The 57,671-nt window shown below is 43.5% G+C and carries 52 protein-coding genes (1 of these 52 running past the window's edge); 27 read left to right on the forward strand and 25 right to left on the reverse strand.

The features are described 5' to 3' along the window. Window positions 1-13 precede the first annotated feature (13 nt). On the forward strand, window positions 14-877 hold the full coding sequence (locus ACT3S4_RS06100) for an LPO_1073/Vpar_1526 family protein (protein ID WP_444760700.1): 864 nt from the start codon (window positions 14-16) through the stop codon (window positions 875-877). 62 nt (window positions 878-939) lie between these two features. On the opposite strand, the gene ACT3S4_RS06105 is transcribed toward ACT3S4_RS06100, so the two are convergent. After that, window positions 940-1,095: a GMC oxidoreductase gene (locus ACT3S4_RS06105; protein ID WP_444760701.1), complete on the reverse strand. Its 156-nt coding sequence runs from the start codon at window positions 1,093-1,095 to the stop codon at window positions 940-942. Window positions 1,096-1,267: 172 nt separating this feature from the next. Here ACT3S4_RS06105 and trpB point away from each other — a divergent pair, with 172 nt between their 5' ends. The 3 genes from trpB (at window position 1,268) to ACT3S4_RS06120 (ending at window position 5,046) form a co-directional block, all read left to right on the forward strand. Beyond that, window positions 1,268-2,494 carry a tryptophan synthase subunit beta gene (trpB, locus tag ACT3S4_RS06110; RefSeq protein WP_444760702.1) on the forward strand — a complete coding sequence of 409 codons (1,227 nt, stop codon included), beginning with the start codon at window positions 1,268-1,270 and terminating at the stop codon, window positions 2,492-2,494. A 204-nt stretch (window positions 2,495-2,698) separates the two neighbouring features. Then, entirely contained in the window at window positions 2,699-3,601 is a 903-nt protein-coding gene (locus tag ACT3S4_RS06115; RefSeq protein ID WP_444760703.1) for a DMT family transporter, read from the forward strand. A gap of 341 nt (window positions 3,602-3,942) precedes the next feature. After that, complete coding sequence (locus ACT3S4_RS06120; RefSeq protein WP_444760704.1) at window positions 3,943-5,046, forward strand: alkene reductase; 1,104 nt, start codon at window positions 3,943-3,945, stop codon at window positions 5,044-5,046. A gap of 140 nt (window positions 5,047-5,186) precedes the next feature. Here the strand turns inward: ACT3S4_RS06120 and ACT3S4_RS06125 are convergent, their stop codons facing one another. Then, window positions 5,187-6,155 carry a pirin family protein gene (locus tag ACT3S4_RS06125; RefSeq protein ID WP_444760705.1) on the reverse strand — a complete coding sequence of 323 codons (969 nt, stop codon included), beginning with the start codon at window positions 6,153-6,155 and terminating at the stop codon, window positions 5,187-5,189. 243 nt (window positions 6,156-6,398) lie between these two features. Beyond that, entirely contained in the window at window positions 6,399-7,700 is a 1,302-nt protein-coding gene (locus ACT3S4_RS06130; RefSeq protein WP_444760706.1) for an NAD(P)/FAD-dependent oxidoreductase, read from the reverse strand. A 533-nt stretch (window positions 7,701-8,233) separates the two neighbouring features. On the opposite strand from ACT3S4_RS06130, the gene acs reads away from it, so the two are divergent. From acs to ACT3S4_RS06165, 7 genes are all read left to right on the forward strand, one after another. After that, complete coding sequence (acs, locus tag ACT3S4_RS06135) at window positions 8,234-10,195, forward strand: acetate--CoA ligase (RefSeq protein WP_444760707.1); 1,962 nt, start codon at window positions 8,234-8,236, stop codon at window positions 10,193-10,195. A gap of 243 nt (window positions 10,196-10,438) precedes the next feature. Continuing rightward, window positions 10,439-11,656 (forward strand): NAD(P)/FAD-dependent oxidoreductase, encoded by a 1,218-nt coding sequence (locus ACT3S4_RS06140; protein WP_444760708.1) that lies wholly within the window; start codon window positions 10,439-10,441, stop codon window positions 11,654-11,656. An 18-nt stretch (window positions 11,657-11,674) separates the two neighbouring features. Beyond that, complete coding sequence (locus ACT3S4_RS06145) at window positions 11,675-12,103, forward strand: MgtC/SapB family protein (protein WP_109591139.1); 429 nt, start codon at window positions 11,675-11,677, stop codon at window positions 12,101-12,103. Window positions 12,104-12,236: 133 nt separating this feature from the next. Further along, window positions 12,237-12,488: a hypothetical protein gene (locus ACT3S4_RS06150; protein WP_087814536.1), complete on the forward strand. Its 252-nt coding sequence runs from the start codon at window positions 12,237-12,239 to the stop codon at window positions 12,486-12,488. A gap of 132 nt (window positions 12,489-12,620) precedes the next feature. Next, window positions 12,621-12,857: a hypothetical protein gene (locus ACT3S4_RS06155; RefSeq protein ID WP_227675952.1), complete on the forward strand. Its 237-nt coding sequence runs from the start codon at window positions 12,621-12,623 to the stop codon at window positions 12,855-12,857. A 770-nt stretch (window positions 12,858-13,627) separates the two neighbouring features. After that, entirely contained in the window at window positions 13,628-14,299 is a 672-nt protein-coding gene (gene pgsA, locus ACT3S4_RS06160; protein WP_444760709.1) for a CDP-diacylglycerol--glycerol-3-phosphate 3-phosphatidyltransferase, read from the forward strand. A gap of 485 nt (window positions 14,300-14,784) precedes the next feature. Next, window positions 14,785-15,558 carry a hypothetical protein gene (locus ACT3S4_RS06165; RefSeq protein ID WP_444760710.1) on the forward strand — a complete coding sequence of 258 codons (774 nt, stop codon included), beginning with the start codon at window positions 14,785-14,787 and terminating at the stop codon, window positions 15,556-15,558. Between the two features lie 97 nt (window positions 15,559-15,655). On the opposite strand, the gene ACT3S4_RS06170 is transcribed toward ACT3S4_RS06165, so the two are convergent. Beyond that, the gene (locus tag ACT3S4_RS06170; RefSeq protein WP_087814538.1) at window positions 15,656-16,150 is read right to left on the reverse strand and encodes a pyridoxamine 5'-phosphate oxidase family protein; all 495 of its coding nucleotides are present in this window, start codon (window positions 16,148-16,150) and stop codon (window positions 15,656-15,658) included. A 465-nt stretch (window positions 16,151-16,615) separates the two neighbouring features. Here ACT3S4_RS06170 and purL point away from each other — a divergent pair, with 465 nt between their 5' ends. Next, window positions 16,616-20,614, forward strand: coding sequence for a phosphoribosylformylglycinamidine synthase (gene purL, locus ACT3S4_RS06175; RefSeq protein ID WP_444760711.1), 3,999 nt, complete (start codon window positions 16,616-16,618; stop codon window positions 20,612-20,614). A 76-nt stretch (window positions 20,615-20,690) separates the two neighbouring features. Here the strand turns inward: purL and ACT3S4_RS06180 are convergent, their stop codons facing one another. The 12 genes from ACT3S4_RS06180 to ACT3S4_RS06235 all read right to left on the reverse strand — a co-directional run bounded on the left by ACT3S4_RS06180 (window position 20,691) and on the right by ACT3S4_RS06235 (window position 33,614). Beyond that, window positions 20,691-21,779, reverse strand: a complete 1,089-nt coding sequence (locus tag ACT3S4_RS06180; protein WP_087814540.1) for an XRE family transcriptional regulator — start codon at window positions 21,777-21,779, stop codon at window positions 20,691-20,693. After that, window positions 21,760-22,467: a hypothetical protein gene (locus ACT3S4_RS06185; RefSeq protein WP_087814541.1), complete on the reverse strand. Its 708-nt coding sequence runs from the start codon at window positions 22,465-22,467 to the stop codon at window positions 21,760-21,762. The genes ACT3S4_RS06180 and ACT3S4_RS06185 overlap by 20 nt, the downstream gene beginning before the upstream one ends. 107 nt (window positions 22,468-22,574) lie before the next feature. Further along, window positions 22,575-22,751: a hypothetical protein gene (locus tag ACT3S4_RS06190; protein ID WP_176393047.1), complete on the reverse strand. Its 177-nt coding sequence runs from the start codon at window positions 22,749-22,751 to the stop codon at window positions 22,575-22,577. A 119-nt stretch (window positions 22,752-22,870) separates the two neighbouring features. Next, window positions 22,871-23,896 carry an L-threonine 3-dehydrogenase gene (gene tdh / locus ACT3S4_RS06195; protein WP_444760712.1) on the reverse strand — a complete coding sequence of 342 codons (1,026 nt, stop codon included), beginning with the start codon at window positions 23,894-23,896 and terminating at the stop codon, window positions 22,871-22,873. Between the two features lie 58 nt (window positions 23,897-23,954). Beyond that, window positions 23,955-25,145 carry a glycine C-acetyltransferase gene (kbl, locus tag ACT3S4_RS06200; RefSeq protein ID WP_444760713.1) on the reverse strand — a complete coding sequence of 397 codons (1,191 nt, stop codon included), beginning with the start codon at window positions 25,143-25,145 and terminating at the stop codon, window positions 23,955-23,957. Between the two features lie 234 nt (window positions 25,146-25,379). Further along, complete coding sequence (locus ACT3S4_RS06205) at window positions 25,380-26,120, reverse strand: pyridoxine 5'-phosphate synthase (RefSeq protein ID WP_444760714.1); 741 nt, start codon at window positions 26,118-26,120, stop codon at window positions 25,380-25,382. 50 nt (window positions 26,121-26,170) lie between these two features. Beyond that, window positions 26,171-27,046, reverse strand: a complete 876-nt coding sequence (locus ACT3S4_RS06210; RefSeq protein ID WP_444760715.1) for an N-acetylmuramoyl-L-alanine amidase — start codon at window positions 27,044-27,046, stop codon at window positions 26,171-26,173. Window positions 27,047-27,248: 202 nt separating this feature from the next. Next, window positions 27,249-28,031 (reverse strand): MOSC domain-containing protein, encoded by a 783-nt coding sequence (locus ACT3S4_RS06215; RefSeq protein WP_444760716.1) that lies wholly within the window; start codon window positions 28,029-28,031, stop codon window positions 27,249-27,251. A gap of 225 nt (window positions 28,032-28,256) precedes the next feature. Continuing rightward, complete coding sequence (gene rsfS, locus ACT3S4_RS06220; RefSeq protein ID WP_045443355.1) at window positions 28,257-28,670, reverse strand: ribosome silencing factor; 414 nt, start codon at window positions 28,668-28,670, stop codon at window positions 28,257-28,259. Window positions 28,671-28,811: 141 nt separating this feature from the next. Further along, window positions 28,812-29,726 (reverse strand): nicotinate-nicotinamide nucleotide adenylyltransferase, encoded by a 915-nt coding sequence (locus ACT3S4_RS06225; protein WP_444760717.1) that lies wholly within the window; start codon window positions 29,724-29,726, stop codon window positions 28,812-28,814. 281 nt (window positions 29,727-30,007) lie between these two features. Beyond that, a complete protein-coding gene (gene pta / locus ACT3S4_RS06230; RefSeq protein WP_087814548.1) occupies window positions 30,008-32,164 on the reverse strand; it encodes a phosphate acetyltransferase in 2,157 nt (718 codons plus the stop codon). 217 nt (window positions 32,165-32,381) lie between these two features. Further along, the gene (locus ACT3S4_RS06235) at window positions 32,382-33,614 is read right to left on the reverse strand and encodes an acetate/propionate family kinase (RefSeq protein WP_055123535.1); all 1,233 of its coding nucleotides are present in this window, start codon (window positions 33,612-33,614) and stop codon (window positions 32,382-32,384) included. 537 nt (window positions 33,615-34,151) lie between these two features. Between ACT3S4_RS06235 and ACT3S4_RS06240 the strand changes: the two genes are divergently transcribed. The 4 genes from ACT3S4_RS06240 (at window position 34,152) to ACT3S4_RS06255 (ending at window position 38,231) form a co-directional block, all read left to right on the forward strand. After that, window positions 34,152-34,583, forward strand: coding sequence for an LptM family lipoprotein (locus tag ACT3S4_RS06240; protein WP_444760718.1), 432 nt, complete (start codon window positions 34,152-34,154; stop codon window positions 34,581-34,583). Between the two features lie 93 nt (window positions 34,584-34,676). After that, the gene (gene lysA, locus ACT3S4_RS06245) at window positions 34,677-36,032 is read left to right on the forward strand and encodes a diaminopimelate decarboxylase (RefSeq protein ID WP_444760719.1); all 1,356 of its coding nucleotides are present in this window, start codon (window positions 34,677-34,679) and stop codon (window positions 36,030-36,032) included. Window positions 36,033-36,294: 262 nt separating this feature from the next. Further along, on the forward strand, window positions 36,295-37,182 hold the full coding sequence (dapF, locus tag ACT3S4_RS06250) for a diaminopimelate epimerase (RefSeq protein WP_045443366.1): 888 nt from the start codon (window positions 36,295-36,297) through the stop codon (window positions 37,180-37,182). Between the two features lie 14 nt (window positions 37,183-37,196). After that, window positions 37,197-38,231: a tyrosine recombinase XerC gene (locus tag ACT3S4_RS06255; protein WP_444760720.1), complete on the forward strand. Its 1,035-nt coding sequence runs from the start codon at window positions 37,197-37,199 to the stop codon at window positions 38,229-38,231. 41 nt (window positions 38,232-38,272) lie between these two features. On the opposite strand, the gene ACT3S4_RS06260 is transcribed toward ACT3S4_RS06255, so the two are convergent. Beyond that, the gene (locus ACT3S4_RS06260) at window positions 38,273-39,169 is read right to left on the reverse strand and encodes a nitrilase-related carbon-nitrogen hydrolase (RefSeq protein WP_444760721.1); all 897 of its coding nucleotides are present in this window, start codon (window positions 39,167-39,169) and stop codon (window positions 38,273-38,275) included. A 313-nt stretch (window positions 39,170-39,482) separates the two neighbouring features. On the opposite strand from ACT3S4_RS06260, the gene rpoN reads away from it, so the two are divergent. Together rpoN and hpf are read left to right on the forward strand one after the other, a co-directional pair. Continuing rightward, entirely contained in the window at window positions 39,483-41,138 is a 1,656-nt protein-coding gene (gene rpoN / locus ACT3S4_RS06265) for an RNA polymerase factor sigma-54 (RefSeq protein WP_444760722.1), read from the forward strand. A 428-nt stretch (window positions 41,139-41,566) separates the two neighbouring features. Further along, a complete protein-coding gene (gene hpf / locus ACT3S4_RS06270; protein WP_045443369.1) occupies window positions 41,567-41,935 on the forward strand; it encodes a ribosome hibernation-promoting factor, HPF/YfiA family in 369 nt (122 codons plus the stop codon). Between the two features lie 237 nt (window positions 41,936-42,172). Here the strand turns inward: hpf and thiS are convergent, their stop codons facing one another. The 4 genes from thiS to ACT3S4_RS06290 all read right to left on the reverse strand — a co-directional run bounded on the left by thiS (window position 42,173) and on the right by ACT3S4_RS06290 (window position 44,511). Further along, on the reverse strand, window positions 42,173-42,373 hold the full coding sequence (gene thiS, locus ACT3S4_RS06275) for a sulfur carrier protein ThiS (RefSeq protein ID WP_045443372.1): 201 nt from the start codon (window positions 42,371-42,373) through the stop codon (window positions 42,173-42,175). A gap of 136 nt (window positions 42,374-42,509) precedes the next feature. After that, window positions 42,510-42,887 (reverse strand): DUF423 domain-containing protein, encoded by a 378-nt coding sequence (locus tag ACT3S4_RS06280; protein WP_444760723.1) that lies wholly within the window; start codon window positions 42,885-42,887, stop codon window positions 42,510-42,512. A 63-nt stretch (window positions 42,888-42,950) separates the two neighbouring features. Next, window positions 42,951-43,814, reverse strand: a complete 864-nt coding sequence (rpoH, locus tag ACT3S4_RS06285) for an RNA polymerase sigma factor RpoH (RefSeq protein ID WP_198329691.1) — start codon at window positions 43,812-43,814, stop codon at window positions 42,951-42,953. 241 nt (window positions 43,815-44,055) lie between these two features. Further along, window positions 44,056-44,511: a sulfurtransferase TusA family protein gene (locus ACT3S4_RS06290; protein WP_444760724.1), complete on the reverse strand. Its 456-nt coding sequence runs from the start codon at window positions 44,509-44,511 to the stop codon at window positions 44,056-44,058. A 508-nt stretch (window positions 44,512-45,019) separates the two neighbouring features. Between ACT3S4_RS06290 and ACT3S4_RS06295 the strand changes: the two genes are divergently transcribed. Continuing rightward, entirely contained in the window at window positions 45,020-46,690 is a 1,671-nt protein-coding gene (locus ACT3S4_RS06295; protein ID WP_444760725.1) for a M48 family metalloprotease, read from the forward strand. A gap of 47 nt (window positions 46,691-46,737) precedes the next feature. Here the strand turns inward: ACT3S4_RS06295 and ACT3S4_RS06300 are convergent, their stop codons facing one another. Then, window positions 46,738-47,187 (reverse strand): GatB/YqeY domain-containing protein, encoded by a 450-nt coding sequence (locus ACT3S4_RS06300; protein ID WP_045443381.1) that lies wholly within the window; start codon window positions 47,185-47,187, stop codon window positions 46,738-46,740. Window positions 47,188-47,331: 144 nt separating this feature from the next. Beyond that, window positions 47,332-47,547 (reverse strand): 30S ribosomal protein S21, encoded by a 216-nt coding sequence (gene rpsU, locus ACT3S4_RS06305; RefSeq protein WP_010195908.1) that lies wholly within the window; start codon window positions 47,545-47,547, stop codon window positions 47,332-47,334. Between the two features lie 409 nt (window positions 47,548-47,956). Between rpsU and ACT3S4_RS06310 the strand changes: the two genes are divergently transcribed. From ACT3S4_RS06310 to ACT3S4_RS06345, 8 genes are all read left to right on the forward strand, one after another. Next, entirely contained in the window at window positions 47,957-48,355 is a 399-nt protein-coding gene (locus tag ACT3S4_RS06310) for a hypothetical protein (protein ID WP_444760726.1), read from the forward strand. 84 nt (window positions 48,356-48,439) lie between these two features. Then, window positions 48,440-48,949 carry a c-type cytochrome gene (locus tag ACT3S4_RS06315; protein ID WP_444760727.1) on the forward strand — a complete coding sequence of 170 codons (510 nt, stop codon included), beginning with the start codon at window positions 48,440-48,442 and terminating at the stop codon, window positions 48,947-48,949. A gap of 311 nt (window positions 48,950-49,260) precedes the next feature. Then, complete coding sequence (gene tsaD / locus ACT3S4_RS06320) at window positions 49,261-50,319, forward strand: tRNA (adenosine(37)-N6)-threonylcarbamoyltransferase complex transferase subunit TsaD (protein WP_444760728.1); 1,059 nt, start codon at window positions 49,261-49,263, stop codon at window positions 50,317-50,319. 55 nt (window positions 50,320-50,374) lie between these two features. Further along, window positions 50,375-50,746: a CrcB family protein gene (locus ACT3S4_RS06325; protein ID WP_109591191.1), complete on the forward strand. Its 372-nt coding sequence runs from the start codon at window positions 50,375-50,377 to the stop codon at window positions 50,744-50,746. A 415-nt stretch (window positions 50,747-51,161) separates the two neighbouring features. Then, window positions 51,162-51,695, forward strand: coding sequence for a fimbrial protein (locus ACT3S4_RS06330; protein WP_193216999.1), 534 nt, complete (start codon window positions 51,162-51,164; stop codon window positions 51,693-51,695). A gap of 78 nt (window positions 51,696-51,773) precedes the next feature. Then, on the forward strand, window positions 51,774-52,499 hold the full coding sequence (locus ACT3S4_RS06335) for a fimbrial biogenesis chaperone (protein ID WP_193217000.1): 726 nt from the start codon (window positions 51,774-51,776) through the stop codon (window positions 52,497-52,499). A 69-nt stretch (window positions 52,500-52,568) separates the two neighbouring features. Beyond that, complete coding sequence (locus ACT3S4_RS06340; protein ID WP_444760729.1) at window positions 52,569-55,124, forward strand: fimbria/pilus outer membrane usher protein; 2,556 nt, start codon at window positions 52,569-52,571, stop codon at window positions 55,122-55,124. Next, window positions 55,121-56,140, forward strand: coding sequence for a fimbrial protein (locus ACT3S4_RS06345; RefSeq protein ID WP_444760730.1), 1,020 nt, complete (start codon window positions 55,121-55,123; stop codon window positions 56,138-56,140). Before ACT3S4_RS06340 ends, ACT3S4_RS06345 begins: the two co-directional genes overlap by 4 nt. A gap of 317 nt (window positions 56,141-56,457) precedes the next feature. Here ACT3S4_RS06345 and ACT3S4_RS06350 read toward each other — a convergent pair whose 3' ends face one another. Both ACT3S4_RS06350 and potC read right to left on the reverse strand, forming a co-directional pair. Next, entirely contained in the window at window positions 56,458-57,348 is an 891-nt protein-coding gene (locus ACT3S4_RS06350) for a LysR family transcriptional regulator (protein ID WP_045452563.1), read from the reverse strand. A gap of 108 nt (window positions 57,349-57,456) precedes the next feature. Further along, window positions 57,457-57,671, reverse strand: the final stretch of a protein-coding gene (potC, locus tag ACT3S4_RS06355; protein ID WP_427549349.1) for a spermidine/putrescine ABC transporter permease PotC. Its footprint extends 616 nt past the window's final position; the window shows 215 of its 831 coding nt (coding positions 617-831); its start codon lies beyond the right edge, outside the window; it ends in the stop codon at window positions 57,457-57,459.

The raw sequence follows: 57,671 nt of genomic DNA on the forward strand, positions 1-57,671 counted from the left end.
ATAAGGACGATTAATGCTAGGTAAAAAGCAGGAACAAAGAACTGAGGAAAACTCTACTGCGATTCAAGCAGGTGGAGACGTTAATCTAACTCAAAATAATGGATTGATGTTTTCAGAAGTCAAAGAGTTATGCTTATTATTTCTAAGGGATAACTTTCCCGCATTAAGAGATGAAGCTGTGCGAGAAGCTCAAAGTAATGTTGAGATATTTGCAACGAAGTTAGAGTCAGAACTTGCCCATAAGATTGGCTCTATTGCTCTAGAAAAGTTTAGAGACCCAGATGTCCAAGCTATGATTAATGATGCTGTTCAGGCGAGTGCTAGAAAGGGTGTGAAAGCTAATCCAAGTGTCCTTATAGACCTTATTTCAGAGAGAGCTTCCATTGCTAATGATGACTTTAAAGACATTGTTTTATCTGAAGCTGTGCTAGTAGTACCTAAGTTAACCAATGCTCAGATATCGTATTTATCTTTTATACATTTTATGACTAGCTGTTCAATTGGAGGGATAAGCCATATTTCTGAATTAGAGCATCACTCCAAGCTAGCATTAACTGCTGTATCACTAGGATTTAATTTATCTGACTCACAAAAAAAACACATTCAATATGCTGGAGCTTGTTCAATTGCGTCAATGATGCATGTTGATATATACGATGGTTGGAGCAATATTTATAAGGATTTAGGTTATAAAAGCAAAGAAGAATTTAAAATTGATATTGATAAATATTGTCCAATAACCAAAACTCTTCTTGAACAATTTGAAGAAAATGGTGTTAGTGGTCAAGTCACGTTGACTAGCGTCGGTCAAGCAATAGCTATTGCTCATTTATCAAAAAGTATAGGACACCTTGATTATAGTATCTGGATAAACTAGATTGAAAAACGCCCCTCAAGAGCGTTTTTTTATCCAACCAGTTCTTATAAATCTTACATCATCTAAACAAAATCTTCCCTCAAAATAGCCGCCATATTACACTCCGCAAGTCCGGTGATAAACACATACGGATTGACCCCAGCGCTACCGGGGATTAATGCGCCATCTTGCACGTATATATTTTTGTGCCCTTTGACGCGTCCAAACTCATCAGCCACTCCACTCTGTTAGATTTATTCCTTAACTTGACCAAATAAGGAATTTCCCTTACTATCTTGTTTCAATGTACTAGAACGTAAATACATAAAAATATTTTTATCATCAAACCTGCTAAATAATTCGGCAAAAATGCCAATACTAATCCTCATTTTACAATAATAAGGCTTAACTATGACAACGCAAACTACCAACACTGGCTACGGTTTACATCAATCAATATTACCGAATAGTGATGGCTTATACGGAGAGTTCGGTGGCAAGATTGCCCACCCTGAGCTGGCCAAAGCCATGGCAGAGATCGAAGTAGGCTTTCGTGAAATCATTAAAAATGACGATTTTATCGCTGAGATGAAACGCTTGCGTGAGACCTATGTTGGTCGCCCAAGTCCCATTTATCATGCGCAGCGTTTGACCCAGCATGGCGGCGGCGCACAGATTTATTTTAAACGTGAAGACTTAAACCATACGGGCGCGCATAAGATTAATCACTGTTTGGGTGAAGTATTATTAGCCAAAAAATTAGGCAAAACCAAAGTGATTGCCGAAACGGGCGCGGGGCAACATGGCGTAGCGTTAGCAACGGCAGCAGCATTGATGGGGTTGGAGTGTGAGATTCACATGGGTGTGGTCGATATTAAAAAAGAGCATCCAAACGTCAGCCGCATGAAGATTTTGGGTGCCAATATCGTTCCTGTATCGCGCGGCGCTGGTACGCTAAAAGAAGCGGTCGATAGCGCCTTTGAGACCTATCTTAATGAGCTAGATACCAGCATGTTTGCGATTGGATCGGCGCTAGGACCCGCGCCCTATCCTGAAATGGTCAGCTATTTTCAGTCAGTGGTCGGACATGAATCACGTGCGCAGTTCTTAGCGACAACGGGTAAGCTGCCTAATAAGGTCGTCGCTTGTATTGGCGGCGGCTCTAATGCTATCGGTATGTTCAGTGGCTTTTTTGATGATAAAAATGTAGAAAAAATCGGCGTGGAACCAGCTGGTGAAGGTTTGGACACCCCCAATCATGCAGCGACGATGTCACTGGGCGTGAAAGGCGAGATTCATGGTTTTAAATGCTACGTGCTGCTCGATGAAAAAGGTGAGCCAGCTCCCGTACATTCGATTGCATCAGGGCTTGATTATCCTGGGGTTGGACCTCAGCATTCGCATCTGCGAGATTTGAAACTGGCCACTTATGAGTCGGCGACTGATGCAGAATGTTTAGAAGCCTTTATGGCATTATCGCGCCTTGAGGGTATTATTCCTGCCTTAGAGTCGGCACATGCCATCGCCTATGCGATGAAAATCGCCAAAGATATGTCAGCGGATAAGACGATTTTGGTCAATTTGTCAGGGCGAGGCGATAAAGACATTGATTTTATTTTGGATAAAGTTAATTTGTAGAAGAAATCGGCTATAAATACAGAAAATACAACACCCATTGAGCGATTAAAAAGTTATCATCGAGGTTTTTTTTATCACACGATACTTTTTACGACTGAGCCTTTTATAAATGCGCTTTTATGATGAATTTTTGATAATGAGAAGTTCATAAATCGCCATTTTATAAGTAAGGAGCAATCGTCTAACGCTTGATAGGATCACCCCATGTCTAACCGCGACCTCATTATTTTTATCACCTTATCCTTTATGTGGTCGCTGTCTTTTATTTTTTATCGTATCGGCGTGCCTGAGTTTGGCTCGTTAGCTTTTGCGAGCCTTCGTGTGGTCTTGGCTGGGCTGACCATGTTGGTTTTTGTTTTGATCAGCCCAAAAAACAGAGAGGGTATACGGGATAATTGGAAAGTGTTGACGCTGGTTGGATTATTTTCTGCGGCTATTCCCTTTATCTTGTTTGCCTTTTCAGCGCGCTCGGTAAACGCAGGGGTGTTGGCGGTACTTAATGCATCTGTGCCGATGATGAGCGGTTTCATCGCCAGTACCTTTTTTAAAGACAGACTGTCAAGAACGCAAATTCTCGGTTTAGTCATCGGTGTTATCGGTGTGATTATTTTGATGAGTGAAAACTTATTTAGCGGTAGCGGGCAGAGCGCTGAGTCAAGTTCAGGGTTGCTACCAATGGGCTATGCGTTATTGGCCTGTGTCGGTTATGCTGTCGGTGCCAATATCACCAGAAACTACTTATACAATGTCTCGCCAGTCGCTATTACCGCAGGTTCGCTCATCATTGCCAGTATTATCATGCTGCCGATAGCAGTCTATGAATTCCCGTATGGTAAAAGCATTAGCCTTACTGCTTGGGTTTCTGTCATTTGTATTGGCGTATTTTCAACCGCCATTGCCTTGATTTTTATGAATCAATTGATAAAAAGTATTGGTCCTATGCGCGCAACCAGTATTACCTTGGTGATTCCGATTTTTGCGATTATATTGGGTTACTTATTGCTTGGTGAAGCATTGGACACACCTGCGATCATCGGCTCGATGGTGATATTGTTTGGCACTTACTTGTCTTTAGAGTTGTCCATTAAAAAGATGCTCAAATTGTAAAAATCTCGATTGGGTCATCGTTCAACACGCCCTAAGTAGACTTTTGACTGAGAGGTTATGAGCACATGTTATTGATAAATAATATTGTTTTGCCATTTATGTTTTTAAATGATTAAAGCCATTCGCTTAATAGGCTGATAAGAGGCGTTGAATAATGAGTATTATCAATACCGATATCATGCCATATTGATATTTTTGTTGGTCGTTTTTCCTTGGAATTATCATGTTTGCCCCCTATAAAGACTACGGATTATAAATAGCGTATTAAAAAACGAGCGCGCTGTTTATTCATTAATAACAAACCAATCATTATGGTTTTATAACAACAAATAAGGCTTTTTATGGCACACGATAATTTATTTGAACCCGTAGAAATGGGTACGCAAACCCTAAAAAACCGCATCATCATGGCACCGTTGACACGTCTGCGTTCGATCGAACCTGGTGATGTACCGACGGCACTTGCTGGAGAGTATTATTCACAGCGTGCGAGTGCTGGGCTTGTTATTACTGAAGCGACGCAGGTATCTTTTCAGGCGAAAGGTTACGCGGGCGCGCCGGGTATCCATACCCAAGAGCAAATCACTGCGTGGAAAACTATCGTTGATAATGTCCATGCCAAAGGTGGCAAAATTGTGGTACAAATCTGGCATACCGGTCTGGTGTCGCACAAAAGCGTACAGCCTGATGGTAAAGCACCCATTTCTGCTTCTGATGTTGATGTTGGTATTCGTACCTCACTTCGCGATAGCGACAATCAAGCCATTCGTGTAGACGCCACGCCGCCACGTCCAGCGACACTTGATGAGATTAAGCAAGTCATCGCTGATTTTGCTCAGGCCACTAAAAATGCTAAAGAAGCAGGTTTTGATGGGGTAGAGATTCATGGTGCACACGGTTATCTATTGCATCAGTTTTGGGTTGAGCAAACCAACCAGCGTGATGATGAGTATGGCGGTAGCCGTGAGAATCGTGCGCGTTTAACACTCGATGTGATAGATGCTTGTGTTGATGCGTGGGATGCTGATCATGTTGGTATTCGTATCTCGCCGCTAGGTACTTTCAACAATGTAGAAGCGGGCTACAACGAAGACGAAAACATTTGGCTGATTGAGCAGATCAACAAGCGTGGTCTGATGTATTTACATCTGTCAGAGCCTGATTGGGCAGGTGGCACCCCTTATAGCGATGCATTTCGTCAGCGTGTCCGTGATGCCTTTGATAATATGATCATCGCTGCTGGTGGGTATACTGCTGAAAAAGCAGAGAAAAATATCAAAGCAGGCTACATCGATGCCGTCGCTTTCGGTCGTGACTATATTGCCAATCCTGATTTGGCTGAGCGTATCCGCACAGGGGCGATGCTCAATGAGCAGCACCCAGAGTCTTTTTATGGTGGTGGTATTGAAGGCTATACGGATTATCCGTTTCTTAACCAAGCGTAATGGATGATCAGTTGGCCTTATGATGAGCTAACTTTAAGGCGTGTCAAATATACCCTTGTTAGCTAGCTCATACATAAGCGCATAATAAAAAGCCACCTGACGAAGACCGTCAGGTGGCTTTTTTAATGCCTGAATTTCAACTACTTAATAAAATTGCCCGTTTGGTAATCCCGAAACGTTTGGCGAAGCTCTTCTTGAGTGTTCATTACAAAGGGTCCATAACCTGCGACTGGCTCGCCGATAGGTTCTCCACTGAGTAGTAACAGTTTGACAGGTGCTTGCTCACCGCTTTCGGTAGCAGGATAAAGCAGTTCAATAGTATCAGTAGCCGGTTTTTGTTCAGCTTGCATATCAGTACGGTGCTGAGTTGGCGCATCAAATTGAATCAAATTGCCAGCACTGACTGACGTACCATTGACCAGTAACTCACCTTCTTGTATCAGCAGTAGCGTATTGTGAGTATTGGGCACTTTTAGCGTCGTCGCGCCCGCAGTATGCAGCTCGATATCCCATAAGTTAATCGGGGTAAAAGTATTTGCCGCGCCTGTTATTTCTTGCCAAGTACCAGCAATGATAGCCGCCTTACCAATCGTCGTTTGGTGGTCAAGATTGCGGCTGTCGATCAACTCAACGATAGGCATCTCTGCCCGTTTGATGCTTTGATAGTTTGGGTCGGTCAGCTTGTGCGTACTTGGCAAGTTAACCCACAGTTGCACCATACTAAAGACGCCGCCGCGCTGACCGAAAGCCTCCGAATGAAACTCTTCGTGCATGATGCCACGACCTGCGGTCATCCACTGCACATCGCCTTCTTGAATAGTCCCTTGTCCGCCTACTGAATCGGCATGACTGATTTCACCTTCGTAGGCGATAGTGACGGTTTCAAAGCCTTTGTGTGGATGCTGTCCCACCCCATGAGGCTGTGTTTTATAATTAGGGTTCGGGTCAAAGGTCGTTGGTGTGCCGTAATCAAACAATAAAAACGGGTCGGTATGGCTATAGTTAAAATCAGGGCTATCATCAAGGTGATTGATTAAGGTTTTTACATAAAAGCCGTCACCTACCCAATGCGGTGCTTTATCACCATGAATATTCTTGATTGGACGCATTTGTTACCTCATAAGACAAAACATATTTTTGTAATAAAAAATTTCTGTTAAGTTATTCTACATTTATAGCTATCTATATTGTGTTTATTTTAATAGTTATCAAGAGCTATTGTGGATAAAAGGCAACTTAAGTAGAATAAAAATAGTGACATCCTATTAGGGCGTGTTTAACATTCGACCATGACACTGTCGATAAACACTGTTTATTATGAAACAATGCTACATCGTTATTATTAAATGAGGCTAAACCACTTCACCGCAGACAAAGCCACTGGCCCATGCCCATTGGAAGTTATAGCCGCCAAGCCAACCGGTAACATCCAATACTTCACCGATAAAGTATAAGCCATCTTGCAAACTGCTTTGCATAGTCTTTGAGGAGACTTCATCAGTTTTCACGCCGCCACGTGTTACCTCAGCGGTACGATAGCCTTCTGTACCAGAGGGTTTGAGCTGCCAGCCATTCAAAGTTGCACCAAGCTCTATCAGCCGCTCATCTTTAATATTGGCAAGTTCGGTGTCTTTGATATCGTCCCAAAGGTGGGTTTGTAGTGCTGCCAGTAGTTTTTTTGGTAGTGCATTGTCCGTGTTTTCTGCCAAGACAGTGCGGATCAGTTGCCGTGGATGTGATTTTTTGCGTGTAAGCAAAATATCGGTGACATCTACCTCGGGTAGCAGGTTAATATTGATGGTCTCGCCAGTGTGCCAATAGTTCGATAGCTGGAGCATAGCGGGGCCAGAGAGGCCGCGATGGGTAAACAGCATAGGCAATTTAAAAGAGATGCGTTCATTGCTGGCGATGACCGGCAAACTAATACCAGCCAAAGCGCGGATAAGCTCACCAGTTTTATCAGTAAAGGTAAAAGGCACTAAGCTGGCATCGGTTGCGATCAGCGTGTGTCCAAATTGCTGCGCCAATTCATATCCTAAACCGCTGGCTCCCATCGTTGGAATAGACAGTCCGCCAGTAGCGACCACGAGCGACTCACAGCGGTAGCCTGTTTGCGGCAGTGTGGTTTGATTTGCCGATTCTTTTCTCTCTTGCTTTTCTTTTTTATTAAGTTGCTTGGTGGTCAGTAGTTCAAATCTGGCATTCTTGTCATTTTCAACAGTCTGTACACTGTCAATCTGCGCATTCAGCTTTATTTGTACGCCAGCTGCCGTACATTCTGCGAGGAGCATGGTCAAAATATCTTGCGCTGAATCATCACAAAATAGCTGACCGTGTTCGCGCTCATGGTAAGGGATTTTATGTGCTGCCACCATACCTATAAACTCCCAGCTGGGATAACGACTGAGCGCTGATTTACAGAAATGCTGATTGGCACCGATAAAGTGCTCAGGCTCCACATAATAATTGGTAAAGTTGCAGCGTCCACCACCTGACATGAGGATTTTTTTGCCCGCTTTATTGGCATGGTCTAATACCAGTACGCGGCGACCACGGCGACCCGCTGTCAGCGCACAGTATAGCCCTGACGCGCCAGCGCCGATGATGATGACATCATAGTGGGTGTATTGTGATGCATTGCGGTGATTGCTCATGGTAGTCTCATAAAATAATAGGTTTAAAAAACCAGCCACCAAATCCGTCATCGAATCAATAACAGCGTCGATTGCTTATTTTCATAGCAGCAGGTCAATAAGAGGGTTTGGTGAAGGGTGTATTTTGGCGTCGTATCTCGCGTGTAGCTATTGTCCATATTTCATACAAGGTTACAAGGATTAAATGTCATATCATTATCTGATATCTGGACGGTGATGCCTTTGTTTATACCAAAATCAAAATTTATGCCAAAATCAAAACATGTTTTAAATTGGCCAATACCAATACCAATACCAAAAGCGAGTAGATGCAAAACCACACCTCGTCAATAAATTTTATCATGGGTGAGCAAGTATACCGCTATATAGGCATATTGTTATGAATGGCTGTTGATACCTTGCAACCGTTCTGCTTATTTGTCAAACTAACCATGAGTGTCACACATTATGGAAGATGACCCTTATCACCTGTACAGGCAGTCGTTTTCGACCGTTATGCGTGCAGGTCATAATAATTAAAAAGGACAAATACAATGACTCAAAAATCATTCCCCATTGCGGCCGAATTTATCGCTGCTGCCAATACTACCGCCGAACAATACCGCGAAGACTATGAAAAATCTATCGAATCACCTCAGGCTAATGATGCTTTTTGGGCGAAGCGTGCCGAGCTGATCGATTGGATAAAAGAACCGACCAAAATCAGCGACGTTAACTATGATTTGGATGATTTTCGCATAAAATGGTTTGAGGACGGCGAGTTGAATATCTCTGTCAATTGTCTCGACCGACATGTCAAAAAAAATCCTTACAAGCCTGCCATTATTTGGGAGGGTGATCACCCTTCACTGCACAAAATCATCTCCTTTAAAGAGCTGCATCAAGCGGTCTGTCGCTTGGGTAATTCCATGCGTAAGCTTGGGGTCAAAAAAGGCGATCGCGTGACCTTATATATGCCGATGATACCTGAAGCAATGATAGCGATGCTGGCATGTACACGTATTGGCGCTGTACATTCCGTGGTCTTTGGTGGCTTTTCTGCTGAGAGCTTGGGTAATCGCCTGATAGACAGTCGCTCAAAAATCATCATTACGGCTGATGAAGGCTTACGTGGTAATAAGCATACGCCGCTCAAAGCCAATGTCGATCGGGCACTAGATATGGATGGCACTGATAGCGTCACCAACGTCATTGTCGTTCATCGTACGGGTAATTCTGTACCGATGAGTGGTCGCCGCGATGTTTGGTATCATAACTTGGTCGATGGCGAGTCAGAACATTGCGAGCCAGAAGTCATGAATGCCGAAGACCCGCTATTTTTATTGTATACCTCTGGCTCTACTGGCAAACCTAAAGGTGTGCTGCATACCACGGGCGGCTATATCACCTATGCTCTCTCTACTTTTCGAGATGTGTTCGATATTAAAGACGATGACGTCTACTGGTGTACTGCGGACGTAGGCTGGATCACAGGTCATACTTATGCAACCTACTCACCGCTTGCCAATGGCACGACGACGGTGATGTTCGAGGGCGTACCAGAATATCCCACATGGGCACGCATCGGTCATATTATCGATAAGCACGATGTGACCATTCTGTACACTGCACCGACGGCGATTCGAGCGATGATGAAGGAGGGCGATGTCTTTGTGCGGGAGTCTGATCGTTCAAGTTTGCGGCTACTCGGAACAGTCGGTGAGCCGATCAATCCCGAAGCATGGGACTGGTATTATCATGTCGTCGGCGGCGGCAAATGTCCGATTGTAGATACTTGGTGGCAAACTGAGACAGGCGGCATCCTCATGGCACCGATACCAGGCACGGTCGCCCTCAAGCCGGGTGCAGCGATGAATCCTTTGTACGGTATCAAGCCAGAGATTGTTGATAGTGACGGTACTATGCTAGAAGGCTCTGCTGAAGGAAACCTAGCTATTAACAGCAGTTGGCCGGGTCAAATGCGTACTATTTATAATGACCATGAGCGTTTTTTACAGACGTACTTTAGTGAGTATCCCGGTTATTATTTCACTGGTGATGGGGCGCAGCGTGACGAAGATGGACATTACTGGATCACAGGTCGCGTCGATGATGTGCTTAACGTCGCAGGGCATCGTCTGGGAACAGCAGAAATTGAGAGCGCCGTGGTCGCGCATCCTGCGACAGCGGAGGCCGCCATTGTCGGGATGCCGCACGAGATTCGCGGCATGGGCGTTTGTGCCTTTATTATTCTAAAATCGGGTGAAAAAGAGACAGAGGCGCTAAAGGCTGAGCTGAACCGACATGTTCGCGCTGAGATTGGTCCGATTGCCAATTTGGATGCTATTCATATCGTTGAAGCGCTACCCAAAACCCGCTCGGGCAAAATCATGCGCCGTATTTTACGTAACCTTGCAGCAGGTCAATATGTTGGTTTGGGTGATTTGTCTACTCTTGCGGATAGCTCGGTGATTAATCAGCTGGTTGAGGTAGTCAAAGCTGCGCGAGGAGAGTAGGCTAAAGTATCGATAATTAGATATTGCTAAAAGCACGTTCAATAAATAGACGATTAGCGTTCAGAAAAGTCATGTTATGAAAACTAGCATGGCTTTTTTACGCAGACGATATTGATATCAACAAACTTTAAAGGTTCAATACTTTCTATAACCATCTTATCTAACGATAACCATACTGTCGAAAACATTCCTACTATTATCACTCCCTTTTTTATCAAACATTATATGAGGCCTGCTGTCATTATGACCAATCACTCTTTGCACGCTGTCGCTACCCAATCACCAAAAATCGCTATCATTGGTGGTGGTTTGACAGGGCTGTTTACCGCTACATTATTAGAGCGCGCCTTTGCTCAGAACATAGCACAAGATAGTGCGCAAACACCCTTACCGCAAATTACTGTCTTTGAAAAGTCACGTAGCGTAGGGCGTTTAGCCACTCGTTATCGTACTGATAGCCACACTGGCAAAAACTGGCAATGGGCATTTGGGGCGCAGTTTTTTACGGCCAAGACGGCAAGTTTTAAGCAATTCATTACGCCTTGGTTAGAGACGGGATTGCTACAGCCATGGTGCGCGCAGGTGATCGATTTAACACCAGCGAATCATGATACTCAATCGCCTGATATTCAAGCGCCCGATGTTCAGAGTAAGGAGCAATGGAACACCACGCAAGCCCGCTATATCAGTACGCCAAAAATGACCAGTTGGGGACGTACACTGGCTGATGAGTTGCAGTACAGCACCATAAAATTTAAAACCCGCGTTGCGCCATTGGCTCAATATTATAATTCTCTAGCGGAAAAGGTTGATAAAAAAACTGAGCTATTTGACGAGACTGGTGCGAGTCTAGGTCACTTTGACTGGGTGATATGTACCGCGCCAAACGGTCAGACCATAGAGCTAATGGCAGAGAGCGGCTTTGCTGAGCAAGCCAAGATTTCTAAGCCAACAATGCTGGCGTGCTATACGCTGATGTTAGGATGGAATAATTTTGATACATTACCAAAAATGTTAAGCGCTCAAGCAGAGCCACGCTGGGATGTGGCTTATCTGAATGGCTCTATACTCGATAGAATATTTATCGAGCATCAAAAACCTGCTCGCGATGACCTGCTACCCAGTGTCACTATTCATGTGCGCAACGACTGGTCAGAGCAGCATGTCGATGACGATATGGAGACGATCAAAACGCAGTTATTAATAGCTGCCAAGCAAGCATTGAATTGGAATGATGAACATGCTCCTAGCCAAATAGATTGCCATCGTTGGCGTTATGCCGCCACTGTCACTGATAGTGATAAAGAAGTATTAGGCATCTTGACAGATGAGTCTCATCAATGGATTGTCAGTGGTGATTGGTGCGGACAAGGCAATATAGAAAGTTGCTATCAAATGGCGCAACAGACGGTTGAGGCAATTAACAAAGCAAAATACTGGACTTTAAGGGCGTTTTCTTAATATGAAAAGGTGATAACGATGTTTGGATTCGATATAGATTTAGAGCTGATGGGCTATCATTTTTTCCAGTTGGGCATCGCCTTTATATTATCATTACCGATTGCCCTTAATCGCGAGATGAAAGACAACGGTGCGGGGTTAAGGACGTTTCCACTGGTAACCATTGCGTCATGCGCGTTCATGTTGGTTGGTATGGATATTTATGATGCTACTGGTGAAGCGAGAATCATGTATGCCATCATCACAGGTATGGGATTTATCGGTGGTGGGGCGATTTTTAAAAATGAAAAAGGCTCAAAAGGTACTGCCACGGCAGCGAGCTTATGGAATACAGGTGCCATCGGTATTTCAGTGGCTTACGGTCGTTATGAGATTGCCATTATATTATCGGTCGTTGGCTTTTTGATTTTGCAATTCTCAGAGCCCTTTAAAGTTAAAAAATACTAAGCGATGGGTGCGATGAGTTAACGTGCATATACACTTAAATACTAAAGAGACTATAAATCAATACTATATAGTATCTCTATATCTATATGATATAGCAAGAAATCTATAACTTATTGAAAATAAAGGATAGTTTATGAGTACCAGATTGAGAGGTAGTGTACTGACTTGTGCCATGCTAGCACGAGGGGATAAGCAGGTTTTATGCGCGGTCAGTAATGAGAGCGACGAGCAAGCGATGGCTAGTATCGATAGCGCTGAATATGATTTGCTAAGGCACATTATTTCTTTTGAAAATGATAAATTCTCCTGTAAAGAAGGCGTTGAATGGCAATGCGCCATACCAGTAAAAAAAGTAGAACTTTTTTATGATGATATAAATCTATAGCCGCTTATAACTGAAAGTTTGTATATTAATTTGTAATACTTTAATTGAAAATAAAGCTACCCAAATTGCTAAGAAACAGTTATATTCGTATAACATAATATACAAAATAGTACGAAGTTAGAGGTGAATATAGTGCTTAGAGGAAGTGAGCTGACTCGTGTAATGCTTGAGCATGGCTGCCATGAGATATGGTGTGCGGTAGATGATAATAGTGATGAAGAAGCTATGTGTGATCAAGATTCAAACGATTTTACTGCCCAAATCGTGTCTTATCATAACAACAGATTCTATTGTACTGCTGGTACTGCGTGGCTATTCGCTGTGCCAATTAAAATAACGGCGATGACACTGAGTGATGTAAAGCTCTAAATACCTTTATTTGTCTTATTAAGCCATCGCCGACTCATCATTTGTATTATAAAAACCCACCTTATGGTGGTTTTTTCCTTGTAAGCAATATGCCGCTTTTTAGATTATTGCTCAAACAATACAGATTTCTGCAGATAGTCATACTTGTATATGACAAGAAACTTTAACTAAGCATGAATTGTAGGCAAAAAAAAAGCCCACAGAGGAGGAACTGTGGGCCGAGGAAAACTGATCGTGTAAAGGAACTACAGAGGCAGTGGTTGTGACTTATTGTTATTATGAGTTTTTCTATATTAACTAATATTAGGGTGGTGGTGCTTAATTCAATAACTGCATATATTTACTTACATATTTAAGTGTACAAGTGTTTTTATCAGAATCGCTATCATAGCGCAATTGACAGCGGTTTGGCTATTTTGGTTACATGACATTACGTTTAGAGCTTATGAGAGAGAAAATTAACGTCGTATTGCATCTCCAGTAGATGAGTCTTTTAGTCGTGTCATATCTAATATTGATAAATACGTATCAAAGTTTTGTAGTTATATATGAAAGATTGATTAATTTTAATAGTCATTCCACTATAAAAATATTACTGCGTTAACCTCGCTTGAAGTATTAAAGATACATCTACACTCGGTTGCCTTGTGCTATTTTTAAATTCAACTGACTATATCGATAACTGAATAGCTAAAGAGATGGCATGACGACCTGCGTGAAAAATGCTAAGCTATCTACCATTAATATGTCTATATAAAACTGGGTTTGCCATGACTGAGAATACGCATTTGCATACGCAGGAGCCGCAAAATACCAAGAGTATTTTTAACTTGCCTAATAACCTTACTATCGCGCGGATTTTAATGATTCCGCTATTTGTCGCGATTGCTTATTGGCCACCTGCTATGGGAATTGGCCTGCCTGCCATATCAGACAATGTGATTGCGCGGGTCGGTATGAGCGAATTTAGTGATAGCTTGTTACGCCATTTACTTTTGACTAGCGTTTTTATTATTGCAGCGATTACTGATTGGCTTGATGGATATTTTGCCCGTAAGCTTAATGTTATGTCAGCCTTCGGTCGTTTTTTAGACCCTGTTGCTGATAAGTTAATGGTGGCGGCGGCGCTTATTATCTTGGTGCAATGGCATCCCAATATTATTATGGCAATCGCCGCGATTGTGATTATCTCGCGTGAAATTGCGGTGTCAGCGCTACGTGAATGGATGGCAGAGTTGGGCAAAAGTACCAGTGTGGCGGTGTCGTATGTCGGCAAGTTAAAAACGACGTTTCAAATGGTGGCTATTACGGTACTTTTATTAAACTGGGAGTCGCTCGAAACGATCGGTTATGTGCTGATGGTTGCTGCTGTTATTTTGACACTATGGTCGATGATGATTTATCTTAAAGCGGCTTGGCCTTACCTAAAGCAAAGCGGGTAAATATATAACGCAGATATGATCAACAAACAACATAGACAACAAAAAACGCCAGTCGCATTAGCCGCTGGCGTTTTTTATGGTCTGTTTGAAATACGGCTGATGTTGCCTATTTGTCTTAGACATTGTTTGTATGGTTGATATATACTAAAAATTATTAGGGTCTGTTGAACATTCAAATATTAGGGCTGCTGATTGCTAAAATTGCACCAAACTAGGCGCAAACCGATGATAATGTCGAGACCTTAGCTAGGCTTGCAACAACGTTTGGGGTAATTTTAGCATCAGCCTTTCAGGGCAATACTCTTTTTTGCCAATATATGGCGAAATTGTTTAACCTAGAATGACTAGGCATCAAAAATTTCACTGCATATTGTCTAAAAAATAATGACTGCCAGCACCACATTTGAATTTTCAACAGACCCTGAACAAAATACAAGAAAATTGATCCAGCTATCATGAAACGGCATTCAAATAAGGAAATAAGCATGACAGTACATCAGACACAATCGGGCGTTGCCGTATTATTGTTGGCATTATTAACGGGGTGTTCTTCTGGCTCAAACATGCAAGAAGAGTCCACCTCAACCATTCAGCGAGAAAAATCTATCCAAACAGACGCTACTGCAGAACGCTCCACTCAGGACGCGGCAGAATCGGAGCGTTTGGGCACAAAGTGGGGCGATGATGTCAACTCTGAAGTGACGACTGTTGATCTGCGCCGTACGAGTAGTGATCCGATCGAGCAGATACAGGTTCGTTATGCAGACAAAGCCTATGATGGACGTGCGGTAAATAGCATGTCGCTACTGGCGGGCAAGGTTGATTTTTCGATGGAAACAGATACGGGCGCGCTATCACTTTATCGAGACTCGGGCAATTATTACGTCCAAGGTCAAGCGGGTCAGGCCTATCGTTTGGTGTATCATAATAACAGCGACAACACTTATGAAATCGTCGCTAGTGTCGATGGAATCAATGTCCTCAATGGTAGCGCTGCCAGTCGCTATGACAGTGGATATGTGCTAAATCCACATGATAATTTGGTGATTGAAGGTTTCCGTAAGAGCCAAAGCTCAGTAGCTTCGTTTATATTTAGCAAGCCAGAGAGTGCTTATGCCGCTAATACCAGCTCAGGCTCTATCAATAATACAGGTGTAATAGGTACAGCAGTTTATGGCCTATATGATCCATCTAAGCCGAAGCCTCAACAGCCGCAAGCTTACCCTGCGGACAATGGTTATGCGAAACCACCACAGTAATGCCTATCAATAGATAATAGATAACGCATAAAGAAACGCCAGTCGCATTAGCCACTGGCGTTTTTAATTTTGCTATTTCTGGTTTAGTTTAGATAACTTATAACGTCACTGAGTTGTTTTCACCTAGGTTAGTTGCTTTCTTACCATCCATCACAGCAGCAGTAGTCATCTTAAACATATTGACGACCGAGCTACCACTGAGCCAATATTCAGCACCGTGTGGTACGACTTTAATCAGCTGTACATTTGGATCTTCTTTACCTTGCTCATAAAAAGCATTGTAGATCGGCGACCATAGCTCGTCTAATTTCTCTTGGTCTTCGACCAGTTCCGCTTTACCATTGATTGAGACATAATTTTTGGCATCTTGACTGACATAAGCCAAGTTTACTTGCGGGTCTTTCTCAATGTCACTCACGGTTTCGGTAGTCTTATCACCAATAAACCAAATTTCTTTTGCACCGATGCTCATCTCGCTCGTCGTCATTGGGCAGGCATGCAAATGCCCTTCGTGAGTACGAGTTGTCATCATGGCAAACTTAATGTCTTTTACCAATTCTTGCACTTTATTGATGTGGTCTTGTCTACTCATAGTAAATTTCCCTTTCTTTATTTTGATTAAGTCGTAGTGATTAAATAGTTGATTGGTTATAGTAGTTTTTATTCAGGCTAAGCGTTTTTCAAATTAAGCGTTTTCCAAGTATCGAAAACCAGATGAATTGAGAAAAACGATCGTCGCCTTAACAACTGAAACTAGAATACCTAGTTGTGACCTTGTGTTTATATAGGTTGCCCGTAAGGCGATGTGAGGGTTTGTAAGGACTATAAGCTTTAGGTAAAAATTGTGACGACATCGCTGTTAAGTTTCTGTTGTGAAAGTAGCCTGTTTTAAAAGTAACAAGGGTTTCAACGATGGCGAAGATTCCACTATTATTGAATAGCAAGCATCAGCAATTTATCTTGGTTTTGACCTGCTTATTACAGGGCTTCTTGTTATAATACCCAGACCATTTACTTTGCATGGCAGAGATGCCTTGATCTTACGGATTATGCCTTTATGATGACCATCGCCGGACAACCGTTTCTTACCGATTTTCAGACGCAGCAACTCATCAGTCAGTTCCAGCAAAAAACCGAGCTAAATGTCAGCCAAATCCATACCCAGCAAGTGTATGTGTTATCACGAGAACTAGAAGGTGATGAGCATAAAAAAGCGCTAGACTTACTTGCTGTCGATAGTAGCACTGTCCTTGAAGCCCCAAAAAGCAATCAATTACAAGTCATCGTAGGTCCACGTTTTGGCACGATTTCGCCATGGGCAAGTAAAGCGACTGATATTTTTAATAACTGTGAAATTGCGATCAATCGCGTCGAGCGTGTCGTTGTCTATACGCTGACCATCGATAGCAAGATCAGTGAAAAGCTGTCTACTGCCGCTGAGCAGGTGTTGTTTGACCGTATGACGCAGAGCCTGGTCTATGACTTGAGCGATGTCAGTAAATTGTTCGACGATCAAGCGCCAGCATCACTGAATCATATCGATGTCATCGGACAAGGTCGTACGGCACTAGAATTAGCCAACACCCAGTTCGGCTTTGCGCTATCTGTCGAAGATATTGATTATTTGATGAATGCGTATGTCAATGAGCTAAAGCGTAATCCAACGGACGTTGAGCTAATGATGTTTGCCCAAGCAAACTCAGAGCATTGCCGTCATAAGATTTTTAACGCTGAGTGGACGGTTGATGGCGAAGTACAGCCAAAGTCACTGTTCCAAATGATTAAGAATACTTATAAAGCCAATCCACAAGGTATCTTATCTGCCTATAAAGACAACGCTGCGGTAATGGCAGGTTCTAACGGCATGCGTTTTTATCCTATCCCGACTGACGCGATGGATGCCAATTCAATTCATCCTTATGGCTTTCATCAAGAAGAAATCGACATTTTAATGAAGGTCGAAACCCATAATCATCCAACCGCGATTGCCCCTTATTCGGGTGCGGCGACAGGTGCGGGCGGTGAGATTCGTGATGAAGGCGCGACTGGTCGTGGCGGTAAGCCAAAAGCAGGTCTGACAGGCTTTCATGTATCACACTTGCATATCCCAGAGCTCGCTGAAAAATGGGAGCAATCAGGTCAGTTGAGTACTCAGGATTACGGTACGCCAGATCGTATGGCAACCAGTCTTGAGATCATGACCGAAGCGCCTCTCGGTTCAGCCAACTTCTCAAATGAATTTGGTCGTCCAAATCTGTGTGGTTATTTCCGTAGCTTTCAGCTTGATACCTCAGCGGCAAAAGACGGCAGCGAGATGCGCGGCTATCATAAGCCAATCATGCTGGCAGGTGGTTATGGCAATATCAAACGCAACCTCATTGAAAAAAACACCATTCAGCAAGGTGATTTATTAATCGTCCTTGGTGGCCCTGCGATGCAGATTGGTCTAGGCGGTGGTGCAGCATCTTCGGTTGATAGTGGTGACCTTGATGAAGGTTTGGATTTTGCTTCTGTGCAGCGCGATAACGCTGAGATGGAGCGTCGTTGCCAAGAAGTTTTAGATCGCTGCTGGGCACTAGCGGGTAGTGATGTCGATGTGAGTAATAATGGCAAAGACGGCAACCCTATCGTGTCATTGCATGATGTGGGCGCGGGCGGTATCTCTAATGCGATGCCAGAGCTGGTCAATGACCACGAGATGGGCGCGGTACTAAATCTGCGTAAAGTTCCATCATTAGAAGCTGGCATGTCACCAATGGCCATCTGGTCAAACGAAGCGCAAGAGCGTTATGTCCTTGCGATTCACCCAGAAAGCGAAGCCCAATTCGATGCCATCTGCGCGCGTGAGCGTTGCCCGTATGCTATCTTGGGAACAGCCACGGATGTCCGTCAGCTGGTCGTTGACGATACGTTATTGGATGAGCAGCCAGTTGATATGCCGATGCAAGTATTGCTCGGTGGCACGCCGAAGATGAAGCGTAGCTTTGAGCGTCATGACACGAGCATACCTGCATTAGAGCTTGGCGATGTTAATTTAGCTGAGTCTATCAAAGACGTGTTGCGTCATCCAACGGTCGCTAGCAAATCATTCTTGATCAGTATTGGTGACCGTTCTATCACGGGTATGGTCGTGCGTGATCAGTATGTGGGTCGCTATCAAGTGCCCGTATCGGATTGTGCTGTGACAGCGTCAGGCTTAGTGGCGTTAGATGGTCAGGTGATGAGCGGTGAAGCCATGAGTATCGGTGAACGTACACCAGTTGCGCTAATCAGCCCACAAGCGTCAGCACGACTTGCAATTGGCGAAGCGATTACTAACATCGCTGGTGCGTGCATTGCTCAGTTGTCTGATATTACGATGTCAGCGAATTGGATGGCAGCATGTGGCGATGATGCGGAAGACGCTGCATTGTTTGATGCGGTATATACCGTCGGTGAAGAGCTGTGCCCAGCACTGGGTATCGCTATTCCAGTCGGTAAAGACTCGCTATCGATGCGTGCTAACTGGACTGACAGCAGTGAAGCAGGTGAGACGGATAAATCAGTTGTATCACCAATGAGCTTGGTGATTACTGCCTTTGCTCCTGTGGTTGACGTGGCAAAAACGCTAACCCCGGAGCTAATCAATGGCGACAGCGCGTTCTACCGTATTGATTTGTCTAAAGGCAAGCTGCGTCTAGGCGGTTCAATCCTTGCGCAAACGCTGAGCCAATTGGGTAACGATTGCCCAGATTTGGCACAGCCAAGCGACTTGGTCGACTTCTTTAACTTTGTCCAAGCGGGCAACGCGCAAGGCATCATCAGCGCCTATCACGATATCGGTGATGGTGGTCTATTGGCAACTATCGCTGAGATGCAGTTCACCAGCCGTCAAGGTATCAAGCTGTCATTGACCGATGATAACTTACTCGGTCAGTTGTTCAGTGAAGAGCTGGGTGCAGTCATCCAAGTATTGCCAGAAAACGTCGCGGCTCTAATGCAATTGGCAGAAGAGTTTAACGTTGCTGACATGCTCAGCCTCGTGGGTCAAAGCTCGGAAGAAGACAGTCTCCTTATCCAAACGCCAACGCTTATGGGCGATGACACTCTCAGCTTTAGCCGTACTGAATTGCAGCAAGCGTGGACTCAGGTCAGCTATCAAATCGCGCGTCGCCGTGATAATCCTGCGTGCGTACAGCAAGAGTATGACTTAATCGCTGATGCGAGCCATCAAGGTCTGATCGCTGCGCCGAACTTTGATCTAAATCAAAAAGTTGAAGAACCATATTTAGCCAGTCGAGAGAATAAGCCAAGAGTCGCTATATTGCGTGAGCAAGGCGTCAACGGTCAGACGGAAATGGCAGCAGGCTTTACGCAAGCTGGCTTTGAAGCGGTCGATGTACACATGAGCGATCTACTGAATGGTCGTATCAATCTACGTGACTTCGACGGCTTAGTCGCTTGTGGTGGCTTTAGTTATGGTGATGTACTGGGCGCAGGCTCTGGCTGGGCAAACTCTATCTTGTTCCATGACGAGCTACGCATGCAGTTTGTCCGCTTCTTCGCCCGTCCTGATACCTTCTCATTAGGTGTCTGTAACGGTTGTCAGATGATGGCGCAGTTAAAAGACCTCATCCCAGGTGCGGAAAACTTCCCACGTTTCGTCGCGAACAAATCAGCTCGATTTGAAGCACGTACGGTCAATGTAAAAGTTGAGCGTACCAAGTCGATCCTGTTCAAAGGGATGCAAGACAGCATCTTACCAATCGCTGTGGCGCATGGTGAAGGCTATGCCACACTAGACAATACCGAAATCGACGGTATGGCTAAACACGGTCAGCTCGCGATGCGTTATGTCGATAGCCAAGGTCATCCAACCGAGACGTATCCGCTCAATCCAAACGGTTCGCTCGGTGGTGTCACGGGTCTATGTAGCACCGATGGTCGCGTCACTATCATGATGCCGCATCCTGAGCGTAACCTAAAAGCCTACAACCACAGCTGGAAACCAGAAGAGTGGGATGAAGACGGCGCGTGGATGCGTATGTTCCGTAACGCTCGTGCTTGGATTCGTTAATTAGACAGTTTAAGTTGTTTTAGACATAAAAAAAGGTGGGCTTCGGCTCACCTTTTTTGTGTTTGGAGTAATGATCTTAGAGTAATTTCAGTCTAGGCTTAGTGTTTTTACTGATTAACTTGAACGTTATATCATCTAAAATTTGATAGCCAAAATCAATATTTTCATAAAAATTCCTACCTTCTTTTTCTAAGAGAACCTTAATAATCTTATTAAGTAGAATCGGTTGTTCACGTTCAATAGGTTCAGGTTCTAACTTATTATATCCTTGTTTACTAAACTCGATACAATTAGAACGATAAAGCCAATCAGTTAATAATCCATTAGTGTGTAAGTTATAGTTCATAGCTGCAAGAGATACTTTCCAGTATTTTTTATAGCTGATTAGATTCGGTAGATTTAGATTGTTTGGAGCCATAACTACAAATGCTTCTCTCGGCATTAAAAAACTGGAAGCAAACCTATCAGCTTCGTGCTCTTTGTCCTTCATATTTTCAAGTACATTTTTATCATCACTGTGCAGAACTAAGTGACCAAGTTCATGAGCAGCATCGAAGCGCATTCTTTCTGCTGACTTCGCTGTATTCAAAAATACTATAGGTCGCCCATCATGATAAAAAGAGAATGCATCAACTTCTTTTACTTCCATTGGCAAACGGAATACTGCAATACCATGTGATTCGAGTAGGGCAATAATGTTTTTAATCGGTAGAATACCTAATTGCCAATCGCCACGAAGTGTTAAAGCAGCTTTTTCAGGCTCATTAACCAAAGTGTCAATATCGAAGCCTTGGAAAATGGGAAGATTAGATATTGTTTTGTCAAAATACTCTAAGGTTTGAATTGCAAACTCACTGTAAGCAAGTGCAGAATTTCTGTACTGAGCTTTTATACGGCTATATGAACGAAAGAAAATTTGCTCATCTACCACTTGTGTTTTGAAAGTGGAGTTAAAGAAGTCAAAAGGTAGGTTTAATGACTCACTTAACTTGACTACTTTTTCGAAATCAGGCACTGAAGGTTTATTCTCGTTCAAATAGTTTGAAATTGTAGCTTCAGTACATGACAATATATTTGCTAGATCTTTATTCGTTTTCCCCTTTAAGTCTTTAGCTATTTTTAGACGGCGCTTATTGAATTCAAAGTTACTCTTCATTGCTCGCATTTTTATACCCAATTTCAAACGAGTCCTCGTTCACTGATTCATCAGCAAACTCACTCATATATGACTGAACCTCATTTTCTGAATCTGAAGAAAACATCAATCTACAATCATGATCAGTTGGAAAAATTTTTCCATCATCCATTACTATATAAGACATTGGTCTTGCAAGTTCATAAATTAAACTTGGAGCATCATCTTGATAAATTTCGTGTTTTCTTGAAGGATAATATAGAACCCAAGTTTCTAGTTTCTCGCTAGTCATATTTCTATATTTATTTATATCAATTTTATGTTTCGTCTCAATACCTTTTGAACAGTTGGAGGAAATCGGCAAGTTCATATTACCTAAAGCGTCATTACTGGACATGATAATAATTTGAATATTGTTATCAACGATGGTTAATGTAGGTTGTCCTTGACCTCGGCTAAATTCGATTTCGTTAGAAATTAATTGTAGGGCTATGTTTTCCCCAATGTCACCCCAACGCGCTATACCGCTTGCACAGTTTACCTTAGTTTTCATATTGAAATTTTGATCAGCTTTTTGAATAGCATCGAAAATGACTTGAGGAGTAAAACCGAATTTATTCTTCAAAATTTCCACGGCTTCACTATTGTTTATAAGCTCACCATCTGTGTTGCGGCTATCTAAGTCGCTGAAGATTTCATACTGTGGTGCTTGGTACATATTAGTTTCATCCATGTAATTTTTATAAATTATAACATCATATGATGTGTTAAAAAATAAAAATATCGATTAAGATCATTTTTTTATACATAATGATTTAATCAAAATTACTCACCATCCAAACACTTCTGAGCCTCAGCAATCAACCCATGAATCTTAGCACTTTCCTTTAGCACGCAAGCATCATAGGCAGAGAGCGGCTCAGACGCTTGTTCTTTTTCCTGATCTTGTTTGGCTTTTTCTGCTAAATACTTTTCAAGTTTTTCGGCTTCAGAATCGCTCATAGCTTATCCTCCATATGATTTTTACCCTATAAAAAACGGCACTGAAATCAGTGCCGTTTTATCAATCGTGATAATGTAAAAGCTAACCACGACTCCTCAAATACTGATGCACCACGTTATCAATCCCAGCTTAAAATCACCTTGCCGCATTGCCCACTTTCCATGATATCAAAGCCTTCTTGAAAGTCATCAATGTGCATGCGATGGGTAATGATTGGCGACAGATCAATACCACTAATCAGCATTTGCTCCATCTGATACCACGTCTCCCACATCTCACGGCCATAAATACCTTTTAGGGTTAACGCCTTAAAGATAATCTTGCTCCAATCCACCGTGGTGGTGTTAGGTAAAATACCCAAGAGCGCAATTTTAGAGCCGTTATACATGTTACTAATCATCGAATCAAAGGCCTGAGGCGAGCCTGACATCTCAAGCCCAATATCAAAGCCGTGCATTTTTAACTCAGCAATGGCGCCTTCGATGGTTTCACCTTTGGCTGGGTTTATCGTCATCGTCGCGCCCATTTTTTTGGCAAGCTCCAAGCGATAGTCACTGATATCACTGACCACAATATTACGCGCCCCTGCGAAGCGGCAAATAGCCGTTGCCATTGAACCAATCAGCCCCGCACCCGTAATCAGTACATCTTCACCAAGGACAGGAAATGAAAGGGCAGTATGCGTGGCATTGCCAAAGGGATCCATAATGGCTGCCATCTCATCGCTGATACGCTCATCGAGTTTGATGACATTATCGGCAGGTATCACCAAATATTCGGCAAACGCGCCATCGCGGTCGACGCCCACGCCGATAGTGTTTTCGCACACATGTAGCTTGCCACGGCGGCAGTTACGGCAATGCCCGCAAGCGATGTGTCCTTCGCCAGTGACTCGATCACCCACTTCAAAGTGCTTTACACCATCGCCCATTTCGCTAATGATACCGACGTATTCATGTCCGATTATCATCGGCGTCTTGATGGTTCTTTCTGACCACTCATCCCATTTATAAATGTGCAAATCTGTACCACAAATGGCGGTTTTTTTAATTTTAATTTTGACGTCATTGATGCCAACAGTAGGTTCTGGCATATCTTGCATCCAGATGCCTTTTTTGGAATGGGCTTTAACCAGTGCTTTCATACGTTTCTCTTATGTAGCTGCATTTTATGGTTGAATCTAGATAAATACCGAACGAGGCTTAATCAATCACCTTCATTTGCTTGGCGACTTTGATAAAGGCGGCGATACACTTATCTAGCTGCTCGCGAGTATGAGCGGCAGAGAGCTGGACACGGATGCGAGCCTCGTCTTTGGGTACGACAGGGTAAAAGAAGCCAATCACGTAAATGCCTTCTTCAAGCAGTGCATCTGCCATTTGCTGCGAGACATTGGCGTCATAGAGCATTACTGCACAAATGGCCGATGCGGTAGGCTTGATATCGAAGCCCGCATCTTGCATTTGCTTCACAAAATAGGCGGTATTTTCATGCAATTGGTCTTGTAAGGTATTGTCTTGCGACAGCATTTCAAACGCTTTTACCCCAGCGGCAGCCACCATGGGAGGAATGGAGTTTGAAAACAGATACGGGCGTGAGCGTTGACGCAGCATCTCAACGATTTCTTTTTTACCCGTGGTAAAGCCGCCAATAGCACCGCCAAATGCCTTGCCCAGTGTACCAGTGATCAGCTCAATATCACCACGCAGATCAAACAATTCAGTCACGCCGCCACCCGTGCGCCCGACCACGCCTGCTGAATGCGACTCGTCAATCATTACCATGGCATCATATTTTTGTGCCAATGCATAAATCTCATCCATTGGCGCGACATTACCATCCATCGAAAACACACCATCGGTGACGATTAAACGAAAACGCTGTGCTTGCGCCGCTTGTAATTGCGTCTCTAAATCTTGCATATCTGCATTGGCATAACGATAGCGAGCCGCTTTACACAGGCGCACGCCATCGATGATTGAGGCATGATTTAGCGAATCAGAAATAATCGCATCTTCACTGGTTAGCAGTGGCTCAAAGGCACCACCATTGGCGTCAAAACAGGCCGCATAAAGAATCGTATCTTCGGTATTAAAAAACTTAGAAATCGCCGCTTCTAATTGCTTATGCAAATCTTGCGTACCACAAATAAAACGCACCGATGACATACCATAACCTGAGTTTTCAATGGCTTGGGTAGCCGCCTTTTTAATCTCAGGGTGGTCAGACAATCCAAGGTAATTATTGGCACAGAAATTCAGCACCTCACGACCATCGGCGATCTTGATGAGCGCATCTTGCGGGGAGGTGATAACGCGCTCAGTTTTATACAGACCTGACGCGCGTATGTCGTTGATTTCTTGTTGTAGATGTTTCTTAAAGTCTTGATACATAAAGATTCCTTTTTTAATATTATTAGCGTTTGCATTGATAATGCAGATATTAGGACTGCCGATCGAACCAAACTGTAGTCATTTTAAAATAAAATTGATACGCCAATATTGCCGTGCTACTGGTATAAATTTTACTTGCTTGCTGTGTCTACGCTGACAGAGGCTGCATAAAATATATCCCAGCATCACCGCATCGAGTGTAAAGTGAATAGACTATTTGCTCATTAATATGAACTAACCACAAATTGCTAAATACTGACGCACCACGTTATCCATACCTTGTTCCAATGACTCAATCGTAAAAGCATGACCAATAGACACCTCAGCGATATCACTAAGCGCGAGCAGATCAGCCAAATTATCCAAATTCAAATCATGACCCGCATTGACGCGGATACCGTTTTGATTGGCTAGATTAATACAGTCGCTAAAGCGTTGCTTGACCTCATCGAATTGGTCGCCGTTCTTACCATTATTGTAGGCACGCGCCCATTCTTCGGTATACATCTCGATCGTCTGTACATCACTCTCGATGACCGCTTTGATTTGCTCAATATCAGGGTCGATGAACACCGCACAGCGTGTACCAAAGGCTTGCAGCTCTTTGCTCAATGCTGATAAAAACTCATGATGAGTGATGATGTCAAAGCCATGATCGGAGGTCAGCTGATCGTCGCTATCTGGTACGAGCGTGCATTGATGCGGTTTTACCTCACGGATAATCTTTAAGAACTGCTCGTTTGGATTCCCTTCGATATTGAACTCAATCTCTGGATAATCCTTTAAGAACGCACTGATATCATAGACGTCTTGGTATCTGATATGACGCTCATCGGGTCTCGGGTGTACGGTAAAGCCTTTAACCCCTAGGTCAATCAGCTTTTTCACGAAGGTCAACAAGTTAGGGTAGTCAGTACCGCGCGAGTTACGGATCAAAGCCAATTTATTCAAATTTACGCTAAACAATGTGCTCATAGTATTTCCTTTTTCATTGTTGTTATGGATAGATTTTTGGTGGTTAATGGCTAATAAAAATCGTCGCTATCAGCATACTTCTTATTCAATGCCTTTAAAATAGCATAAGTCTCTAAGTCTACCGTTCCTGTTGGGTTACGGGGTCTAAAGTGCAGCTGAAACGCATAGATGACATCGCGACTGGCTTTGTCCCACTCGTCGCTACTGTTAATCTGATAGCCATAGTCACGAAACTGCTGCTTGATCTCAGGTATCGTGGCTGCCGCAAACGCTTCTATGTCCGTAAACGCAAATTTATCAGCGTTATCATACCAAGCACCGATGCCATATTGCTTATACAGTTGCTCCCAAGGGAACTTGGCACCGGGGTCTATTTTGCGCGAGGGTGCCATATCAGAATGACCGATGATATTCTTTGGTGAAATGTCATATCTCGCCGTGATATCTTGCACCAACTCCGCGACCTTTTTAATCTGCAACTCATTAAATGGCACATAATGCTCATAAGGATGATACGCCAACTTGCCATCTTTTAGTGTATTTTGATACTCAGGCGCAATCCCTGCATTGACAATTTCGATGCCGATAGAGGTATCGTTCAGGATGGTTCTACCCGCAAAGCCGCCATCACCTGCATGCCAAGCGCGCTCGTTTTCTGGTACTAGATTATAGATTTTATCATCGTCATTATCTAACACTAAATAGTGTGCGCTGACCTTGCCTGTGGTCAGTGTTTTGATAGATTTGTCATTGTCTGAAACTGTATAGTGCAGCACAATGGTTTTGATGCGTTCGCTTTTGCCAGTGGCTTGATATGTCGTGCTATCCACGATGTAGTTCTCAGTACTTGCCACTGGAGAGGTCGTGGTCACGCAGCCAATCAAGGGCAGTGTTAAGCCAAACGCTAAAAAGATATTTTTTACCATGAAATGCTCTGTGTGAATAAAGGTGAGCTTTGATATAGTCGTTTCAATATAATTTGGATACAAGGAAGGCGAGCGAAAGTACTACAAATAGTAGACTAAGCGAGCCTGACACCGTATCTGATTTATATAGGATTGACTATACTTGCCTTTATTTTTTTATTGATAGTAGGTAGATGAGGTCGAGATATCTTTGAAAGCTTTTTTAATTCTTGCGAATCTTCTTCGCCAACACCTTTTTCCAACTCTCTTCCAAGCACTCAATCGACAGCCACGGCTCAATTACTTCGGCATCATATTTCTCTTTAGCATTAGCCAGTTGCCATAACTTTTCAAGCGTGGCAAACGGATAGGGACGTTCGATTAAATAGACGGGCAAATCAGCGCTAATCATGCCATCACGCACCACTTTGAAGTACCAACCAGCGATACCTTGTTTGCTGACCCATGCCGCGATATTTGGCACTCTGGTAAATTGTCCGATTTGGTCGTTGATTTTGTAGCAGGGGCGTCGCGGTTGAACGATACGCAGTTGTAAATTATCAACATCATCCGTACTAGTAGCCGTATCACCATATTCAAAAACGTCGCCAATACAAACTGTAGATTCGGTCATTTCAGGTAGACCGTTGACGGGTTCAGTCGTAAGATTTTCGCCCAATGTACCGACGCGGACTTTTAGACCAAACTCTGCATTTATTTTCTCATAAGTTGCAGGTGCCAGTTGATGCACGGCTTTGAGTGGGCCGCCATGATGCTTGCGATCGGCTTGTTCATCAGTAATTAATCCCATAAAATTGACCGCGACAGGTGCGTTAATTGGCGCTTTATCGATGGCGCTCATTTCTTCACGAGTGAATGGCATGGCTTTGCCAGCGCGGACGCAGGTTAGATTGGCGATATGTAGCGGCAGGGTTTGGTTAAAGTCGGCTACATCTTTTTGGGTAGAGGGTGTTAGCGTTGCTACATTTATAGGTTCTAAGCTCATAGGTTTTCCTAATCTATAGGGATTTATTAGGGGAGAGGCTACTTTGATACTGGTATTAATAATGCGTATTATCTTAGCTTAATCATTCATCTAATGCTAAGCATTCAGCCGCTTAATATTTAGCAGTAGGTGAAAGGGTATTAGAACGGTAAATTTTAGACAAAAAAAGACCAGAATAGATATCTGGTCTTTTTGGTTTTCACAGCGTTATAAAAATAAATAAAATTATTTATTTTTATTGCGGCGACCAGCGGTTTTCTTTTCACGCGGTACAGCGACCAGCTCAGCCAATTGCTCAGGTGATGACCATAGACCTTCTAAGTCATAGAACTCACGGGCTTGTGGCGTCATCACATGCACGACGACAGCGCCCAGATCAATCAATGTCCAGTCAGAGTCGATACCGCCTTCGCGACCAAGTGGCATAAAGCCCGCTTGCTTCGCTTCAGCGCCGACATTGTCAGCCATTGCGCGTACATGGCGCTTAGAAGTACCGTCAGCGATAACGATGCGTTCGGTTACGTCAGTCAAATCTTCTACATTCATTACAGTGATGTTCTTCGCTTTCATATCGTCTAGAGCGGTCTCAACAACGGCTAAGCATTCTTTTAAGCGTTCTTCAGTCATGGTGTTGGTCATAAATTTTGATCTCTTGAATCGTCAATATTAAAAATAAAAAGGTAAATCGTCAATTTGCATGCGTTGGCATTGTCGAATGGACTAGATGTCGCCAGTCAGCTGTAGAGACTGGATGGGCAAAATGACAAAGATAAGGCGATTTTAACGGAATTGAGCAGCAGAATATAGCTGATGGGCGATAATATATTGATAAACAGCAGGATTTAGCCATTTAGCTAATGGATTGGGTGCAGTATTGTCTATGATATCATTTATTGGTGCGATAGATGTCATTTGCCTTGCCGCTGCGGACATTATATTCGATCGATTTTCCGTCGGCTGCAACTGTTGGCGTATCTGTGTACTGGATATCGTGGCGATAGGATGCGAGTCTATATAAATGTGGCCTTGATGGGTGTTTTTCAAGAGACGGCTATCGGTCAGTGCTTGAGAGGTGGGCTGTAATAAATCAATAGGCGCATCGATGCGTAAAGATTGCAGCTGCGCAGGTAATTGGATGTGCAAGTTCATCGTATCCTGTGCGACTAACGTTTTGTTGGCGCAATGAGTCGTGGTTGCCAACAGGTGATTATTTTTATGATTAATATCAGATAGGTCATCACGATTAAACACCCAAAGATTGACGTAATCCGTAAGCTCTAAACCGTTTTTCCATTTGCTCAAACTCAGCGCGCTATCCATACCGATGATGAATATTAGACTGTCATTTGGATAACGCTGGCGCAACGTGCGTACACTATCGATGGTATAGACAGGCGGTGTTTGCCACAGCTCAAGCTCATTAATTTGTAGCGGTGTGTTGAGTGTTGCAAGCTTTAACATCGCCAGACGGTGTTTAGGATCTGTACTTTTTTCTTTAAAGGGAGAGCGCGCATTGGGCAATAGTGACACGTGCAGCGCTCGCTGTTGCTGCTTGGCTATCGGTAGCAAACGCTGATAAACAGTCATCGCCATTTGCAGATGACCCTCATGTACGGGATCAAATGAGCCGCCAAGATAAGCACGAATAGCTGGCGCAGGTGTACTTTTTTGAGGATTTTTGCTGGTATTTGGCATAAATAAATGCGTAAAAATAGATAAGAGGCACGTTGTCGTTGATGCATTTTATCCTTTTATCGGCTGACCTTTTTAGGTTAAATGCTTCGATGGTAGCGCTATTGTAGAGGGCAAGCGGGCATCTGTCATTAAAAGCGCTGAAATACTAGGTAAAATGAGCGCTTAGCTATCCGTGATGAAAATTTTTAAAAAAGTCAGTTATGAATATAGCCAATAAAAAACCGACCATCATTTTGATAGTCGGTTACTTATAGCGCAATTAGTCCTACATTTTAATGCAATTAAATCGCGTCGCTATGAGCTTGAATAGCAGTAAGGGCAATGGTGTAGATAATATCATCGACCAAGGCTCCGCGAGACAAGTCATTTACTGGCTTATTCAAACCTTGCAGCATTGGGCCAACACTCACCACATTGGCGCTACGTTGTACGGCTTTATAAGTGGTATTGCCCGTATTGAGGTCTGGGAAAATAAAGACATTGGCTTGCCCAGCAACCGGTGAATCAGGCGCTTTTTGCTTGCCGACGCTCATGACAGAAGCGGCGTCATACTGTAGAGGTCCATCGACTTTTAGATGTGGCGCACGCTCGCGGACGATTTGGGTTGCACGGGTGACTTTTTCGACATCTGCGCCAGTTCCTGATGAGCCTGTAGAATAGCTAATCATCGCAACTTTTGGATCAATACCGAAGGCGGCAGCAGACTGTGCTGATTGAATGGCAATCTCAGCCAATTCTTCGGCATTTGGATCAGGATTAATGGCACAGTCACCGTATACAACCACTTGCTCAGGTAGCAGCATAAAAAATACTGATGATACGAGCGAGTATTGCGGTGCGGTCTTAATCAACTGAAACGCTGGACGGACGGTATTGGCGGTGGTATGAATCGCGCCAGAAACGAGGCCGTCGACTTCGTCCATCTGTAGCATGGTCGTGCCTAGATATACGGTGTCTTTTAAGTATTCAGCCGCGACTTCTGCGCTGGTTTTACCTTTACGGCGTTCGACCACTGCAGCGATATACTTGCTCATATCAAGCGTGTCGGGGTCAATTATTTCAAGACCTTCAGGTAAAACTAAGTCGAGATTTTTAGCCACTTGCTCGACATCGCTACGCTTAGCGAGTAGTACACAGTTGGCGATACCGCGGCTTTGACAGATACAAGCGGCTTCAACGGTACGCGGCTCAGAACCCTCTGGTAGCACGATGCGTTTTTTGGCGTCTTGTGCTTTTTTAACCACTTGATGACGGAATGCAGATGGTGAGAGGCGCGGCTCATGATTTTGACTAAAATATTCTTTAATCCAGCTAAGATTTAAATGGGCGGCGACATAACGAGCCACTTCTTCAGCACGTTCAGTATCATCACTTGGAATCTCTGCGCTCATGTGCATGAGGCTCTGTACGGTCTCATAGCTGTCGCTTTCGACACTCATGACAGGGATGCCTGTTTTGAGGGCAGATTGCCATAGCTCAGCGACGGTTGCACTCGGCTCGACGCCGCCAGTTAATACCAATCCTGCCAGCGGGATACCGTTGATACAAGCCAAACCTGCTGCTAATAGTAAATCATCTCGATCGCCCGGTACGACGATAAGGGTGCCACGTTTAAACACCTCATCGACGCGTGCGACCGAGCGTGCGGTTAGGCTAATGCGGTTAATACGGCGTGACTTAGCTTCACCGACATTGAGCCATTTGGCATCCAGCTCAGTGGCGATATCCCACGTACGAGGCACGGACAGTGAATCACTGAATGGCACCACCCCGATTAAACGGAACGCATCAGTATTAAAATGCGGTGATAGGCGCTGGACTTCTTGCATAAAGCCGTCATCTAAACTCACAACCGCTTCACCAGGGGCAACGATTTGATTTTCTACAGTGCTTTGCGCATTTGGCAAGTCATGTACACGCATCAAAATCGCGCCGAGCGTACGCTCATGGGCGATGCCGCCAAACTCACGAGCGTGAACGTCAAGCTTATCAGCCAGATAGGCTGGTTTACTGGTATCAGCGGTGCTAACAAAGATGATTCTAGCATCTAACGCATGAGCAATCGCCCGGTTGATTTGTGAGGCATAAGAGGTTTCTGTGGTCGGTACTAAGCCTTCACAGATCACCACATCATAATCATCGCCAAGAGTATGATAATTGACGACCACTTCTTCCATCAAGTCATCAAGGTTACCATCACCGATCATACGCTCAACACGCTGCCGACTGATAGATTTAGGTGGCGTCAGACCAAAAGCATGCATTGCTAACGCGCTTGAGCTGTCTAAACTGTTTTGCTTATCAAGTGTATCATCTTGCAAAAATGGCTTCATAAAGCCCGCTTTGATACCGTTGTAATCAAGAGCGCGAATCAATCCAAGCGCTGCTGACGTTACGCCGATACCACGGCTGATGGGAACTAGTAAAATGGTTTGCATAAAGTATCCTACGGTTTATTATATTTTTAAAGCTCACTTCATCCTTGCTGGAATGAGTAAAACGTCGCGCTTCTCATCATAGGCTATGTATAAGAAGCGCTGGGCAAAAAAATAACTTAACACGTCTAATGAATAAAAAAGCTGATAAGACGACTAAAAGCTTATGAGAAAATCACAAGTAACTTATAATATAAGCAACTTATAAAAAGCATTGAGCTTAGAGTAAGCCCAATGCTTCACGTGTTTCTTGAGCAATACGGCACTCTTCATCAGTTGGCACAACCCACAGCTCAATGCTGCTATCGTCTGCGTGGAAGCTGCCTTCGCTACCACCAAACAAGCTCGCATTTTTGTCAGCGTCTACTTTTATGCCGAAATGACGCATCACTTCTAAGATACTGGTACGGGTGGTGACTGAGTTTTCGCCGATACCGCCCGTAAAGACAATGCCTGTGAATTCTGGTAACGCGCAGCTTAAGCTGGCAAGATATTTACCGACGCGGTAACAGAACATCTCGATAGCGAGCTTGGCATCTGCGTGACCTTCGTTCGCCGCTTGTTCGACGGTACGTAAATCATTAGACAATCCTGAGACACCCAATAGACCACTTTCATTATTGAGCATGGCATCAATCTCTTCCAAGCTCATACCGAGCTGGCGCTTTAGGTGTATGTGTAGACTTGGGTCAACATCACCACTACGCGTACCCATCATGAGCCCTTCAAGCGGGGTCAGACCCATGCTGGTATCGAAACTTTTGCCATCATAAACGGCAGTCGCCGAGCAGCCGTTGCCCAGATGCGCTGTAAGCCAACCATGTGGGCCTTTAGACTCAGTAATTTCACTGGCACGCTCTGAGACATAGGCATGAGACGTACCATGAAAGCCATAACGGCGGATTTTGTGTTCTTCGTATAGGGCTTTTGGTAGTGGGTAGCGAAAAGCAACAGGAGGCATGGTTTGGTGAAAGGCTGTATCAAAGACGACGACTTGAGGAATATCAGGATAAATCGCCTGTACCGCTTCGATACCTAAAGCATGGGCAGGGTTATGCAGTGGCGCGAGTATTTTTAAGCGTTTTACTTCGTCCAGCACATGCTCATCGACACGGACTGCTGCAGAGTACTCACGGCCACCATGAACCACGCGATGACCAACGGCGATGAAATGATACTGTTCTAATAGCTCAAGGATTTTTTGTAATGCTAACTGATGACGACCACCTGAGATAGAGATTTCCAGCTTATCACCATTCAACGTCGTGTGTTTGATACGAGCAGTATCGAGTCCTAAGTTTTCGGCCAAACCAGTGATACGAATAGAATTGTCTTCGCTAATCAGCGCGTATTTGATAGAAGAGGAACCGCAGTTGAGGACTAAGGTGGGATTGATTAGGTTCGATGTTTCGGTATTTTTGTCATCAAAAGTGGTGGTTAGGCTGGCGCTCATACTCTGTCCTTAGATTGTATTTTGTAAAGGGTGACTCATCACAGACGAGTACCGGTTGAATAAACAAAAACCAGCCGCATCCATGCCGACATAGGTCAAGCAAGTACATTGCTGATTCTGGTCACTCTTGGGCTGGCACTATTGATCAGTGCTTGTTAAGTCGCATGCTAGCGCCTCAACACAGTCGCAAGGTCTACACATAATGTACCATAGTTTTATGGCTATACCACGATAACTATAAGGGTTAAATTGATAGAATGTGGTATAGACAATACAACTGTACACCGAGTGTCGCTAGGGTTTGTCGGCTGCTACAGCCAAATATAGTAGCTCATAATAAATTGTAAGAAAATTTGTCTAAGTAAATATAATAGGCTGTTTTACCATTATAGCGATACATTAAGACCGCTAGTATCAACGATCGCTTAGTAAATGGCAGTCGCACGGTCTAGTAAAGCTTAGCAAAACTTAGAAAAACCAAACTCGTCCAAATTTATTGATTAGGGACATTCAGTATGCACACAGCATTATGTAATAATGCTATTATCCAAAGCAGTCATATTGTCATTTTTTAGCGATGGCGATAGCTTTTATTTAGCTGTCTATAGGGTTGGATCTATCGCCTTTATGACTCGTGCTTTTTATCATCCTCATGCCATTGCAAAGTCACAGGTTCTCTATTCTATGTTTACTATTAACCGCTTTTCGAAAACTGAGCACACTAATGTCGCTGATCTTGGTCGCCGTGTTATCTCCACTTTTATTATTAGTGGGGTAATTATGATGGGTTTGGTGGGTTGCGGTCAAAAAGGCAATCTATACCTCGCCGACGCTAGTAGCCAGACAGTTCAAGGAGCTACGGATAGCGCTGGCATACAGGGTAGTACCTATTCGACACAAGATGATGGTCATCAAGAAATGGATGGTTTTAAGCTACCGGAACCCAGTGAAGACCCGAATGATTATTGATTTTTATTAAAAACTCAATGCCGTCGACGAGATTTCGGTGTACACCCTAAGATTTTTTAACTTTGATAACCTGATGAAATTAGAGATGTTTATATGAGTCATTCTGAGCAACAAACTGGCGAATCTGTCACGATCCAAACTGAGCAAGGCTTGTATGTTAATCCTCAAGCTTTAACCGCCCATTTACCCGCGCTAGATTATCGCGATGGTGCATTGTATATGGAGCAGGTAAGCATTGATGATGTGGTTAAACACTACGATACGCCATGCTATGTCTACTCAAAACAAGCCATTTTGGATGTCTATCAAGCTTATAGCGATAGCTTTGCCAGTTTAACGCACCAGATTTGTTATGCGGTAAAAGCCAATTCTAATCTTGCAGTGCTTGGTATATTGGCGCAAGCAGGGGCAGGATTTGACATCGTCTCTCGTGGCGAGCTCATGCGCGTATTGGCGGCAGGTGGTGATGCTTCACGTGTGGTGTTCTCAGGCGTGGGCAAGACTGATAGCGATATCGAGTATGCCCTGACCCAAGGTATTGGTTGTTTTAACGTAGAGTCAATCAGCGAGCTGACTTTGATTAATGATGTGGCACAGAAATTGAATAAGCCTGCGCCAATTTCACTACGGGTTAATCCCAATGTTGACGCCAAGACGCATCCGTATATCTCAACAGGGTTAAAAGACAATAAATTTGGTATCACCCACGAAGACGCGGTTGCCGTCTATGAGCAGGCAGCTGAGCTGTCTCATATTGATATCGTCGGTATTGACTGTCATATTGGCTCGCAGTTGACTGAAGTTGCGCCATTTGTAGCAGCTTTAGATAAAGTGATTGAGCTGATACACAACCTACGTGATAAAGGTATCGAGCTGCGTCATATCGATTTGGGCGGTGGTTTGGGTGTGCGTTATATCGATGAGACACCAGTATCTATCGACGAGTTTGCCCAAGCTTTATTACCGAAACTTAGCGAGCTTGGCTTAACGGTATTCTTTGAGCCGGGTCGCAGTATTGTGGCAAATGCTGGGATATTATTGACCAAGGTTGATGTACTCAAACCAACGGAACATAAGAACTTTGCTATTGTTGACGCAGCAATGAATGACTTGATTCGTCCGGCGTTATATCAAGCTGAAATGGCAGTCATTCCAAGTGTTTTGCCTGAGAATGGCATCGACACTAATGGCACGCAGCCATGGGATATCGTTGGCGCTATTTGCGAAACGGGTGATTTTTTAGCGAAAGACCGTTTATTGTCGCTTGCGGTAGGCGATGTTTTAGCAATCACAGGTGCTGGTGCGTATGGCTTTACCATGAGTAGCAATTATAATTCACGCCCGCGTGCTAGTGAAGTAATGGTAGCCGATGACAGCCATCAACTGATTCGCAAACGCGAAATTATTGAAGCGTTATATGCAGACGAAGTATTGTGGCAAGGTAAATAAATCGGTGACCAATAGGTTTAGCCATTTTTAGCCCATTTAGGCGTTTTCGTTCAGATTGAGGGCATGCCCTAAATAAAAAGCCCATTGTCTTTATGATGATGGGCTTTTTTATGGCCTGCTCTAATGAGAGATATCAGTTTGGCTGTACAAGGTGGATTTAGCATCGTGTTAACTTAGTATTTGATAGCGGTGATAGTTATGATTGTATCTGACAGCGTGCTAATATAAGACATACATAAAAATAGGATAGGATAACAAGGATATGCTAATAGAATTTACGAAGATGCATGGTCTGGGCAATGATTTTATGGTCATCGATTTGGTGACTCAGCGCTTAGATTTGACCAAGGATTTGGTACAGTTACTGGGTGACCGTCATTTGGGTATTGGCTTTGATCAGCTGCTCGTCGTTGAGCCACCGATGCGTCCTGACGTTGATTTTAGTTATCGCATTTTTAATGCTGATGGGTCGGAAGTTGAGCAGTGCGGTAATGGTGCGCGCTGTTTTGCCCGTTTTGTGCAAGCGCGTAAACTGTCATTTAAACAGCGTTTGCGTGTTGAGACGGCAAGCGGCATCATTTCATTGACCACTGATCGTTATGGCTGGGTCGAAGTCGATATGGGCAAGCCGAAATTTGAACCAAGCGAGATTCCTTTTACCCCCAGAGCCACGACCAAAATCCAAAATGCTTATCATCTCGATGTAAACGGCACTCCTGTACAGCTTTATGTTGCCAATATGGGCAACCCGCATGCCGTTATCAAAGTTGATAACGTGCTCGATGCTGACGTTGAAACCTTAGGCAAAGCCATCGAATCGCATCCCGCCTTTCCTGACCGTGTCAATGTCGGCTTTATGCAAGTGATGAATCAGCGTCATATTCGTCTGCGTGTGTATGAGCGCGGTGTCGGTGAGACACAAGCCTGTGGTACTGGCGCTTGTGCCGCAGTAGCGGTTGGTATCCGCGAAGGCTGGCTCGATGAAGGCGAAGACGTGCGTGCGCAGCTTTATGGTGGCAGTATGATCATCAAATGGCAGCCGGGTTATTCAGTGATGATGACCGGTCCGACCGCCTTTGTTTACGAAGGCGTATTTAGCCCAGATGGTCTGATGGCACAAGCGGGCATCAAGCCCAATCCAGAAGGCTAATGGATAATAGGGCTATGTCTAATAAAAACAATCATACGATGGAGCCTACCTCAGATTCTGAGGCAAAAGCATGGCTATCAGTCGAGCACGCCGCAGCTATAGAGTCGGATGCTGCGTTACATGATTTATTAGCGCCCGTGCATCGTTGGCTTAATGTCTTGTCGGTGCGCAATCACTCGCCGCATACGTTGACCGCTTATTTTGCAGGATTGAATCAATTGGCGCTATTTTTACGTGGGAAACGCCTGACGTGGACGCGCTGCGATAAACGCCAATTAGCCCAGCATATTAGCCAACGCTTGGATGAAGACAAGTTGGCACTTGCTAGCGTCCAGCAAGAGCTGTCAGCCATTCGCCATTTTTATGGCTGGCTGATAGAAGAGGATTTAGCACGTATTAACCCAACGACTGGCTATCAGCTCAAACGTAGTCCTCGACCGCTACCGTCTATCGCTGATGTTGATTTGCTCACTCAGCTGCTTGACCAAGAGATGCCTGATACACCGGAACAAGCGCGCCTATGGCTGCGTGATAAGGCGATGTTTGAATTGCTTTATAGCAGCGGTCTGCGCGTAGGTGAGTTGGTCGCGTTGGATATGGTCGATGTAGATTTGTCAGACCTGCGCGTGCGCGTGACAGGTAAAGGCAATAAAACGCGTTTGGTGCCGTTAGGTGTCAAGGCAGCAGAAGCGATTAGCCGTTATCTACCGCATCGTAATCTGTGGGTGGAGCAGATGGACAGCGCACTATTTATTAGTGAAAAACTAGGTACGCGTTTATCGACACGGGCAGTGCAGCAGCGTCTCAAAGTTGCGGCTACGCGTGCCGGCATCGCACAAAATATGTATCCGCATCTATTGCGTCATTGTTTTGCTTCGCACATGCTGTCGGGCAGTGGCGATTTGCGCGCGGTGCAAGAAATGCTTGGGCATAGCGATATCAGTACCACGCAAATTTATACCCATGTCGATTTTGCTAAGCTCACGCAAGTCTATGATCGCGCCCATCCGCGTGCGACTCATACACGGACCGAAGAAAATACCACCTAATATTCGATATTCAATACTTACTATTCAGTATTGAAATTGACTTACGCCAAACGATGACAGTCAAAAATGGGCATTTTTTGGCGGCCTTGCTGTTGAGTCTGTTTATCTAAGGTTGCCAAGATCAAAGCATAATTTTTATTATCTTTATTAATAGCGTTGTTTAATTCACTATCCTCATAGCTGTTAATAATCGTGCCATCAAAAGCTGTGATAGTGGTATGCCCCCACGTTTGACGGATATCACCGTTTTTATAAACATGGTCGCCGCCTTGTGCTGCGCCAATGACCATGCACTGACTGTCTAACGCCCGTGCGCGAAGTAACAGCGACCAGTGCGCTTGCCCCGTTAAATAAGTAAATGCCGATGGCGCACTTAATAGGTCAGCGCCTGCTTGACGTAAGCGCTGTGCCAATGCGGGAAAACGCAAATCAAAACAAACCATCATACCCAGTTGATAAGCAGCATGATTACTCTCTACTGTTGCAACTACAGTCTGTGTGCCAGGCTCAAACGTCGCCGCTTCATTATAGCTGCCATGTTTATCTGCTACCGTCGCCGTGAATAGGTGAATTTTGTCATAGCGTGCCACTCGCGTGCCGTCAGGGGTAAATAGCTGACTGACTTGGCGCAGTCTGCCATCAGGCACGATGACGCCATCAGGGCGATAAGGGCAGGGCAGTGAGCCTGCCAGCACATAGACACCGTAAGTACTGGCATAGTTTGCTATCGTCGCTGATAGCGAATCAAAGCGCTCTGCGGTGGCAAATTGCTCGCCCATGCTACAGCAGTTTTCTGGTAAGACAACAAGGTGAGCACCTTGATGACTGGCATCGCTGATAGCAGCTTTTATAGCCGCTACGTTTTTTTCGATGTCTTGCTGGCTATTCATTTGAATCGCAGCAGTGACAAGGTGCGGTTTATTTGCTTGTTCATTCATCGTATTATTCTCGGTTAATGTTAAGAGTGATTCAATTGACTCGAAGGTTTTGTGTCATGTACCTTGTATTTTTTATATAGCCTTATTATTATCAACAAGATTTTGTTGTTTATTGTTTAGCAGTTCATGCTAAAACGGTCAAATTTATAGAGTTTTATAAGTAGAGAGCAATAAGCGTATTGGGCCGTCTATAAATTATCATAGCAAAATTGCCACGAAAAATGCTATCGTCATGTCCTGATAACGTTAAATCGCTACTTTAAGTGGCAACATATATAGACTATCACCAGTATCGGAGTGTAATAAGCCACCCATGAGTATGTCTTTCGGATTGGCGACCACGCTGAGCACCTCACAAAAACTGACCCCGCAAATGCAGCAAGCTATTAAATTGCTGCAACTCTCTAGTCTTGAGCTTGCGCAAGAAGTTCAGGCCAAGCTGGATAGTAATCCATTGCTTGAACGTATTGAGGATGATGAAGATGAATACGATTATGGCAGCGGCGATAGAGTAGATGAATCATTGACACTTGATAGCTGGAACCAGAGTACTGATATTGACTCATTTAGCGTAACCTCTGAGAGTAATACCCATACCTCTGAACCAGATGAAGACTTTAGTGACAGCTTGGACAAATTACAGCAAGCCAGTATCGATGATGGTGCCATAGACAATCATACGATGGATAGTGACGACTATAGTAGCTTTGAAAGTAGTGTTGATAGCAGTAATTATGCATCTACGGCAAGCAGTTCGGGGAGCAAAAGTGACGAGGATTTTGATAGTTATCAAGGCGGCACTTCTGCCACCATACAAGACCATGTGCGCTGGCAGCTGAACTTTAAGCATCTCTCAGAAGCGGACATGTTGATTGTAACCTATCTGATGGATTCTATGGATGACATGGGTTTTGTGCGGCTTGATATCGATGAGCTGTTGCAAAGCTTCGATACGATGGCAAGTTTTTATCAATGGGAAGAGCCTGTTGAGCACGATGAAGTCATGGCTGTTTTACGTGTTATTCAGTCTTGTGATCCGCTGGGTGTGGGGGCGCGAAATCTCAGTGAGTGCCTAGCGATTCAGTTGTCCAAGCTCGATGCAAATACTGACCATCTAAAAGAAGCACAAGCATTGTTGTCAGCCAGTGAGCATTTGGTGAGCAATAACATCAAAGCATTGACTGAGCGGACTGGACTCGCGCCTACACAGATTACCCCCGCGCTTAACTTGCTGCGTACCTTGAATCCGTCACCTGGTTTGCTGTTTCAAAGCAGCCAACCAGACTATACTCAGTCGCCAGCCAGCTATGATATTCCTGATGTTTTGGTCACGCCTATACGTCACCATCAGAATCAGACGAGTTCAGATACATCGACGCAAGAGGACGGCTGGAATGTGCGCCTCAATCCTGAGACCATGCCAAAGCTAAGAGTCAATCAAGAATATGCCAATTTGGTGAAGCGCGGTGATGACAGCCCCGACAATCAATATCTGCGTGAAAACCTCACCGATGCCCGCTTGTTTATTCGTAGTATTGAAGAGCGTAATCAAAACCTATTAAAAGTGGCAACCAGTATCGTGCGTTATCAGCAAGAGTTCTTGCAGCATGGCGCGACTGCCATGCAACCGCTCATCCTAAAAGCCATTGCGGAAGAAGTGGATTTGCACGAATCGACCGTTTCACGTCTAACCACCAGTAAAACAATTTTGACGCCGCAGGGATTGTTTTCACTCAAGCATTTCTTTTCATCTCATGTCAGCAGTACCGACGGCGATATTTCATCGACTGCCATTAGCGCCATGATTAAGCAACTGATAGCCGATGAAGATGCCAAAAATCCATTATCTGACAGTCGCATAAAAGATTGTTTATTATCCGAAGGTATCGATATCGCTAGAAGAACCGTGGCCAAATATCGTGAAGCAATGAATATTGGCTCGTCTACTCAGCGTAAACAGAAATATTAAATGTCACAATTCAATGACTTAAGAGAAAAATAGTGCTATCGCTAATATATTTCTTGATAAATATAAAAAATAAAATTTTCTGATTATATAGAAACATTGAGGAAACAACCGTTTTTATTACATTTAATTACACTTTACTGTCTTGCTACTATTCGATATTCATGACAAATTAGAGTCATACCAACAACGAAATCTAAGTGTCGATCTAGCGTATTTACTTATCTCATTAATCAAAATGACAACGAAAGGACACGTTCGATTTTTGCTAAAAGTATCGATTACTAAAGGCGCTTATCAATAAAGACACCCCATTCATTGTTGGTAAGGCAGGATGAAAAAGCAGGAATGCTGGCTCATCTGTTGATTGTAAGTAATAACGCAAGCAACAACGTAGGCAACAATGTAAGTCATAATAAAAGGACAACAATATGAATGTTTCTATCAGTGGTCACCATATCAGTGTTACCGACGCTATGAACGCAGCTGTTCAAGAAAAACTTGATAAAATTGGTCGTCATTTTGATCAAATTCAAAGTATTCAAGTCATTTTATCATTAGATAACAGCGGTGCTATAAAGAGCCATAAGGCTGAAGCGATTATGCGAGTCTCGGGTAAAGAGATGTTTGTCCAAGCGCTTGACGATGATATGTATAAAGCCATTAACGAGATGGCAGACAAACTTGATAGACAAGTACGCAAGTATAAAACCAAGTTGGAGAGCAAAAAGACTCAGGGTGCTGGGCGTGATGGACGCTATGAAGAGCTGATGACAGACGATGCTGCTCCAGCAGTTTAATGTTATAGAGTTTAGGATATTTAAAGGTTAATGATTACTGGCTGATGAAATAATAAATAGTATAAATAGCCGCATTTTTAGATATCTCTAAATGACATTGCCTAAAACGGAAAAAGACCTCGAACGTTTGCTACGTTGAGGTCTTTTTTATGAGCAATTATTTTTTAAAAACCCACCTTTAAATACATTTCTTTAAGCACATTCATTTTCAAATCAACGGATCATTATTTTGGCTAATTAGCCACCACCGACTGCTTGTACCACTTCAATATTCATACCTTCAGCGATACTTAATTGAGCAAGCTCACTCTTTGGAATCAGTTCGCCATCGACTTCTACTGCGTAACGACCTTGGCTAAGACCAAGCTCATTGATGACCAATTGCACGGTCTGATGGGTAGTCTGTAGTTTCTTACCATTAACGATAATGGTACTCATAAAATATACTCCTTAATGATTTTTTATCCTTTTGTGCGTACTAATTGTGCGTACTAAGGCGTGTTCTCATTTTTATCTCTATTTTCAAAATGAGCACATACTCTAAAATGCAATTTAATTATTCTTGTTTAACTGGCTATTTTGCGACCAATTTGTTCATCGTGAATGATGACACTGCTAGCCATAGCCAACCTGCAATCATTAGTACGCCGCCGATAGGCGTGATCGCGCCAAACCAAAGTGGTGCGCCAAGTGTCATTGCATATAAGCTACCAGCAAATATTATAATGCCAATTTGTAGTAGCCATGCAGTGATTTGCGTGGCATATCTCAGGCGAATCAACAGACCAACCAGTAATAAACCCAGCGCATGTATAAACAAATACAGTGTTGCAGTATGCCACCATTCGAGTTGTTGAGCACTGGCGATGTTTTTTAAGCCATGCGCCCCAAACGCCCCTAAAGCGACGGCGATGGCCATATTGATCGCCGCAATACCTATCCAATTTAACATGACAAACTCGTATTATCTAAAAACTACCGCTGGTGAAAGACAGGCACTACTGATAGGTAATTGCTACTGAATATCATCTGGCAATATAACGCTATCAATGGTCATTGCCTCGCGGATTTTGTCCATGGCATTTTTTTCGATTTGGCGTACGCGTTCTGCTGAGATAGAGTAGACGGCTGCCAATTCGTGTAAGGTTGATTTTTGCTCAGAGAGCCAGCGCTGCTCCACGATATCGCGTGAGCGCTCATCAAGGGTATCCATTGCCGCGATCAATGCAGATGAGTTGCTTTCTTCCCAATCTGCTTCTTCTAACTGCTCGGCAGGATCGATACCATCTTCCAAAAATAGCTGCGGTGCATAACGTCCATCGTCGTCATCGCTAGATTGCGCTTCAAACGAGGCGTCATAAGAGGTAAGCCGCGATTCCATTTCTAACACTTGCTTGCGTGTGACATTTAAGTCTTTGGCAATGGCATCAGCCTCTTCTAGCGTTAGCTGGTTGTTGGTTTTTTTGAGACTACGTAAGTTAAAGAATAGTTTACGATGCGCTTTGGTGGTCGCGACTTTGACAATGCGCCAGTTACGAATCACAAATTCATGAATTTCTGCTTTAATCCAATGCACAGCAAATGACACCAAACGCACGCCCTTATTCGGGTCAAAGCGTTTTACAGCCTTCATTAGTCCCAGATTGCCCTCTTGGATTAAGTCTGCTTGCGGCAAACCATAACCCGAGTAGCTACGGGCAATATGAATCACAAAACGCAGGTGCGACATCACGAGCAGACGCGCTGCTTCTACATCGCCTTCATCATAATAACGATGCGCCAGCTCTTGCTCTTGGATTGGTGTCAAAATTGGGATTTGGTGCACCGTGTTGATATAAGCGCCCAAATTGACCCCAGGCGCTGACAAATGAGTCGGCATCGCTGGCACTAAGTCACGGGTGCTAGTATCACCTAAGGCGCTAGCATCATAAGGTGGACGTTGGGCGGCAGCTTTTAATGCGGCATCACGTGCTTCGTTTTTTATAGGAGCTGCCTCATCTTTTTTATTCGTTTTTGCAGTATCAGTAGAATTATTAGCCATATTCTTGACCTTGATTAAATAGTGACGCAAATAGTCAGATAAAAATCTTTATAGTTGTAATTGTAAAGGATAGCGACACTTAGTTGCTATCAGTTTTAGTAATGATGAAGTGATATATTGTATCGAAACGCTGTGCTGATAAGCTATCCGCTGATGGCTGATCCGTCATGCTATTAACGATTAATCGCAGTTGACTTGCGGCATTTGCTTGCTGGTTTTGTTGACAAAAAGCGGTGATATCAGCCTGTGAGTTGGCATCAGTTGCGACCACATATAATGAACCGCCAGCTGTGACGTCACGTAGTGCTACTTTGGTTTTTAACAGCGGCAATGGACAAGCAAGTCCGCGACCATCAACGAAACGTTGAACATGAATAGGCTGCGTTTCATTTGCCTCATGATCTGTAGTGACAGTATGCGCTGGTAACAAGTCTAACAGGTTGTTGATGTCTTGCTGCTCAGTATCAGACAAATCTGCTGATAAGTTTATAGAATAAGGCGAATATACGGTGGTTGACTGACGATCAGCAGACATAAAATAAACCTTATAAATATTTTGGCTTGTACTAGATTGTATTGAACATTCGCAAACACGTAATGACAGTGCTTGTTATTCTTAAATGACACTCGGCAGTGACCAGATCCTATAGTCGTGAAATGCCATTATATCAAATAGCCGATATGTAGTTGAAGTTGAATATAATCAACGTCACATTCAGTTCATTAGAATCACATATAGTCTGTCAAGATAATTTAGATAGAAGGAAGGCGAGCAAAAGTACTAAAAATAGTAGACTGAGCGCGCCTGACACCATATCTATTTTATAGGGGATTGACTAAAGCCATGTTGCACAATAGTGACGGACAGCTGAGTTATTGGTAGTCGAACGCAGACTAGAATTGACCTTATATCAGCAAGCTCGTATAGTCGAAAAACGTTTAGTCAAAAAATCAGTCGAAAAAACCTTACTTCAAAAATATCTTATTTCAAAAACACCTTATTTCAAAAACAGTATCATTACTCACTTGCATAGGATACGCACTTGAACCATTTTAATAGACAATCGATACTTGGTAATGCGCCCATGACCCAGGAAAAAAAATGTAAAAGTGCCGCGCGTTCGATGGTATTATCGAGCGCTATTAAATTGACGTTGTCGGCGGTACTAATGACGATGACCACTGCTGCCATGAGCGAGGATAGTCTTAATAATGCTAATACGAGCAGCAAAGCGATGGCATCCAGTTATAATTCATGGCAAACCACTGGCTCAGAAGAGCTAAATCTGCCCAATTTGCGCGGACAAGGCTTGAGCTTCGCTGAGCAATATCAAAACAAATTGCTCGGCGAATGGTCGTTACGGAACGTTAATGGTCGTATCAAAATGGAGCACGATCCTTGGATTCAAGAAACGGTCAAAGACATGACTTGGCGTCTCAATGCGCAAGCAAGGCAGCAAGCGCCGATGGGTTTGGTTATCATTGATAACCCAAGTATCAATGCCTTTGCAGCACCAGGCGGGGTCATTGGACTTAATACAGGGACGATTCTGGCCGCTAGCAGTATGGATGAGCTTGCCAGTGTGGTGGCGCATGAAGTTGCTCACATCAGCCAGCGCCATTATGAAAGTGGTGCTGATGAGCGCAAAAAGGCTTTGCTGATGCAGATAGGCGGTATGCTGGCAGCGATTGCAGCATCGGCGGTCGATGGTGATGCCGCGGCGGCAGTGATGATGGGCAGCCAAACGGCGACGATGAACAGCACGATGGCATTTAGTCGAAATAATGAGCGCGAGGCCGATCGGGTGGGGATGCAAATCATGACCCAAGCAGGCTACGACCCAAGGGCGATGCCGCGATTCTTTGCCACGATGAACCAACGCAGCCAGCTCAACCAAGTTGAAAATCGATTTTTACCAAGCTTCGTACGCTCGCATCCACTGAGTAACGAGCGCTTAAGTGAAGCGCAAAGTCGTGCCCAGCATTATCCCTCATTGTCACTAAATCAGCAGCAGCGCCATCAGGCTTTATTTGATCTGCTCTATTGGCGTGTCCAAAGTACGGGTAAACATGCCTCAGAGACAGTGCTAATGACGGCTGCTAAAAATAGCGTAGGTGCCAAATTGGCTCTGATGAACTGGTATGGCGAACAGCAACGCTTTACAGAGGCAAGCGATTTACTGGCTGAAATCAATCGACTGCCGCCTACGCAGCGCCAAAATTTAGAGCCTTTACTATCGATTACTCATAGCCAAATTCTAACGGAGCAGAATAAATGGTCACAAGCGGCGGACGTATTAGCCAGCCAGCAGCGTGTTTACCCTGAGCGTCGTGATCTGCGTCTTTATTTGGCAGAAGCGCTTACCAATAGCAATCAGCCAATCAGAGCCCAAGCGTTGCTTAAACCACTGACCGAGCAGCAGCCAAGCGACCGTTATGCTTGGCAAAGTCTGCAACTGGCCAATGAAAAACTGGCAAAAACGACCGACTCTGCTTCCTTGAAAAATATTGCCACCATTAACGCGCTACGCTATCGCAGTCATGACCAACTATGGAGTAGTCGTTACGAGAGTGCGTTGACGTCACTGACCCAAGCCAAACAACTGGCGGAAAAACTACAAAACACGGCTCAAGCCAGTAGCGCCCGTCCATTGCTTGCCAATATCAATGCAGAAATCAAAGCAGTAAAAACCGCCAAAGACTTTGAGCCTTAGGCGGTTATTTTTACGCTGTCGTCATTAGCTTTTGATGACACTAATTACTAGCCTTGCAGCGCATCTTTCACCAGCTTAGAGATGAGCGCAGGGTCTGCGCGTCCTGCGGTTTTGTTCTTTAATACACCCATCACACTGCCCATGTCACGCATAGAGGTCGCGCCTTGTGCAGCGATTTCCGCATTGACCAAGGCCGCAAGTTCAGCATCATCCATTTGTTTTGGCATAAACTCATTGATGATATCAATCTCAAACTGCTCTTTGGTTGCCAGATCATCACGGTTGTTTTCGGTAAAAATAGTCAATGACTCATGGCGTTGTTTTAGCTGCTTTTGCAGTATATCTAAGACTTGCGCATCATCAAGCTCTATTTGACGGTCAATCTCAATTTGCTTGATAACCGCTTGCACGTTACGTAGTACTTTGACACGCTCAAGCTCACGCGCTTTCATAGACACTTTGACATTGTCTGATAAAGTTTGTTTAAGTTGGCTCATTGTTATTATCCTTATTTGTTAAGAGGTATTTATTCAAATTTTTAAGCAATAATAATAAAAATTGTAGCATAAAAAACGCCACTGATATCAATGGATAACAGTGGCGTTAATGTAGCACTTGTACTTAATTAATCGAATTATCGATTAGTACATACGAGTGGTACGAATAGTTTCGCGTTGTAATTTTTTCTTATAACGCTTTACGGCAGCAGCTTTTTTACGCTTACGTACTTGTGTTGGTTTTTCATAAAACTCACGCTTACGTACGTCTGATAATACGCCAGCTTTTTCGCAAGCACGCTTGAAACGACGGATAGCGATGTCAACTGGTTCGTTTTCTTTAACCTTAACTGCAGGCATGAAGACTCCTCGATTAGGATGAGATATAAGGGCATTAGTCTGGCTGTGTATTAGTATTTAGCCGTAATATCTCAAGATTACAGGCATCAGCTCAAACTAGGATAATCTTGCGCATGAGCACAAGGGCAAGCATTTTAATAAAAAATGTCAGTTAAGTCAATGATTTTAGCACATTAATCTATATTTATCATTAAGTTGCAAGGTACAATACGCAGAGACAATTAGAAAAGTAGTTAGAACGCAGGTTTTTGCTCCCGCTTTAATGAAACTATAAATGCAAAGTATAAAATTACTATGAATAAAAAACCCTACTGTCTATAACGGTTTGGTTGGAGTTTATGCTATGATAATTTGCATATAATAGTCAGCATATTAACCATTTTATGTGTATTTTATTGAGGATGTTGGAATGAAAAAAACAGGACTAAATATAGCGCTAAGCACCGCATTTATCATTGCTCTTGGCTTTGGCATTAGCGCTTGTAGTGGTGAGAAAGAAGGCGAATCACACGAAGTATTGGCAAAAGATCGCGTTGATGAAGCCGCTGAGCTGGCTCGCAAAAACGCACCTGAAGCTGAAAAAATGGAGTTCCCAGAAACGGCTCCAGCGCCAGTAACTGAAGCTGACGGCACAGTAGATGGTGCTGCAACTGCTGAAGCAGGGACGACTGCTACTGATATGACAGATGCAACGGATAGCGATGTTGCTGTCGCTGACAGTGCAGATATGCCAGCTAGTAGTGCAGATGTGCCAGCTGCTGATACGGCGGCAACGCCTACTGCTGACGCTGAACCAGCTACGAACTAATCACGGTTTGTGTGTTGATAGGTTTTGAATTTATGCGCTGTCATAAACAGTCGCTAACATGAAATATCGAATAGAGGTGTGATCATGATAAGTAAACAGCAGCGTATGAATAAACTGGTCTTATCTGCCATTAGTTTAAGTGCGCTATTAGCAATCACTGCTTGTAGTGGTGACAATGCAGCGGTTGAAGAGCCTGCTGTTGTCAATGAATCTGCCGATACAACGGCAGTGGTAGAAGACGCACCTATAGTCGAACCTGAAGTCGTTACACCTGAACCTGTGGCAGATACCGAGACGACGGTCATTGTAGATAAGCCAGTGCAGGAAATCTCCGCGGAGCCTGAAGTGTTGGCTGCGGATGCAGGCGCCAAGCTTTATGAGACCAACTGCAAGGTTTGTCATGAAGGAGGGCTGCTGAACGCGCCGAAATACGGTGATAAAGCCGCGTGGGAGCCGCGACTGGCTAAAGGCACAGAGACGCTGCACATGCATTCGGCAAAAGGCTTTAATAAGATGCCAGCACAAGCCACCGATAAGGTCAGTGAAGCCCAAGTTTACGCAGCTGTAGATTACATGATTGAAGCAGTTAGCTGATCCGGTATATTAAGAGATATTGACCATTGAAATTTGTTAAACTGACCGTCATTGTGACTGACAATGGCGGTTTTTTTATGCACGTTTTTTGGCAGATACTAGGGCGTCTCCTCAATTCAATCGATTAACCTCTAAATAGGCTAAAAATGGCTAAAAATCGTCAAATAGCTTATTAATATCTCGATATTATTTGCGCTGCTTTCCTTGTTTGACGGCAATTTTTATCACCATTTTTAAAAAGAAAACACGCCCTCAAAGATAGCAACGTTGTAAAAATAATACGCAGACCAAAGTATGATAAAGGCAAAAATATGAAAGTATTGGGTTTAGAGACTTCTTGTGATGAGACAGGTCTGGCGATTTTTGACAGTGAGCAGATGAATAGTGACAATCAAGGACTGGTTGGACAAGTCCTGTATTCACAAATAGAGCTGCACGCACTGTATGGCGGCGTTGTGCCTGAGCTTGCCAGCCGCGATCATATTCGTAAGTTGGTGCCTTTGCTTAATGAGTTGTTAGAGCAGTGTAATGTGAAGAAAAGCGAGATTGATGCCATTGCTTATACTAAGGGACCTGGACTCATTGGCGCTCTGATGACGGGCGCATTATTTGGGCGCAGTTTGGCATATGGTTTGGATATTCCTGCCATTGGTATCCATCATATGGAAGGACATCTGCTCGCACCGCTGATGGGTGCCAATCCACCCGCCTTTCCGTTTGTTTCGTTATTGGTCTCAGGTGGGCATACATTACTCATCGCCGCACGTGGTGTCGGGCAATATGAGATATTGGGTGAGTCGATCGATGATGCAGCAGGTGAGTGCTTTGATAAAGCCGCTAAAATGCTAGGCTTGCCGTATCCGGGTGGCCCTAATATTGCCAAATTGGCTGAAACAGGCAACCCAACTGCTTACAATTTGCCAAGACCCATGCTACATCGCGGCTTAGATTTTTCTTTTAGTGGTATGAAAACCGCCGTGCATAACCTTATTAAAGACACCGATGGTTCAGGTGGCTCAGGGAATAATGCGGATAGCGATTCGCAAGTTCGCGCCGATATCGCCGCCAGCTTTCAGCATGCAGTCGTCGATACGCTGGTGAGAAAGTGCGTGAAAGCACTGAAGCAAGTAGGGATGAATCGATTGGTGATCGCGGGCGGTGTCAGTGCCAACACTCATTTACGTGAAACCTTGGAGAGCGAGCTTGCTAAGATAGATGCCACTGTGCATTATGCGCCGCCTGCATTATGTACTGATAATGGGGCGATGATTGCTTATGCTGGTTATGAGCGCCTGCATGCAGGGCAGTCTGATGATTTAGCGGTGAGCTGTGTGCCGCGTTGGCCGATGACTGAGCTACCAGCAGTGTAAGACGGCTTTGCTCAATACTATCTCCGTTAACCTTTCTTAAACCTAAGGATAAACTATGCAGTGGCTTGCTATTGGACTAGGTGCTGCCATTGGGGCTTGCCTGCGGGCATGGTTGGCTCGCTTTAATCCGCTGCATCACTGGATACCCCTTGGGACGCTTGGTGCTAATGTATTGGGTGGACTATTAATAGGGTTGGCACTGGTGTGGTTTGAGCGCGTGGGCAGCAGTTTATCGCCCAATGTCCGACTATTTGTGATTACCGGTTTTTTGGGCGGATTGACCACCTTTAGTACTTTTAGTGCAGAAGTTTTTACCTTTATCAATGCTGGTAAACTACTAGCAGGTTTGGGATTGGTTGGGCTACATGTGGGACTGACGTTACTAGCAACCGCTATCGGATTTTACTTCTTTAAGCTGGTTTTATAAGCTTTCATAGATGCCATTCGCATAATGGTCTAATATAAGTGGTTCCATTATACCAGTCTGTTTTAAGTGGTCTATTAATTGATTAATCAGCCTAATTAGGTGGTTCCGTTGGGGTATACCCATAAAAAATAATTTACTATGATTCACCTTATTATTATATTGTCAATAAGATACAAGATGAAAGGTTCTTTAATAGGGTTAAATGGTTTTCTTTAAAAAAATAATCTAAACAAATTTTTACTAAGAAATGTATTTATTTTTACTTTAATACCTGTCTAGTAATAAGGTTATTTATTTATTCCTTTATTATCATTAACTTAACATTATAATGGATTTATATAATGATTCTAATTTTTGCGGAAGTTATAAAATACCCTAACCAATCGTTACAAATATATCTTTTAGGGTAATAATCATGAAAAAAACGTTATTAGCAGTTCCATTACTAGTATTAGCAACTTCTACTGCTTTTGCAGCTGACGGTACTATTACCATCAATGGTCAAGTTACAGACAAAACTTGTACGGTCAATAGTGTGCAAGGTAAAGATTTCACAGTAACACTCCCGACTGTTTCTCAGCAAGTATTAGCAAATACTGGTGACGTTGCAGGCCGTACGCCATTCACTATCAACCTAACAGATTGTACAGCTGGTAGTAGCGTTGCTACTTACTTCGAGCCAGGTGCAACCGTTGATTTCAATACTGGTCGTTTAAACAATGCGACTGGAACTGCTACTAACGTTCAAGTTCAACTACTAGGTTCAAACAATACTGTTATTCCAGTATTAGCTGCTGGAGCTGGTGGCGTTCAGACTAATTCACAGATAGTAGCTGTAAGCGGTGCTGGTTCAGCGGATCTTAATTACTATGCAGAATACTATGCTACAGGTGCTTCAACTCCTGGTAGCGTTGCGACAACTGTAAAATATACAATTATTTATCAGTAATCTTTTACTAGATTAATAAGAGCTAGGAGAAGTACCAAGCCTAGCTCTTTTTTTTAATTTTTAGATAGAGATAAGTATATGTCTGTAAAACAGTTATTCTATAAAATCTGTTTAATCACATTTCTCACACCTATCAGTTTGGTTCATGCAGAAATTATTATTCATGGTACTCGTGCGGTTTATCCTTCTGATGCACGCGAGGTTACGCTGCAACTAAGTAACGATGGAAAAAGCCCCTCTTTGGTACAAGTATGGATTGATGAAGGTGATCCAAATTCGACCCCTGATCAATCAAAAGCTCCTTTTATTCTTACGCCTCCTATATCACGTGTAGAAGCTCAAAAAGGCCAGTTTATACGTATCACCAGTTTGCCTACAGTGAATGCGTTAAGTAAGACGGAAGAAAGCTTATTTTGGTTAAACGTATTAGACATACCTCCGAAACCCTCTGCACAAGATAAAACCGCTGCTCCTGATAATTTTTTACAATTGGCTGTTCGCTCACGTATAAAGCTGTTTTACCGTCCTAGTAGTATAAAACAAGATGTTGTACTAGCTCCTGAAAAAATTCAGTGGAGTGGTCAGGGTTCTAATTTACTGGCCAAAAATCCAACGCCTTTTTATATAACAATAACCTCTATCACCCAAGAAGATTCAGGCAAAAGTATAGATGTTTTGTCAGAAGGTTTGATGCTAAAGCCTTTTTCTGAACAGAGTATTTTATTAAAAAGTCCTAGTACACAGAATATGACATTTACCACCATTAATGATTATGGCGGAAGAGTGAGTCATCAGATTAAGTAAGTCTTATTTTTATTATTTAAACTTACGCATCCCAAATATATATTTGATTTTCAATAGAATGGCCATGCTATGAAAAACACCTTACATACTTATATGAATATTAAGCAGCAGGTCAAATGTTGCCTAGCTTATGGTGTGATTACCTTTAGCATATCAACATTGGCATCAGCCAGTAATATTGAGGATGAATCTACTGAAAAATCATCTGAGTTTAACTCAGATTTCCTAATCGGTGATGCTAAAAATATCGATATTAAACGCTTCGCGCACGGTAATGCGATCTTGCCAGGTCATTACAATGTAGATGTCTATATCAATGGTAACTGGTTCGGTAAGCATCAGATGATGTTTAAAAATACAGAAGATAACAAAGGTACATATACCTGTTTTTCTTCAAAACAGTTATTAGAATACGGTATAAAAGCAGAACTTATTAAAGAAAGATTGGCAGTAAATAATGAAAGTTGTCAGCAGTTGGAAGAATGGGTTCAGGATTCTTTTTACAAGTTCGATACCTCAAAATTAAGGTTTGATATCTCAATACCACAAATTGCCATGGAAAGAAATGCACAAGGGTACGTTGATCCTAGTGTTTGGGATCGTGGTATTGACGCAGCATTTATATCTTATAATGCGAGCACTTATAAAACTTATAGCAAGACAGAAGACAGCGAAGACAATACCAATGCGTTTGTATCATTAAATACAGGTGCAAATATTGCAGACTGGCAAATTCGTCACAACGGTCAGTGGAAGTGGGAAGATGAGACTGGGAGCAAAGACTCTCAATCAACTTATGACGCTATCAGTACTTATGCACAGCGTGCTTTTCCTGAGTATAGAGGCGTACTAACGCTTGGCGATAGCTTTACCAATGGTGAAATATTCAATTCATTTGGTTATCGCGGCGCAGAGTTCTCTAGTGATGATCGTATGCTACCCAATAGTATGCTCGGCTATGCACCAAGAATCCGTGGTAATGCTAAAACCAATGCTAAAGTTGAAATTCGTCAGCAAGGTCAATTAATCTACCAAACGACTGTTGCTGCCGGAAGCTTTGAGATTAATGACTTATACCCTACCGGTTATGGTGGAGAGCTAGAAGTCTCTGTTCTAGAAGCCAATGGTGATGTTCAGAAATACTCAATCCCTTATGCGTCAGTAGCACAAATGTTGCGTCCAGGTATGAGTCGTTATTCTGTCATGACAGGGCAATTTCGTGACGCTGATATAGATATGGACCCGTTTGTTGTTCAGGCACAATATCAACGTGGTGTTAATAACCGTATAACGGCTTATGGCGGCTTTCAAGGATCAGAAGATTATACAGCAATAACGTTAGGCAGCGCGTTTGCCACGCCCATAGGGGCAGTTGCTTTAGATATGACGCATTCTGAAGTAAATTTTGATCGTCGTGAGAAAGAAGAAGGTCAAAGTTACCGCCTCAGTTATAGTAAGCTCATTACACCAACAGACACCAATTTGACCTTGGCCGCGTATCGTTATTCAACCAAAAATTATTATGATTTACGTGATGCATTGTTGGCTCAAGAGCTAGAAAAAAATGGTGTTGGCTCTAGTTTTTTTGGTAAACAACGCAGCGAGCTTCAAGTAACCTTAAATCAAGGATTACCTAACGATTGGGGTAATCTCTATGCAACGGGTTCTTGGATAGATTACTGGGATCGCCAAGAAACTGCCAAACAATATCAGGTCGGTTATAGTAATAACTATCGTAATCTTAACTATGGTGTGTCAGCCATTAGAAGAATGGTAGAAAATAATGCGACAAGTCAAAGTGAGAATGACACTGAGTATATGCTAACGTTATCGCTACCCCTTTCTTTTAAACGTAATGCTATTAATTTAAATTCATCTCATACTCAAGATAATACTACTGTCGGTATGAGTGGTGTGGTGGGTGATCGTCTGAACTATGGCGCTTCTGTGTCAACAGATTATGAAGACAACTCAAGTTTAAATACCAATGCACAATATCGTACTAACTTCACCGCCTTAGGCGGCTCATACAGTACCTCAAATCAGTATGAGCAGGTCTCATTAACAGCGAGAGGCAATATTGTTGCTCACTCTGATGGTGTTGTTTTTGGTCCAGACCAAGGGCAAACGATGGTCTTGGTCTATGCCCCTGATGCTACTGGTGCTAAAGTAAACAATACCAATGGTTTGACCATTAATAAGTCAGGCTATGCTGTGATTCCCTACGTGACCCCTTATCGTTTGAACGAAATTATTTTAGATCCACAAGGGATGTCTTTAGATGTAGAGTTGGAAGGTACGAGTCAACGCATAGCACCTTATGCTGGATCAATCTCAAGAGTTGATTTTGTCACTAAATCAGGCAAAGCTTTGTATATTCGAAGCTTAAATACAAAGGGTGGTACTTTGCCATTTGCAGCTGAAGTATTTGACTCAAATGGCGAGTATGTTGGTATGGTTGCTCAAGGCAGCTTGGTCTATTTACGCACCAATACTTTGGCTGATACAGTGACGGTAAAGTGGGGAGAGGCGGAAAATGAGCAATGCAAGATACAGTATGATGTCACTGCTCAGTCATCACAGAGTGAGAAAAATATGCTGATGTTAGAGGGTTTGTGCCAATGAGTTATAATATCTTAAACAGTGCTGTAATACTTATAGGCTGTACTTTGAGTTTAGAAGGATATGCAGCCTGTACAGCGGACAGAGGGTTTACGACCGTTGATATCAGTATGAATGTAGGCAGAGTAGTCGTTAGACCAAGCGATGCAGTTGGAACTATTTTGCGTCGTGCTTCTTTTCCCATTACGCCTAATAACTCTAGGATTAGTTGTGACCGTAATGCAGGAATAATCCAAGCGGTTCTTTCACAAAACCCCGTCTTAAGCCCTACAGGCGGTGATTCTGTATATAACACGAATATTAAGGGTATTGGTATCCGTCTATATAGGGATGCGGGAAGCGGTTCAGGTTTTTCAGGCTATTACCCTTATAGTAGAAATTTGAGTGCTAACCAGGCCTATACATTAGGTGCTGGATTTTTCGTTGTTGAGATCATTAAAACGGCTACTTCGACAGGATCAGGCGCTCTTACTGCTGGTAGATACAGTAGTTATCACTCGCGTGATGATGTCAGCAAGCCTTTTTTAACAAGCACGGTGTATGGCAATGCCATTACAATCGCTTCATCATCATGCGAACTTTTAGGTGATGTCAATAAAACGGTGCAACTACCTACTGTCAATAAATCTGGATTTAAAGGGGTAGGCTCAACGCAAGGGACTCAAGCTTTTGATCTAAATTTTTTGTGTAATGGTGGCGAAAACTTAACAACTTATGAAGAAAGTAACAAAATTAGCCTGAACTTTGATTATACAGTAGCAGCTAATACAACTAATGTTTTGGCTAACAACGCACCTGTCTCAACACGTGCTGGCGGTGTTGGTATTCAAATGACCACTAACTATAATAATGTCAGCAAAATAATTGCAAAAAATGAGAAACTTGAGTTAGGAACCGTTAAATCGAATCAGAATATTCAATATAATGTTCCATTAAGCGCAAGTTATTATCAAACTGATTCAGCGGTAACTCCAGGAAAAGTTAGCTCGGTGGCGACTGTGACCATCCAATATGAGTGATTGAACCCTTACAGCTTACGTATTTGAATAGTCATGAATTATTGAGCTATACTATTTATTTCAGAGTTAAGAAAGCTGTATCTGACACTTGCCGCTCGACTCCTATATAGCGCACCAATCACGAATAGAATATGTATGGTAAGTACACCACAAAGTGCACTGAGACTATTTTCAGTGCGCAAAGCCTTTGATACCATTATCCTACAGCCAAAGATTCAAGTCCTCACTAGGGTACCGTTATTTACCATAACGCTCGTCATAGCGTAAGAGAGCGGATGATATTTCTTAACTGGAATAATTTAGTAGATAGTGAAATACTACACCGGCTTCACAATACCTTCTAATAAATTCGCAAATCCTTGCATATAAGCGGTATCTTGGCTTGATGTGCGCGTCGCAGCATAGAGCTGACAATGCACGCCCGTACCCAATGGACGCGAAACGACCCAGCCTTTTTTCTCATATTCAGCAACCACCCAATCAGGTAACGCCGCCACACCGCGTTCACTGGCCACCAACTGAATCAGCATCGCCGTCAATTCTGTGGTACGAATGCTATCAAAGCTTACTTGCGCAGGGGTCATAAAATTAGCAATAATATCGAGGCGCTTGGCTTCCACTGGATACGCAATCAGGGTTTCATTGGTTAAGTCATCTGGCTCAATAAATTTCTGCGCCGCCAAATCATGTGTTGGTGATAGCACCAAGCGACTTTCATACTCAAATAACGGCTGATAGCTGATGCCGTCTATCGGTAAATCGCTGGTGGTAATGAGTAAATCGATATCACCTTCCATCAATAAGTGGTGCGGCTCTGGCTCAAAACCTGTCGCAAAATCTAGCTCTACATCTGACCATTCGCGGCGGTAATGATTGAGTATCGGCATTAGCCAATCGAAGCAACTGTGACATTCAGAGGCTAGCCGTAATCTACCTGCTTGACCGTGAGCTAAGCGCTTAAGATTGGATTTGGTGCGAGTCACTTGTGGCATGATGCTATCTGCCAATGCCAGTACCGTTTTACCTGCTGGCGTAAAAGTCAGCGGGCGTGTTCGGCGATTGACCAAACTGATATCGTAATAATTTTCCAGCTCTTTTAGCTGATGCGAGACCGCGGAAGCCGTGACGTGCAATTCATCGGCAGCCGCCGCCAATGAGCCATGTGCTCGCAGCGCGGTTAAGGTATTGAGATGACGAAGCTCTAACATAAGACAACCTAACCGCTAAAGTGAGAAAAATTCATTATAATCGATATAGCGCTGATTTTCATTCAAAGTCTGATTTTTAATCAGCAATGCTAAATGAGCAATGGCAAACTAGCGTCGACGTAATAATAGCTGTGAAATAACCACCAATATCAGCGAGGCAACCAGTAAAATCGTCCCAATGGCATTGACCTCTGGTTTGAGTCCTACCCGTACCATCGAATAAATTCGTAGTGGTAAAATCTCATAACTGGGCCCCGTGACAAAGGTTGAAACCACTACATCATCGAGCGATAAGGTAAATGCCAGTAGCCAACCTGCCATCA

The sequence above is a fragment of the Psychrobacter sp. AOP30-A2-5 genome (genome assembly GCF_052378115.1).
GTDB lineage: Bacteria > Pseudomonadota > Gammaproteobacteria > Pseudomonadales > Moraxellaceae > Psychrobacter.

Bases quoted from the DNA above. Each gene is read 5' to 3' on its own strand.
- ACT3S4_RS06140 (WP_444760708.1), top strand. From the start codon at position 10,439: ATGACCAATCACTCTTTGCACGCTGTCGCTACCCAATCACCAAAAATC.
- kbl (WP_444760713.1), bottom strand. From the start codon at position 25,145: ATGTATCAAGACTTTAAGAAACATCTACAACAAGAAATCAACGACATA.
- ACT3S4_RS06125 (WP_444760705.1), bottom strand. From the start codon at position 6,155: ATGCGTCCAATCAAGAATATTCATGGTGATAAAGCACCGCATTGGGTA.
- ACT3S4_RS06340 (WP_444760729.1), top strand. From the start codon at position 52,569: ATGAAAAACACCTTACATACTTATATGAATATTAAGCAGCAGGTCAAA.
- ACT3S4_RS06170 (WP_087814538.1), bottom strand. From the start codon at position 16,150: ATGAGTAGACAAGACCACATCAATAAAGTGCAAGAATTGGTAAAAGAC.
- acs (WP_444760707.1), top strand. From the start codon at position 8,234: ATGACTCAAAAATCATTCCCCATTGCGGCCGAATTTATCGCTGCTGCC.
- hpf (WP_045443369.1), top strand. From the start codon at position 41,567: ATGAATGTTTCTATCAGTGGTCACCATATCAGTGTTACCGACGCTATG.
- ACT3S4_RS06120 (WP_444760704.1), top strand. From the start codon at position 3,943: ATGGCACACGATAATTTATTTGAACCCGTAGAAATGGGTACGCAAACC.
- dapF (WP_045443366.1), top strand. From the start codon at position 36,295: ATGCTAATAGAATTTACGAAGATGCATGGTCTGGGCAATGATTTTATG.
- ACT3S4_RS06290 (WP_444760724.1), bottom strand. From the start codon at position 44,511: ATGTCTGCTGATCGTCAGTCAACCACCGTATATTCGCCTTATTCTATA.
- tdh (WP_444760712.1), bottom strand. From the start codon at position 23,896: ATGAAAGCACTGGTTAAAGCCCATTCCAAAAAAGGCATCTGGATGCAA.
- ACT3S4_RS06165 (WP_444760710.1), top strand. From the start codon at position 14,785: ATGACAGTACATCAGACACAATCGGGCGTTGCCGTATTATTGTTGGCA.
- ACT3S4_RS06300 (WP_045443381.1), bottom strand. From the start codon at position 47,187: ATGAGCCAACTTAAACAAACTTTATCAGACAATGTCAAAGTGTCTATG.
- trpB (WP_444760702.1), top strand. From the start codon at position 1,268: ATGACAACGCAAACTACCAACACTGGCTACGGTTTACATCAATCAATA.
- ACT3S4_RS06255 (WP_444760720.1), top strand. From the start codon at position 37,197: ATGTCTAATAAAAACAATCATACGATGGAGCCTACCTCAGATTCTGAG.
- ACT3S4_RS06180 (WP_087814540.1), bottom strand. From the start codon at position 21,779: ATGCGAGCAATGAAGAGTAACTTTGAATTCAATAAGCGCCGTCTAAAA.
- rpsU (WP_010195908.1), bottom strand. From the start codon at position 47,547: ATGCCTGCAGTTAAGGTTAAAGAAAACGAACCAGTTGACATCGCTATC.
- ACT3S4_RS06330 (WP_193216999.1), top strand. From the start codon at position 51,162: ATGAAAAAAACGTTATTAGCAGTTCCATTACTAGTATTAGCAACTTCT.
- ACT3S4_RS06225 (WP_444760717.1), bottom strand. From the start codon at position 29,726: ATGCCAAATACCAGCAAAAATCCTCAAAAAAGTACACCTGCGCCAGCT.
- ACT3S4_RS06130 (WP_444760706.1), bottom strand. From the start codon at position 7,700: ATGAGCAATCACCGCAATGCATCACAATACACCCACTATGATGTCATC.
- ACT3S4_RS06150 (WP_087814536.1), top strand. From the start codon at position 12,237: ATGAGTACCAGATTGAGAGGTAGTGTACTGACTTGTGCCATGCTAGCA.
- ACT3S4_RS06145 (WP_109591139.1), top strand. From the start codon at position 11,675: ATGTTTGGATTCGATATAGATTTAGAGCTGATGGGCTATCATTTTTTC.
- ACT3S4_RS06315 (WP_444760727.1), top strand. From the start codon at position 48,440: ATGATAAGTAAACAGCAGCGTATGAATAAACTGGTCTTATCTGCCATT.
- thiS (WP_045443372.1), bottom strand. From the start codon at position 42,373: ATGAGTACCATTATCGTTAATGGTAAGAAACTACAGACTACCCATCAG.
- pgsA (WP_444760709.1), top strand. From the start codon at position 13,628: ATGACTGAGAATACGCATTTGCATACGCAGGAGCCGCAAAATACCAAG.
- ACT3S4_RS06335 (WP_193217000.1), top strand. From the start codon at position 51,774: ATGTCTGTAAAACAGTTATTCTATAAAATCTGTTTAATCACATTTCTC.
- ACT3S4_RS06310 (WP_444760726.1), top strand. From the start codon at position 47,957: ATGAAAAAAACAGGACTAAATATAGCGCTAAGCACCGCATTTATCATT.
- ACT3S4_RS06185 (WP_087814541.1), bottom strand. From the start codon at position 22,467: ATGTACCAAGCACCACAGTATGAAATCTTCAGCGACTTAGATAGCCGC.
- ACT3S4_RS06350 (WP_045452563.1), bottom strand. From the start codon at position 57,348: ATGTTAGAGCTTCGTCATCTCAATACCTTAACCGCGCTGCGAGCACAT.
- ACT3S4_RS06115 (WP_444760703.1), top strand. From the start codon at position 2,699: ATGTCTAACCGCGACCTCATTATTTTTATCACCTTATCCTTTATGTGG.
- rsfS (WP_045443355.1), bottom strand. From the start codon at position 28,670: ATGACCAACACCATGACTGAAGAACGCTTAAAAGAATGCTTAGCCGTT.
- pta (WP_087814548.1), bottom strand. From the start codon at position 32,164: ATGCAAACCATTTTACTAGTTCCCATCAGCCGTGGTATCGGCGTAACG.
- ACT3S4_RS06325 (WP_109591191.1), top strand. From the start codon at position 50,375: ATGCAGTGGCTTGCTATTGGACTAGGTGCTGCCATTGGGGCTTGCCTG.
- rpoH (WP_198329691.1), bottom strand. From the start codon at position 43,814: ATGCCGACTCATTTGTCAGCGCCTGGGGTCAATTTGGGCGCTTATATC.
- ACT3S4_RS06280 (WP_444760723.1), bottom strand. From the start codon at position 42,887: ATGTTAAATTGGATAGGTATTGCGGCGATCAATATGGCCATCGCCGTC.
- lysA (WP_444760719.1), top strand. From the start codon at position 34,677: ATGAGTCATTCTGAGCAACAAACTGGCGAATCTGTCACGATCCAAACT.
- ACT3S4_RS06345 (WP_444760730.1), top strand. From the start codon at position 55,121: ATGAGTTATAATATCTTAAACAGTGCTGTAATACTTATAGGCTGTACT.
- ACT3S4_RS06260 (WP_444760721.1), bottom strand. From the start codon at position 39,169: ATGAATGAACAAGCAAATAAACCGCACCTTGTCACTGCTGCGATTCAA.
- ACT3S4_RS06215 (WP_444760716.1), bottom strand. From the start codon at position 28,031: ATGAGCTTAGAACCTATAAATGTAGCAACGCTAACACCCTCTACCCAA.
- ACT3S4_RS06210 (WP_444760715.1), bottom strand. From the start codon at position 27,046: ATGGTAAAAAATATCTTTTTAGCGTTTGGCTTAACACTGCCCTTGATT.
- purL (WP_444760711.1), top strand. From the start codon at position 16,616: ATGATGACCATCGCCGGACAACCGTTTCTTACCGATTTTCAGACGCAG.
- ACT3S4_RS06190 (WP_176393047.1), bottom strand. From the start codon at position 22,751: ATGAGCGATTCTGAAGCCGAAAAACTTGAAAAGTATTTAGCAGAAAAA.
- ACT3S4_RS06100 (WP_444760700.1), top strand. From the start codon at position 14: ATGCTAGGTAAAAAGCAGGAACAAAGAACTGAGGAAAACTCTACTGCG.
- tsaD (WP_444760728.1), top strand. From the start codon at position 49,261: ATGAAAGTATTGGGTTTAGAGACTTCTTGTGATGAGACAGGTCTGGCG.
- ACT3S4_RS06240 (WP_444760718.1), top strand. From the start codon at position 34,152: ATGCTATTATCCAAAGCAGTCATATTGTCATTTTTTAGCGATGGCGAT.
- ACT3S4_RS06205 (WP_444760714.1), bottom strand. From the start codon at position 26,120: ATGAGCACATTGTTTAGCGTAAATTTGAATAAATTGGCTTTGATCCGT.
- ACT3S4_RS06235 (WP_055123535.1), bottom strand. From the start codon at position 33,614: ATGAGCGCCAGCCTAACCACCACTTTTGATGACAAAAATACCGAAACA.
- rpoN (WP_444760722.1), top strand. From the start codon at position 39,483: ATGAGTATGTCTTTCGGATTGGCGACCACGCTGAGCACCTCACAAAAA.